This window comes from Haloarcula sp. 1CSR25-25 (assembly GCF_032027985.1).
Taxonomy (GTDB): Archaea; Halobacteriota; Halobacteria; order Halobacteriales; family Haloarculaceae; genus Haloarcula.
In genome coordinates, this window is the sequence record NZ_JAHYBW010000002.1 from 558360 (window position 1) to 612138 (window position 53779).

Genomic DNA, 53779 nt, shown 5'->3' on the forward strand with positions numbered 1-53779 from the left:
CAAGGGGTCGCTCGGCCTGCAGCCGTCGCGGTACAGCGAAATGCTCGACATGGTGGAATCGAGCAAACTCGACCCGACAGCACTGGTAGAGGACACTGTCGACATCCACCAGGTGCCCGACGAACTGGCCGCGATGAGCGACTACAACACGGTCGGTATCCCGGTCTGCAACGAGTTCAGCAACTGACGTCGCGACCTTCCTTTTGCATTCGAACCCTTCCCCCGCTCCCTTCCAGTTGTCGTGTCGACGCAAGTGCTGCTGCACGGCGTCGCGGCTGGGGGAGAACGACACGCTTTTTCGCGCCTCCCGCGCACACTCGGGTATGACCGAGAGAGGGCCACTGGCCGCCGTTTCGCCGCTCGACGGCCGATACGCCCGCTACACCGAACCGCTCGTCCCGTACGCCAGCGAGCGGGCGCTAATGTCCGCCCGCGTCGAAGTGGAAGTCGAGTACCTCATCGCCCTTGCCGACCTCGACGCCACGCCGCTGTCCATCGACGACGGGCAACGCGCCACGCTCCGGGCGCTGTACGAGGAGTTCGACGACGAGGACGCCACTGTCGTCAAACAGCTCGAAACCGAGGGCTACGGCGAGTACGCGGCGACCAATCACGACGTGAAGGCCATCGAGTACTTCATCCGGCTGGGCATGCCCGAGGATTTGGACGCCGCTCATTGGATTCACTTCGGGCTGACCAGCGAAGACGTGAACAACCTCGCCCAGCGGCTGCTCGTCAAGCCCGCCGCCCAGGAGGTGCTGGTGCCCGAACTCCGCGAGATTCGAGATACGCTCGTGGAGATGGCCCACACCTACGCAGACGTGCCGATGCTGGCCCGCACCCACGGCCAGCCGGCGACGCCGACGACGTTCGGCAAGGAGATGGCCGTCTACGCCTCCCGACTGGGCCAGGCAATCGGCCGCGTGGAGCGGGCCGCAGACGCCCTCTCCGGGAAACTGGCCGGCGCGTCGGGGACCTACGCGGCCCACGTCGCCGCCTACCCGGACGTCGACTGGCCGGCGTTCGCCGAGTCCTTCGTCGGCGACCTCGGACTGGACCAGGAACCGCTGACGACGCAGGTCAACCCGTGTGACGACCTCGCGGTCCTGTTCGACGCCTTGCGGGGCGCGAACAACGTCCTGCTGGACCTGGACCTGGACGTGTGGCTGTACGTCTCGGACCGCTACCTCGGGCAGGAGGCCGTCGAGGGCGAGACGGGGTCCTCGACGATGCCCCACAAGGTCAATCCCATCGACTTCGAGAACAGCGAGGGGAACCTCTCGAAGGCGAACTCCGACCTGGTCTTTCTCGGCGACTACGTCACGAACTCCCGGCTTCAACGGGACCTCTCGGACTCGACGGTCAAGCGCAACATCGGGGCCGCCTTCGCCCACTGCCTCATCGGCTACAGCAAGTGCCAGAACGGGCTGGCGAAGGTCGTCCCCAACGAGCAGGTGATGTACGACGACCTGACTGCCACGCCGGAGGTCATCGGCGAGGCCGTCCAGACCATCCTCCGCCGCGAGGGGTACGCAGACGCCTACGAGCAGGTGAAGAAGGCCACGCGGGGCCGCGAGGTCACCATCGAGGACTTCCACGCCATGTTCGCCGACCTCGACGTGAGCGACGAGGTGCGGGCCGAACTGGAAGCGCTGACCCCGACCGGGTACACGGGCATCGCGGAACAGCAGGCCGACGGTATTTGAGGGCGGTCCCCGTTTTGGAGCCGACACCTGTCCAGCCGCGGGCGAACGCAACTATCAGGGGCGTGGCCGCCGTCGTGGGCGGTAGATGGTCCTCGGCACTGACTCGCGGGTCCTGACGCTCGCGTTCGCCCGGATGGCGGACGCATTGGGCAACTCGTTTCTCATCATCGTGCTTCCCCTGTACATCGCCAGCGGCCAGGTGTCGCTTGCCGGTATCGTCGGCCAACAGGTGCTCGGGTTCACGCTCCAGACGGAGACGCTCATCGGGCTGGTGCTCTCCCTCTTTGGCCTGCTGAACAGTTTCGGCCAGCCGTTCACCGGGCGGCTCTCGGACCGGACCGGGCAGCGTCGGATATTCGTCCTCACCGGGCTGGTACTTTTCGCCATCGGGAGCGCGGCCTACCCGTTCCTCTCCTCGTACTGGACGGTCCTCGCCGCGCGTGCGTTTCAGGGACTCGGTGCGGCGTTCACGATTCCGGCGACGGTGGCGCTGGTAAACGACTACGCCGCGAGCGACGCCGAGCGCGGCGGGAACTTCGGCGTGTTCAACACCTTCCGGCTCATCGGCTTCGGCTTCGGGCCGATAATCGCCGGCGTCGTCATCACCGGCGGGCTCGCCGCCAACGACGTGGTGACCTACCGGTTCGCCGGCGCCGCGATATCCGGCTTCACTGCCGCCTTCGCCGTCGCCGTGCTGGGCGCCGTCGTGAGCTTCGTCCTCGTGTGGGCCCTGATTCGGGACCCACCGTTCGAGGCCGAGGCGGGCAAAGACCTCTCGATAGCGGTTCTGGACCGCGAGGGACGGGGGCTGGATTCGGTGTTCGTGCTCGGGGTCGGCACCTTCATGATGGCGACCACTATCGCGCTGTTTGCCACGCTCGAAGGCCCGATTCGAATGCGACTGAACGAGTCGACCCTGTTTTTCAGCGTCCAGTTCGCCGCTGTCGTCATTGCGAACGTGGCCTTCCAGGTGCCCATCGGGCGGGCGAGCGACCGCTTCGGCCGCCGACCGTTCATCGTCGCCGGGTTCGTCGTGCTCGCCCCGTCGGTGTTCGTCCAGGGACTCGTCACAGGCCCGTGGCTCATGCTGCTGGCCCGGTTCGTCCAGGGAATCGCCGTCGCACTCGTGTTCGCGCCGTCACTCGCGCTCGCGGGAGACCTCGCCGGCGCCCGCGGGTCGGGGACGACGCTGTCCGTTCTGACGATGGCGTTCGGACTCGGGGTCGCTGCCGGCCCGCTGGCGTCGGGACTGCTGTACAACCTCGGGTCGTTCAGCACGCCGTTCACTGCCGGCGCCGTACTCGCGGTCCTCGCGCTCGTTCTGACCTACACGCAGGTCGAGGAGACCCTAGAGCTCGGGCAGGAGCCGGACCAGCCGGTGCCACAGGACTGACCGGCGAGGGTCGGCTGCCGTCCGGCAGTGTTCACCTGATTTCGGCCACCAATCGGAACGGTTAGGATGCGCGATTCCATATTGTGAGATATGTTCACAGACCGCTCGGATGCGGCGCAACAGGTCGTGACCGCGCTGCGCCGGCGGGATGTTGTCGGCGATGTCGTCGTCGCGCTCGCACCGAGCGGAGTCCCGGTCGGCAAGGTGGTCGCCGACGCGACCGACCTTCAGCTGGATGTCGTTGTAATACAGCGTATACAGGCCCCGACCCATCCCGACCTGACTATCGGGGCCGTCGCGCCGGGCGGGTTCTCGTGGATAAACAGCCCGATGATGCGGTTCCTGGACGTGGACTGGGAGTACGTTCAGGAGGCCAAGACGCACGCGAGCGACGCCGTCGAGACCCGGGCGGTCGGCTACGGCGAGACGTGGGGGCCACTCGACGTCTCCGAGAAACGAGTGGTGCTGGTCGACGACGGGATTCCGACGGGCGCGGCGATGCGCGTCGCCACCCAGCGCCTGCGGAAAGCCGGCGCCGACGAGGTCGTCGCTGCCGCCCCCGTCGCGCCGCCGGACGTGCTCGACGAGGTGCAGCAGTGGGCCGACGACGTCGTTGTCCCGCTGAAACCGGCGGCGTTCCAGGCCACCGCCGACTACTACGAGGAGTTCGACTGCGTGACAGACGAAGACGCGACGACGGCGCTCTCTGACCTTGTCCAGCGACGGTCGGCGTAAGCCAGTCTGTCGGCGGGGCCGCCACTCAGACCAGTCGTTCGACCGTCTCCCGCACGGCTCGTGCAGCGGCCCGGACCTCCGAAAGCCGGACGTACTCGCGTTTCGAGTGCGCGACAGCACCCACCTCGTCGCTCAGGTCGCCGGGGCCAAACACCACGGTCGGCCCGTGTGCAGCGAAGTACGAGGCTTCCGTCGCGGCCCCGAACTGCCGAACCCCGCCGCCGCTGGCCTCCTGCAGCGTGCGGACCAGCTCCGCGTCGGTGTCGGTCGCGAACGCCTCGGGAAACGGCGTGTCCGGGCGGATGAGGTCCACGGTGAGGCCCATCGATTCCGGGAGCCACTGTTCGAGGTGGGCCTGCAGGTCGGCACAGAACGACTCGCTCGTCTCCGGTGGCACGCTGCGCCGGTCGAACGTGATGGTGCATTCGGCCGGGACCTGATTGGTCGCCTCGCCGCCCTCAACCATCGAGGGGGTGAGGATTGGATACCCCAGCGTCCCGTGTTCGTCGGGCCCTCTCTTGTCATCATACGACTCCATCGCCTGTAAGATAGGCGCGGCGGCCCGGATCGCGTTGTGGCCGCTGCCGGGATCGGCGGCGTGTGCGCTCTCGCCGTGGATGGTGACCGTACCCTCGAACTGGCCGCGGGCGGCCGTACAGACGTCGAGTCCCGTCGGCTCGCCGACGATGTAGCCGTCGGCGTCGATGGTGTCCGCGAGGTGTGCGCCGCCGGTCTGTGTCGTCTCCTCGTCGGTGGATATCGCCAGCGTGACGCGGCCGTCGTCGGGCGTCACGGTGAGGAACGCGTCCAGCAGGGCCGTGAGCGGTCCTTTCGCGTCACAGGCGCCGCGGCCACAGGCGATGTCGCCGTCCCCGTCGCCGCCAGTACCGTCGACAGTCTCGTCCGGTCCCGGCGGCTCCCGCCGCCGCTCGTAGGGCAGGTGTGGCGGCACGGTGTCGATGTGCGTGTTGAGCAGGACGTGGGTCCCGTCGTCGCCGCCACGGGACACGACCACGTTCCCGAGGTCGTCTATCTCGGGGTACTCGCCGGCGTCTTCCAGCGTGTCGACCAGCAACGAGCGCATCTCGCCGACGCGCTCGTGGGAGGGCGTCTCGACGGCCTGCCGGTGGAACGAGGGGATGTCGAACGTCATTACTGTTCCATGCGTGTCACGTCCGCAAGCGTCTCGCGTTCCCGCACGACCCGCGTTTCGCCGCCCTCGAAGGCAACTTCCGCCGGCCGTGGCTGTGAGTGGAACTGGTTCGCCAGCTCGTAGCCGTACGCGCCGGCGTTGCCGATGGCAAGCAGGTCGGTCCGCTCGGGTCGGGCGACGGGCCGGTCGGTGCAGAACACGTCGGCGCTCGTACAGCAGGGGCCGCCCACGGACACCGGTTCGGCCTCGCGGTCCGGCGCGGTGACGTTCCGGATCGGGTGGTAGGAGCCGAACATCGCCGGCCGGATGAGCGTCGCCAGCGAGGCGTCGACGCCGACGACGGTCGCTGCCGGCGTCTCCTTGACCGTGTTGACCTCGGTGAGGATGCACTCGGCGTCGGCGACGACGTAGCGACCGGGTTCGAGTTTGACCTGCGCGTCGAGGTCCCCGACGGCCTCGCGAACCTTCTCACCGACCACGTCCATGTCCAGGGGCTCGACGTCCTCGCGGTACGGAACCCCGAAGCCGCCGCCGAAGTCGACGAAATCCAGGGCCGCGCCGCCGCCGATGACCTCCCGGCCCATGTCGGCGACCTTCGCGATGGCACGGCAGTGGTCGTCCAGGTCGTCGTGGAGGACGCCGCTGCCGGCGTGGGCGTGCAGGCCGACGAGGTCGAAGCGCTCGCGGACGTCCGCTGCGACCGCGGGCACCTCGTCGTAGGGAATGCCGAACTTGGCGTCCTTTCCGGTCGCGACCTTCTCGTGGTGGCCCGTTCCGATGCCGGGGTTGATGCGGATGGCGACCCGGCCGTCGTAGCCGCGCTCCTCGAGGCGGTCGAAGGTGTCCCGCGCGCCCCCCGTAATCGTCAGCCCGGGATTCTCGGCGGCCAGTTCGACGGCACGGTCGAGGTCGTGGTCCGGCGGATTGACGGCCGTGTACTGGAGCGTGTTCGGGTCCGCGCCGGCGTCGATGGCCCGCTGGAGTTCCCCCCAGGCCGCACACTCGATGTCGGCTCCCGTCTCCAGCAGTTTCGAGAGGACGGCCCGCCCGGTGTGGGCCTTCGCGGCGTACATGACGTGGGCGTCGGGAAACGCCGCGGCGAACCGCTCGTAGTTCTCTGCGACGCGGTCGAGGTCGACGACGTACAGCGGTGTGCCGTGGTCGGCAGCCACCGCCTCCAGGCGCTCGTGGTCCCAGTCCGCGAGGCGGCGGACCGGCGGCGAGTCGTGACTCATTAGCGAAACCACAGCGGCGGCGGCTAACAAGGGTTCCGTTTCAGGCCACTCGGGGAGTCGCTACCCCTCCGTCGGGACCGTCTCCGCCGCGAGTCGCTCCCGGGACAGCGCGTATGTCCCACCCAGCAGCAGGCCGTACACCAGATGCGCGACGCCGACCGAGACGATAACGAGGAAGGTCCCGAGCATCCCCGGCAGCGGCACCAGCGGCTCCGGGAACGACTGGACGCCGAGGGCATTCATCGAAATCGGCAACAGGATGCCGGTCGATATCAGTCCGATAGCGGCCGCGTACACGACCCCCGCGGCCACACTCTCGGCCGCCGAGGTCGTCTGCTCCCGCAGAACCGGCCGGGAGACGATGACCGCGAACACCAACCCGGCGACGGCGCTGTTCACCAGGTGAACGACCCACCCGCCGACGACTGTAGGCCACCCGTACAGCGCTCCGATGAACGGCATGAGGTTCGCCCCCGCATGGAAGACGACCCCCATGCCGACACCGGCGACCAGCCCGCTCGCTGCCCCGGCGACCCATCTGAACCGCAGCAGGCTTGCGACGCGAGCGCTAGCGTGTTGCTGGCTCATACGAGGTAGTGTGTTCCATGGTACCAAATAACAGCCGATAGTGCAGCCCCGGTAATGTGGCCTTACAGGTCGGCCGGGGTCAGATACCCGTGAGAATCAGGTTTTGGATTTTCTCGCTTCGCGCCTGTCGCTGCTCGCGTGTCGAGGTTGCGACGTTCAGTTCGCCGCTCGCGGGTCACTTCCGTTCCCCGCTCGCGTGTCGAGGTTCTTCGCTTCGCTCAGAACTTCGCTGCTCGCGGCTTCGCCGCTCGCATTTCGAGGCGCGTAGCGCCTCGCTACTCCCGAAGCGCGTCTTCTCTCTCCGTCGCTTCCAGCGTCTCCTCCTCGACGTCAGTCGCCACGACGGCGGGCTTGTACGCCCCGCCGGGAATCAGGTCGTTCTCGCCGACCGAGGAATCGACGAACCGCTGGAACGCGCGCCGCTCCGGGGGCAGTTCGCCGTACAGCACCTCGTCCTCGACGAGGTCGTACACCGGAATCCGCGGCGTCAGGAGCGTGTTCTCGCCGACAATCGACCCCTCGCCGACGACGAAACCGCTGGTGACGCGACAGCCGGCCCCCAGCGACACCTCGTCCTCGACGATGACCGGCGCGTTCTCGACCGGTTCGAGAACGCCGCCGATGAGCGTGTTCGCGCCCAGCTTGACGTTCTCGCCGATCTGGGCACAGGAGCCGACGGTGTCACAGGAGTCGACGAGCGTCCCGTCGCCGACGTACGCTCCTATGTTGACGAACGAGGGCGACATCATGATGCAGTCCTCGCCGAGGTACGCGCCCCGGCGGATTGTCGTCCCGTCCGGCGTGTTACGGGTGCCCCGTTCGCCGAGGTCCGCGGTCTCCCGAAGCGGGAGCACGTCGTGGTAGTCGACGCCGCCGTACTCGCGGGCGACGGTCTCGCGCAGGCCGAAGTTCAGCAGAATACCCTGTTTGACCCAGGCGTTGGCCTCCCACTCGCCGCCGGACTTCTCCGCGGCGCGGACCTCGCCGGCCTCCAGCGCCGCGAGGAACTCCGCGAGTACGGCGAGGTGGTCGTCGGTCGCGTCAGTCGCTGATAGCCCGTCCTGTTTCCGTTGCCAGAGGTCGTCGATGTCGGCTTCGAGGCTCATACCACCCGGTTGCGACGCCGGGGGCTTACCTACCGGGGTTTCGACGCGGCTGTGCTACTGTGACTCATTCCGCTGGTCGCGTGCCGTTTTCAGTCCGCCCCGTGGCCGGGGATGTACCCGCAATCGTGGCACATGCTGATTCGCGGCGCCGTCGCTTCGAACTCGCCGGAACACCGCGGGCAATCGGTCGCTGGCAGTTGGATGCGCTGGTTCGTAGCCATACACGACGTTCGGCAATTCCGACGTATAAGGCTAACCGTAATATCGAGGGAGGTCTTCGAGTGTGTATTAACACATATTCATATTTCCCGAATAGCGGGTTTCGATACGCGCGGCTGCTTTCCGAGCCGTCTAAAACAGCAATCCATGGGCTGCGAGTGGGGCCGTCGAGAAATAGTCCCGCCGTCGCTGTGGCGCGCTCGCTCAGGCGTCCACGACTTCACTGAACTCGTACCACCCGGCGTCGCGACCGACGAGCCACGTCGCCGCGTCGAGTGCGCCGGCGGCGAACACGCCGCGGTCCTCGGCCCGATGGGAGAGCGAGAGTACTTCGTCGTTGCCGGCCAGCACGAGCTCGTGTTCGCCGCGGATGTCGCCGGCCCGACGGGCGAACACGCCTATCTCGTCGTCGTCGCGTGGGGCGTGTCCCTCACGGCCGTACACCGGTTCCACGTCGCGCTCCGCCTGAATGACCTCGAGGATGCTGTTAGCCGTCCCCGACGGGGCGTCGACCTTGCGGTTGTGGTGGGTCTCCATGAGTTCGAGGTCGTACTCGTCGAGCGTCCCGACCGCCTCACTGACGAGTCGCTGGAGGACCTGGATTCCCTGCGAGAAGTTGGTCGCCTTCAACAGCGGAATCGCCTCGCTTGCGTCTCGCAGGCTGGCCAGCCCGCCCTCGTCGAAGCCGGTGGTCCCGACGACCATCGGGACGCCCGCTTCGACACAGGCCTCGGCGACGGTCAGCGCACCTTCGGGGACGGCGAAATCGACCACAACGTCCACGTCGTACTCCCGGAGCGCCTCGGCTGCATCGGCCGGGTTGACGACCGGGACGCCGTCGACCGCGTCCGTCTCGCTGGTCGCGAAGCCGACCACGACCTCGCTGTCGGTGGCGGCCTCGATGACGGCCCCGCCCATCTGGCCGGTGACGCCGTTGACCGCCACCCGCGTCATCGCTCGGCCTCCGCGTACTCGTCTTCGAGGTCTTCGGTTTCGAGGGTCGCCAGCACGTCACGCAGGTGGTCGAGGTGTTCGTCCGAGAGGCGGGTCAGCGGCGAGCGGAGATACGCCGGGCTGTAGCCCCTGATCCGCATGGCCTCCTTGACGGGGATGGGGTTGGTCTCGACGAATATCGCGCGGAACAGCGGGCCGAGTTCGTGGTGGATCTGGCGAGCGCGCTCGAAGTCGTCGGCAAGGGCCGCCCCGACCATCGCGCAGGTGCGCTCCGGTTCGATGTTGGCCGAGACGGAGATACAGCCGGTCCCGCCGACCGACAGCATCGGCAACGTCATACCGTCGTCGCCGGACAGCACCGCGAAGTCCTCGTCTCTGGTGCGCTCGATGATCTCCGAAATCTGGTTCATGTCCCCGCTCGCGGCCTTGTAGGCCCGGATGTTCGGGTGTGCGGCGAGCTCGACCGCCGTGTCGGGCTCGATGTTTTGGCCCGTCCGCGAGGGGACGTTGTACACTATCTGTGGCAGGTCGACGGCATCGGCCAGCGTGGTGTAGTGGTCGATGAACCCCTGCTGTTCGGGCTTGTTGTAGTACGGCGAGATGAGCAGGAGGGCGTCGGCGCCGGCTTCGGCGGAGCGCCGGGACAACTCCAGCGCTTCCTTGGTGTTGTTCGACCCCGAGCCGGCGATGACCGGCACGTCGTCGACGGCGTCGATGACCGCCTCGACGACCTCGATGTGTTCGTCGTGAGAGAGCGTCGCCGACTCGCCGGTTGAGCCGACGGGGACGAGGCCGTCCACGCCGGCGGATTCGAGCCGCTGGGCGTCGTCTCTGAGCGTTTCGAAGTCGATACTGCCGTCCTGGTGGAACGGCGTGCACATCGCCGGGAACACGCCGTGGAAGTCGATAGCTGTCATTGCTGAGTGTGTGGTGTCGCTGTGGGTTAGGTTGTCCGGTCGGAGGCGGTGCGAGTGCCGGCCCGCTGGTGTCTGTCAGATGGTCCGACCCGAGACGGAGTCGCCACGTCCGCCACGAGCCACTAAAACGGCGGTTTGCGTTTCGCGCGGACGACGCACTCACCGGGGTGCCCTGAGGCGGTTCCGGACTGATGGCGTCGTCGCATGGTCGAGTAACCACGTGTGACCGACTTAGCTTTTGTGTTCTCGCTGTCGCCTTCGACACTGTGCCGGAACTCCCATCGAGGGCTGTGTGAAATACGCAGGAAGTAGATTGCCTGTCCTGACCAGTCCGCTCCAGGAACCTGTCACATCCGCCAGCAACTGGTTAGTTGCGGCGTAGTTATCGGCCTATTTCGCGACTGTATCCCGAAAGCATATTCCGGGCGATATCGAAGACCAGATATGACAGTTTCCCATCCGGGACAGCGCGTGGCCGTACTGGCCGACGCGCAAAACCTCTATCACACTGCCCGGAGTCTCTACTCGCGGAACATCGACTACGACGCACTCCTGCAAGAGGCCGTCGACGACCGCGAGCTGACCCGCGCTATCGCCTACGTCATCCGAGCGGATTCGCCCGAGGAGGAGACCTTCTTCGAAGCGCTGGTCGACATCGGCTTCGAGACGCGCATCAAGGATATCAAGACGTTCCAGGACGGGTCGAAGAAGGCCGACTGGGACGTCGGGATGAGCCTCGACGCCGTCTCGCTGGCGAATCACGTCGACACGGTGGTGCTCTGTACCGGCGACGGCGACTTCGCTCGCGTCTGTCGGTACCTCCGTCACGAGGGTTGTCGCGTCGAAGCGATGGGATTCGAGGAGTCGTCCTCCGAAGACCTCAAAGCAGCCGTCGACGGGTTCATCGATATGAGCGACGACTCCGACCGGTTCCTGCTATAGTTGCAAGTGTGCGGGCGGTCTCTGCCCCTGTGCCCACCCGCTGGTCTGACTGCCGTATCCGCTTGACTCCCGGATGTACATCTACGTGCGGTTCGGTTGTCCTCGGAAGAAGGGCCTTCAGAGCGGTTAGACCGGGCGACCGTCCTCTGACGTTCCGACGAGGAGGGAGCCAGCGGCCAGTCCCAGCGCAGCCAGCGCTCCAGCGGCGGCCGGGATACCGATGTCGATTGCCCCTGTACCAAGAATGAGCACGGTGCTGATTGCCAGCAGAACAGCGCCCAGAATCACTTTCCGCGTGTCCGTAGCCATATCATCTGTTACTTGGAAGTCATCCGGTATAAATTTCTCCAAAATCGCCGGCCGAAAGTATGGTACGAGGCACCAATGACCATATTTTCGGCTCTGTTGAAATCCACAGCGTTTGACAGATGTGGCGTGCTGAATATAGAGCATGGCTCTTGCACGACGGGGGCAATACCTTGACAACTGAAAATCCGCTTTCCTGGTGGGGTCCACAAAAAACTGTTACGCGGGCCGGTTCCTCGCGGTGACTCCCGTTTACTCAGGCCGCGGGGCCGTCCATCGCGCCGACCTGCTGAAGGATCCCGAGGGTGTCGGTCTCCACCCACCCCTCGACGATCCGTCCGTCCTCGACGCGGAAGATAGTGATTCCGGTGATCTCGACGTACTCGTCTGTGGCGGGGATGCCCATGAACTCGCCGTCGTGGGTGCCCGAGTAGGTGACCCGGGTGGCGACGAAGTCGTCCTCGCAGAGGCTGAACTCCTCTGTGGCCTCGAAGTCGGAGAAACCGGCGTACACCTGCTCCATCCACTCCTCCAGGGCGTTCGTTCCCTGCAGGTCGCCGCTCACGCCGCCGTACTGGGCGAAGTCCTCGGCGAGTATCTCGTCGACGACGTCGAAGTTACCCTCGCTGATTATCTCAGTGATGGCGCGGCTGACAAGTTGCTTGTTTTGCTCGACCTCTGTGGCTTGACTCATTTGCTGATCTCTCCATGCTCATAGAGGGCGCCCACCAATGTGAACTGGCAGCATTTTCACACCACGATAGTGTGACGAGCAACTGAGTGACTCACGACCATCCAGCCGGGACGTCGTGCTGCATACGCGCGATGTATCATTGCACGCTCGATGCGATATTCCTGGAATCTGTCAAAACCAGCGTGCGAGACATAGAGGATATTTCAGTCACCGGCAGATTCGCTGAGTTCGACTAGACGGGTCACGGTAACACTCTCCTCGCCAGGGGCGGTCGCCTGTTCAGTGTAATCTAGCGAGAAGACGTACTCACCTCGATCAAGTGTGCGAATCAGGGTCGTCTCGGTGACCCCTGTTCGGCTGTATTCTGCGACGAATTGGGCGTCGCGGGCACCGTCCTCATAGGCGTCGTACGCCTCCCGCTCGAACACGAGGCAGTCGACCGCCCTGTCGCCCTCGACGGTGACATCGTAATGAAGGACCTTGCCACTGGCCTGTGGCGAGTTCGTGAGCGCAATAGCCGAGAACTCACCGGGCTGGAGCGTCTGGGTTCCTTCCGCATGGAAGTCCTCGAACGCCCTGCGGGCATCGGTCGGATAGTCGTCCATGTGGTCGGGAACCCCGTCGCTGTCCGTGTCAGGTTCTGATGTCGGCGTTGCGGCGCGGCGAGAACTGAGACAGCCGCTTCCGAACCCTGCGAGAGTTGCTAGGACTGCCCGCCGAGGCAATTGCATATTCGGGCGAAGAAATCACTTCTAATAAGCCTTCTCGTTGATCGGATTCGGTGAGGACCTCCTCTTCAGTCGGGTGCTCGTTTGAGAGTCACCTCTTTTGTAGTAAGTGAAGCCTTTCACACTAATCGGCGGAGAGAGAATGCTGCATTTGCGCTGTGTATTCAGCACAACTGGTGAAACATAGCACCGATTGAGGGTTTCAACAGAGCCTATTTTTTCGGGAGATACTGTCTCCAGTCGGTAGAACGGTATCCTGGGTCCACCTGCATAACTGAAGCAGTACATACATCCCCTCGTAGTGCCCCCCATCAGGTGGGTCACACAGACGACGTGTTGTCGCGTGCCGAGCAATGTCGGTACACCCTCGCGGCTGCCCGTCACAGGACAGGCGCGAACCGGAGACCCACCGCAGTTCCAGGCATCGTGGTCGGAACTCTGACCGCGGATTGGATACAGAGGCACTCGCCCCGCCTACTCGGGCCGGGGCGACCGACGGAGCGGACCAGCGGCATTCCGGGTCCAGGCTCCGTCCCCATAGCGCCGGACCGTTGATTCGGGCCGGACTGGGGGGAGTGGCATTCGACATCGCCACACGTGTTCGGTCGACCGTGGTTCGGGCAGCCACGGTCGGGCACGCGTTTCATTTCTTCGAAGAGTGTTCTCGACACATCGAAGAGTGGTCCCGACAGCGAGACGGACAGACCGAAAGGCGGTTTATGACACGGCATCGAACACGGGCAATGAGTGACGACGAGCTCCGCGGACTCCGGCGTGCGGCCGACTACCAGTTCGGCGGTGGCGGCGGGACGGCGCTGTTCGCAGGCCCTGACGCTCTCGACGTAACACACACCAGTTCCGGCCGGCCGCGGCAGGTCCATACCACGGACGGCCGCGTCGCCACCTACGGCGACGACGGTCGCTTCCGACTGGGACTCGCTGGCGGGAGCCGACTCCTCGATGCCTTCGAAGCGCCGCGACACCGCGTCGTCGTCGGCGACGAGAGCGAGCCGTTCATCCGCGAGGGCCGCAACGCCTTCGCGAAGTTCGTCCAGTCGGCCGACCCGGCGCTTCGACCGGGCGACGAAGCCCTCGTCGTCCACGAGGACGGCTATCTGCTCGCCGTCGGCCGCGCGGAACTGCCCGGCAGCGGCATGGACGACTTCGAGACGGGGATGGCCGTGAAGGTCCGGCAGGGCGCTGAGGACTGAGAAAGCACTTGCCGCTCCCTTCGAGACGAGCGATATGCGCCGTCGAACGCTTCTCACCGCCCTCGCGCTCTCCCCGATTGCGGGCTGTGGCGCTCCCGGTAGTGACCCCTCGGTAGCGGACAAACCATCGACGCCCACCGCCACACCGTCACGAGGCGCGGCAACGCCGACGGTGACACCGCCGCCAGAGGACCCGATCCTGTTCGTCGTCCACAACAGCACGGACGACGAACTGACAGTCTCGCTCACCCTCACGGACGACGGAACGACGGTACTCGATAAGACGGTCCCACTGACGGCCGACGAAGCCGTGGAGTACGACCCTGGCCTTCACACACCCGGGCAGTACACGCTTACCGTCACCGTCGACGGCGGTCCAACGCGGACCCGCGACCTCGCTATCGAACGGTTCGACGTTCGGGCTGGGTCGAACCACTTTATCGAGATCTACACCGACGACATCCGGATATTCGCCGAGGAGTAGTCACAGCATCCACCCGGACTGCAACAGCCAGACCAACACTGTGACCGTCACTGCGCTGACGACGGTCGTCAGGAACACGGTCGCGCTGACGAGTTCGCCCGGCGAGCGCTCCCCGGTCCCGTGACTGAACGCGCCGACGAGGATGATCGTCGTCACGCCGGTCGGTGTCGCCAGCAGGAGCACGACGACCCGTGCGACCGTCTGGTTCTGGAACCCGACCGCGAGCACCGCCGCGAACGCGAGCACCGGGGCCAGGAGGAGTTTCATCGCGCTGGCGGTGCCGACCGACTCGAGACTGCTGTCCCCGTCGACGCTCGACAGCTGGATGCCGAGAATGAGCAACATCACCGGAATCGAGGCGTTCCCGAGCAGTTCCAGCGTCTGCATCAGCGTTGAATCCGCCGGCGGAACCGCGCCGAGCCAGCGGAGCGCGAGCGCGACGACGACGGCGTAGACGAGCGGGACGCCGAACACGCGGCGCATGTCCGCAAGCGGACTGCTAGCGTTTCCCCGGGCAGCGATGTAGATGCCGACGGTGTAGAGCAACACGCCCTGCAGTGCGGTGACGAGGACGGCCGTGCTCCGCCCCGTCGCACCGAAGGCGAAATCCGCCAGCGGAATGCCGTAGTTCCCGGTGTTGGGAAACACGGCGACGAGAACGAACGCGCCGAGCAGGGGTTCCGAGTGGCCGGTCAGCCGGCCGACGGCCTCCGCGACGGCGAGCATCGCCGCGGTGAACAGCAGGACGGCGAGAACGACGCTCAGAATCGTGTCGCCGGCCAGCGCCGACGTGGTCAGGCTGTGGACGACGAGCGCGGGCGCGAGGACGTACACCGTGATGGTGTTGAGCGCGTCGGGGTCGGTGCCTTTCATCCGACCGAGCGCGAAGCCGGCCGCCGCGACGACGACGACCGGGAGGATGGCCGTGGCGAAGATAGACAGCAGTGACACGGCGGGGATGGACGGGCGAGCCTTAGAATTGTTACGAAGGCGCTGGAGCGTGCCGGTTTGGATGGCTGAGAGGCCGAACGATGATTCGAGTCCGGGTCGCTACGCTTTTCTGCCCTGGCCCGCCAGTCACACGTATGTTTGGCGGAGGCGGCGGGATGAACCCGCGCAAGATGAAACAGATGATGGAACAGATGGGCATCGACATGGAGGACATCGATGCGCAGGAAGTGATTATCCGCACGCCCGAGGAGGAACTCGTATTCGACGACGCGGAGGTCCAGCTCATGGAAGCCCAGGGCCAGAAAACGTACCAGGTCGTCGGGGAACCAGAGAGCCGCGAACTCGGTTCCGGCGAGGGCTCAGCCGCGGCCGAGGAGGCTGACGACGCTGACGAGGGCGACAGCGACTCCGGCGTCGACGAGGACGACGTCGAACTCGTCGCCATGCGGGCCGGCGTCGACGAGGACACCGCGCGAGAGGCGCTGGAAGCCAACGACGGCGACCTCGCGGACGCGGTCGACGAACTGGAGTAGCGTGGCGTACCTCTTCGTCCACGAGGACCGCGAGTACCTGCTGGACCCCGGCGAGCGGTTCGAGTCCGACCTCGGCATTCTGGAGGTGCCCGAGGACGTGGCACCGGGTGACGTCGTCGAGACCCATCTGGGCACCGGCTTCACCGTCCGCCGGCTGCGTGGCCCGGACCTGTTCACCCACCTCGAACGCACCGGCGCGCCGATGATGCCCCGCGACGTGGGGCTGGTCGTCGGCAAGACCGGCGTGGCCGCCGCGGACCGCGTCCTCGATGCCGGCACCGGGACCGGCATCCTCAGCGCGTACATGGGCCGCATCGGCGCTGACGTGGTCACCTACGAGCAGGACCCCGAGTTCGCCGAGGTCGCGCGCCAGAACATGGCGATCGCCGGCGTCGCGGACACCGTCGAGGTCCGGACCGGCGACGTCACCGACGACCTCGACGACCTCTCGGGGTTTGACGTGTTGACGCTCGACACCGAGGACGCCCCTGCCGTGGTCGAGCGGACGCCCACGCTGCTTGACCGCGGCGGGTCCCTGGCGGTGTACTCCCCGTTCGTGGAGAACACGCGCGAGGTCGTGGCGACGGCCACCGAGGTCGGCCTCGACGGCATCGAGACGCTGGACACCATCCAGCGGGAGATGGACTTCGACGACCGCGGCTCCCGCCCCTCGACCGGCGGCGTCGGTCACACCGGCTACCTGACGTTCGCGCGGCGGCCCTGACTGCCGCGTCTGTCTGCCAGACCCCTATCGTTGGGGTCGGTTTTAAACATGTAGTAGCACGTACATGGTATCGTATGAGCGAATCAGAAACGCCGACGGAGACGACAACCTGGCCCGACCTCGCTATCGGGCTCTACGACCGCCTGACGGGGCGCAACGCCGAGATAACGTATGATTTTGACGACATGGAGGTCGACGTTCCGAGCAAGGCCGGCGAGGGCGCCGAACACGCACGCTGGCGCGTCGACGGCACGCTCACCATCACGACACGCGATAACGACTGACAGTGGTCACTACGGCGAAGGCGGTCGGTGATCTGTTCGACCTGATCGAGCGAAAGCCGGACCTCCTCGTCGACGCCGACCTGACCGTCGAGCGGGACGGGGTCGCCTTTACCGTCCGCGGGTACGACGACCTCGTCGCCGTCGACCTGCCGGCTTTCGGGGCGGCACTCGACCTCTGGCGTGACCGACCGGTGGGGGGAACGGACGCCGCCGCGGCACTGGCTGCCGCCGGACTGACGGCCGAAATCCGCGTCCGCGGAGCGCCCGTCGCCCGCCTCGGCGCGGACGCCGTTCCGAGTTCGCTCGCACAACGGCTCGGGTTCGGTCCGATAGAGCTGTTCCTCGAAGGCGCGTTGCTGGCGCTTACGCCACGGCGCGGATGAGGGCCAGCAGTTCGGACCGGTAGTCCGACGGCGTCCGCCGGAGCGGTTCGGGCGGGTTCTCGACATCCAGCAGCGTCGCCAGCGACCGGTCGGGATACGCCCCGGCGGCGATGCGGAAGCCGTCGCCGTGCCAGACGCCGACCCAGCCGGTGATCGACAGCGTCGCGCCGACAGCGAGGTCGAGTTCGGCGCTGTAGGTCCGGAGCCGGGCACGGTCGCCGCTGTCGACGCGGACCCGTTCGCTGCGTCCGCGCTCGATCGACTCGAACCCCCTGTCCCTCAGTTCATCGGCGAAGGCCGACTGGGCCTCCGAGCGGACCTTCGGGAGAATCATCGCCGGTCCGATACCCGGCGCAAGCGGCGGCGTAAACGACAGTGCGGTCGCGAAGAAGAACCGCCACTGGTGGTCGAGCCCGATTGCGTTCCGGACGGCCTCGCGCGTCTCTACAGCGTCGTACACCTTCGTTGCCCCCTCGACGCGGGCCGTCGGCAACTTGAAGACGGTCTCGACACTCTCGTCGACGAGCTCCCAGCCGCCGTCGCGTAACTGGCCGGTGGGGACGTCCGGGTACGCGGGGTCAGTGGGCACTGTCTGGCCTCAGTGGTCGTCCTCTCGCCACTTGTGTTCGCACTCGGTGCAGGTGAAAAAGCGCGTCTCCGACTCGTCGGCCGCGCGGATCTGCTTCATCTCGTAGAAGGCTCGCTCGTTGCCACACTCGGGACAGCGGGCACCCGTCGTCGGCCCCATGTCTTCGGCATCGACCTCGGAGGTGTCGACGACCTCCGACTCCTCCTGGCCCTGCGTGGTGACAGCCATCTCCTGTTCGGTCTCGGCGTTTCGAGTCTTCTCGTACCCGCAACTGCCACAGACCCAGCTCTCGTCGTCCGTTTTCATCATCGAACCGCATTCGTCGCAAAACTCCATTGTAGTACCACCGTTTGCCTGCCGACCGTGTTAAACGCCCGGTTTCGCCGGGACAGTTCTGATGGTCCCCGTCGCTGTGCAGCGCGGAACGAGCGGTAGAACAGGGTCCGGAGCGTCTCAGTCGTTGCGGACCCACGCCGAGCAGGCGTCCATATCGTCCATGACCTCGCCGTGGAACGAACAGTACGGCTCGATGTCGCCGTCCTGCATCACGTACTGGAAATGCCGGCAGTTCCCGCAGTAGGTGTCCGGTTCGCCCCGATGGACCGCCGTCTCGGTGATCGCGTCGTGTCCCGTCGTCGCCGTGCCGCCGTCGGTCGACGGCGACGCTTCCGGGCCGGCCTCAGCTATCCTCGGGTCGAGTGCGTTCTCCGAGGGACCGGTCCCGCCCGTCGCGTGCGACCCGGCGTTTCGCTGGCCGGTGTTCGCGCGAGTGCCCCCTCGACGGTCCGACCGTCGCTCCGTCGCCGTAGTGCCCTTCGACCGCCGCTGTGACTGGGCGCTGTCGGACTGTGTCTCAGCCGCCGGCTGCCGACTGCGGCCGTTGGCCGCGCGTGTCTCACCCGAGCCCTGTCCGGTCCCGCCGTCGCTGACAGCGCCCTCGCCGGCCGCACTCGCCCGGTTCGTCTGCGTCTCGACTGCGCCGTCCGGGTCCTGTCCGAAGAAACCGATGCCGCCCAGCCCCGGCAGCGTCCGGGCTTCCTCGACGAGGCGAATCGTCCCCTCCTCTGTAACCTCCATGCGTGCCGTCCCGCCGGGGTCGTTGCGCGTCTTGAACGTCGCGAGCGACGCGAACAGACACCAGAACGTCGTCACGATACCAGCGAAGTACACACAGCCGGTAAGCAGCGCCAGCAGCGGGTCGCTGCTGGTCCAGTTGTAGGGGTACAGCGACTGGAACAGCCCGACGCCGACCGCTGCGACGCCCGTGGCACCGATGGCAGTCAGCCGGATCCGACGGCTGGCCGGCAACACCGCGAACACGCCGAGGATGACTGCCGGTAGCCCGAGCCCGGCGATGATGCCTGCGATGCGTCTGGCCGCGTAGGCGTCCAGCCCGTATCTGCCGCCGACGCCGGTCGTCGCGAGGGCTATCGCCCCGACGAGTCCGGCAGTCCCTGCGAGAAACAGCGCTGTCCCGACGAGTTGCTGGCGACGCGACGCGACGCGCCCGACCTCCCCCTCGTACACGTCGGTGAGACTAGTCATGGGGTATACTACTGCTACATCGGATAAAACTACCCGTCAGACGCCCGCATGACGCGGGCACGCGCGTACGCCGGCAAAAGGACCGCGCGAGCCGTTCCGAAAGCACTAATCAGGCCGACGGGCACAGTTCGGGTATGAGCGACGACGAAAGCGAAGACGCGGAAGAGCCGGCTGTCGAACTCGGTGACGGACCCGACGTTGCCGGTGCGCCACTGGCCCGCGTCTCGGCGCGGCTCACGTGGGGCATCGAACACAGCACTATCGTCGCCCGTGAGGGGGACACGACAATCCGGACGCCGGACGGCCCCCAGAAACTCGCCACAGTCCTTGAGGACGTCGACGTGTCGTACTTCGCCGACCGCCAGGAGTTCGAGGGCGCGGTTCGGGACGCCATCGGGACCGGTCCCGTTCCGACCGAGTGATAACCGAGCCCGGTGTGCCAGCATGGCCCGGCTCGGTTGCAGCGGCTGTAAACTGTGTGAACACATATCGCACACCGCGTGCCAGACGCCGCGTCTGAACCGCAGGATTTGACACCGTCTGTTGTGGAGACAGAGTGTGTTCCGCAGCGGTGGGCTGTCCTGGAAAGAGCGAACCGCGTTCGCCCTCTGGGGACTCGGGGTCATCATCGTCCTCCGGGTTCTGTACGACGTATTCGGCGTAGAAGGTCGAGAGCTAGCTATCGCGGCCGCGGCCTTACTCGCTGGCTCGTTCTTCGGTGTGTTCGTGCCGGTCTGGCGGCGCTTCTCCGAGGAGTGACCACCGAGACGCCCGAGAACGGCGGTCCGGGTTTCCAGACGCAGCGCAGCACGCTATCGTAGCGCCGAGACGCGACTGACTGCCGGTCGCTACCGCATGTTCTCGAGCGCACACACCGTATCGGAGATGAGCCACTCCGTCTCGGAGTCGGCGTGTTCGATACTGAGCGCGTGGAAGGTCTCTCGGCCGTCGTCGACCGTTATCTCGAACGCTCGGCTACGAAGCGACTCGGGATGTGGACGGGGTGGGGACACACATTGCCCTCGTAGAGTGGGACCGATAAACGAGTCGATTCGCCGCGACAGGCCCGTTACCTACCGATTGACCGCCGTCCGGCGATTGGCTACGAGTCGGCTGACTCACTCGCTTCGGCTCTGCCGCGGCGCTTCCCATACAGGTACGCGGCCACGACCAGTGCGAGTGGAACGACGAGGAACAGCCCCATCATGATGAGGACGATGAGCAGTTCGATGCCTCCGGGCATGCCGGGGAACAGAAGGAGGGCCATACGCCGTGTACTCCCTCCTGTCGCAAAAACCCAACTATCAGCGGGTCGATAGTATCGGGTCGCGACGGGGCCGAGCAGTGACCGCTGACAGCCCTGCGTTCCTATCCACTTCGTGGACACCTCGCGCTTTCGCGTGGGGAGGATGTCACACGTGTGGCTTCGGCAGCAGGTCTTCGAACGCCTGGGCGTCGAGCCACTCACAGAGCCTGACGAGCTGTTCGGTCGCGGCGTCGAACATCTCCGCGCCCTTCTCGGCCGTCGCGTCGGTCTGGTCGCCCAGGACGCCGTTGTCGGTGTTGTCGGCGGCGTCGTAGAAGGTCCGCGAGCCGTACTTCTCCGTCTCTGCCGCCTCGACGCTCGCGATTCCGCCGTCGCGCGCGTCTTCGAGCCGGTCGTCGTGAACCAGTTCGGCGCGCAGGTGTTGAATCATGGCCGTCTCCTTCGGGCCGCCGTGGGGGCCGTTCTGCTCGAACAGGTCGTCCACGAGGTCCGGGATGCTCTCGTTCCACATCCACTCGATGGCGTACAGCACTTCGTCGTCCCGGAGTCGCCGGCCGACCTCCCGGAGGTGCTCGACGTTCCCGCCGTGGGCGTTCACGTAGATGACCCGGTCGATGCCGTGGTACGCCAGGTTCCGGGTGAACGACTCGACGTAGTCTCGAAACGCCGGCGCGTCGACCCACATCGTGCCGTGGAACTGCCTGTGATGGGGGCTCACGCCGACGTTGATTGTCGGCGTACAGAGGAAGCCGGTTCGGTCAGCGGCCGCCCGCGCGAACGCTTCTCCGATGAGGTGGTCCGTCCCCTCCGGGAGGTGCGGTCCGTGCTGTTCGGTCGACCCGAGCGGGACGAGCGCCAGCGACTCAGTCTCGAAATACTCGCTGAGGTCCGGCCAGGTCTCGTCGGCGAGATACATATCACGTGGTGGTGACGGGCGCGTCTTCAATCTGTGCCTCGCCCCAGCCCTTACAGAGGCGGGGACTCAGTCGAACAGCTCGTAGATACGGGCCTCGTACGGCGCGAGCGTCACCGTCTTCGGGCTCGTGTCGTCGCGGCCGTAATTGCTCTCAAGCAGCGTGGCATCGGCGTACTCCACCGGGAGCTCGACGGTCTCGGTCACGTCGTCGAAGTGCAGGACGACGAGGACCCGCTCGGTCCCCGAGTCCGTCGACTGCGACCGCGTGAAGGCGAAGACGGTCTCGTGGTCGGGGAGCAGGTCGGTGTAGTCCCCGTACACCAAGACATCGCGGTCGGAGCGCAACTGGATGAGCCGCCGGTAGTAGCTGTAGACGGACCCCTCGTCTATCCGCTGGTTGGCGGCGTTGACCGCTGTGTAGTTCGGATTGACCTTTATCCAGGGGTCGCCGTCGGTGAAGCCGGCGTTTTCCGAGTCGTCCCACTGCATCGGCGTTCGGGCGTTGTCGCGGGTTCGGTAGCCGACGACGTCGTTCACGTCCTCGTAGCCCTCGACGCCGTCACGGTCGAGGAGTTCCTGTGCGTGGTTGATGGCGTCGACGTCGCGGAGGTCGCCCATCGCGTCCCAGTCGGCGTTTGTCATCCCGAGTTCCTGGCCCTGGTAGATGTAGGGCGTGCCACGGAGCGTGAGGATGAACGTCCCGAGCAGCTTCCCGGATTCCCGGCGGTAGTTCTCGGGGTCGCCGTAGCGGGAGACGCTCCGTGGCTGGTCGTGGTTCTCCCAGTACAGGGCGTTCCAGCCGTCCGCCGCCAGCCCGTCCTGCCAGCGGTCGACGATGGTTTTCAGCTCCGGCAGGCTCCAGTCGCCGACCGACCACCGCTCGCCGTCGTCGTAGTCGAGCTTCGTGTGCTGGAAGTGAAACGCCATGTCAAGCGGGCCGTCAGCGCCGGCGTACTCCCGGGCCGACTCGACGGTGAGCTGTGGCATCTCGCCCACGGTCATCACGTCGTAGTTCGACAGCACCTCGTCGTCTAGCGCCGTCAGATACGACGACAGCTCCGGCCCGTCGATGAAGTGCTCGGACCCGACCCACTCGCTGTCCGGGTCGCCGTCGGGCAGTCCCTCGACCTTCGACAGGAGATTGATGACGTCCATCCGGAAGCCGTCGATGCCCCTCTCCAGCCACCACTCGATGGTGTCGAAGACGTCCTGCCGAACGGCGTCGTTGCGCCAGTTCAGGTCCGGCTGGGAGTCGTCGTACAGGTGCAGGTAGTACTCGCCCCGCTCCTCGTCGTACTCCCAGGCGGAGCCACCGAAAAACGACTCCCAGTTGTTCGGTGGCACGGGGTCGCCATCTCCGTCGGTGCCGCCCTCGCGCCAGATGTAGTAGTCCTCGTACTCCGGGTCGCGCTGTCGGGACCGCTGGAACCACTCGTGTCGGTCCGACGTGTGATTGACGACGAGGTCCATCACGAGCCGCATGTCCCGGTCGTGGACCGCCTCGAGCAGCGCTTCCCAGTCGGCCATGGTCCCGAACTCGTCGTAGATGGCCCGGTAATCGCTGATGTCGTAGCCGTTGTCCTTCTGCGGGGAGTCGTACACTGGGTTGAGCCAGATGACATCGACCCCGAGGTCGGCGACGTAGTCCAGGCGCTCGATGACGCCCCGCAGGTCGCCGACACCGTCACCGTCGCTGTCACTGAAACTCCGGGGATATATCTGATAGACGACTGCTTCCTTCCACCACGCGCGGTCCAGTTCGCCGTCGGATAGCATCTGAGCGGAGATCATTGTACTTATGAGAGTTCGTAGAGGCGCGCTTCGTACGGCCGCAGGTCCAGGTCGGTGACGTCGTGGCTGCCGGCTTCGGTCGCCGCGTCCAGTTCGTTCCCGAACAGCAGTGTCGCCTCGGCCTCGACCGGTACCGAGACGCGCGTGGCCGTCGGCGAGACGTTCAACACGACGAGCACGTCGTCGACGTCGACCGCCGGGTCGTCGAGCGTCCGCCGGTAGGCGTACACCGTCTCGTGGTCGGGCAACAGCAGTTCGTACTCGCCGTAGACGAGCACGTCCAGTTCGCTCCGCAGGTCGATGAGGTCGCGGTAGTACGACAGGATTCCGTCCTCGGCCGCTTCGGCCGCGGCGACGTTTACGTCCTCGTAGTTCGGATTGACCTTTATCCAGGGGTCGCCGTCGGTGAAGCCGGCGTTTTCCGAGTCGTCCCACTGCATCGGCGTCCGGGCGTTGTCCCGCGAGCGGAACTCGACGACGTCGCGGGCCTCGGCGTAGTCCTCGATGTCGCCCGACTCCAGGGCGAGTCTGACGCGGTTCGACGCGTCCGCGTCGCGAAGCTCCTCGATGGACTCCCACGGGCAGTTCGTCATCCCGATCTCGTCGCCCTGGAACAGGAACGGGGTTCCCTGGTGTGTGAGCAGGAACGTCGCCAGCAGGGTCGCCGACTCCTCGCGGTACTCTCCGTCGTCGCCGAAGCGGGAGACGATGCGGGGCTGGTCGTGGTTGCCCAGGTAGACGGTGTTCCAGCCGTCGAGGTCGGTCTGCCACTCCGCCATCACCGACTTCAGGTCGGGCAGCGACCAGTCCTCGATGGCCCACCACCCCTCCTGGTCGTCGAGGTGCATGTGTTCGAAGTGAAACACCATGTCGAGCGGCCCGTCGGCGCTGACGTAGTCGCCGGCGGTGTCGACGTCGATGTCGACGCACTCGCCGACCGTCATCGAGTCGTACTCGTCGAACGTCTCGGCGGCCATCTCTTCGAGGAACTCCTGTGTCCGCGGGCCGTTAGCGAAGTGCTCGATGCCGACCCATCCCTCGTCCGGGTCGCCGTCGGGCAGTCCCTCCGGCTTGGAGATCAGGTTGATGACGTCCATCCGGAAACCGTCGATGCCCTTCGCCAGCCACCAGTCGATCATCTCGTAGATGTCCGAGCGGACGTCGGGGTTCTCCCAGTTCAGGTCCGGCTGGCGCTCGTGAAACAGATGGAGGTACTGCGCCCCGACCCGTTCGTCGTAGGTCCAGGCCGACCCGCCGAAGCCGGTGGTCCAGTTGTTCGGGGGGACGGGTTCGCCGTCCTCGTCGGTGTCGCCGTCGCGCCAGATGTAGTAGTCGCGGTAGCCCTCGTCGTCTCGGCGCGAGCGCTCGAACCACTCGTGGTCGTCGGAGGTGTGGTTGACCACCAGGTCCATGACGAGTTTCATGTCCCGGGCGTGTATCTCCTCCAGCAGTTCCTCCCAGTCCTCGAGGGTCCCGTACGCCTCGTGGATGGCGCGGTAGTCGCTGATGTCGTAGCCGTTGTCGACCTGTGGTGACTGGTACACGGGGTTGAGCCAGATGACGTCCACGCCGAGGTCCGCCACGTAGTCCAGTCGCTCGATGATGCCCTGCAAGTCGCCGACGCCGTCGCCGTCACTGTCGTTGAAGCTCTGTGGATAAATCTGGTAGACGACCGCTTCCTTCCACCAGGCGCGCTCTGCGGTCATACACAGGGGTAGCCTGAGCCGTTCCTTAAACCCACGGATTCATACAACACCTGTTGTAAATTCTCTTCGCGAACCGGGCGGAGAGGGTCCGCCGCTACAGGTCAAGCACCGTGTGTCGCGGGAGTTCGAGGTCGTAGCCGACAGCCGAGACCGTCTCGGTCGGCCAGTCACCGGTCCCAGACAGCAACTCGACGTCGTCGGATGAGACGAGATACGTGTCCTCGCTCTTCGCACCGGCGATAGTCGGGTTCCAGGCGTATCCCTGTGGCAACGCGACCTCGGCCCCGTGTCCGGGCGTGGCGATCCACTCGCGGCCGGCAAAGCCCGCAGCGCCGCCCTGGTGGTGATTGCGCCACTCGCCTTCCCAGCCGACCTCGGTGTAGGCGTCTTGGATGGCCTCGAACACGTCGCCCGCTGTGCCGCCATCTCGCCCGGCCGCCTGTGTCGCGGCCAGCGCCGTGGTCTCGACTCGGGTGGCCTTGCGGGTTCGCTCCGCGAGCCACTCCGGCGGGTCGAACGCGACAGCGCGGGTGGCGCTGACGTGCAGGCCGTTCCGCTGGGCGGTCACCGACACGAGCGCGTAGTCGCCCAGTTCCGTGTCGGTCGAGGTGTAGTGCCGGTATGACTGGGCCCGCGCGGCGCTGCCGACGAGCACGACGGGCGTAGCGATGTCCCGGCCCTCGAGTTCCTGCCGGAGTCCCGCGGTCACGTCGAGTTCGGTGTGGGAGGGCTCGGCTTTCCGCGCGACGGTTTCGACTGCCGCCGCGGTGTCCCGCCCGAGTTCGCGGTACTGCTCGACCTGCGCCTCTGTCAGTGGCTGTCGGAGCCCTGTGACGTCGACCGACTCGAAGCCGGGGACGTCGAAATCCGCCGCCGCCGGGGTCGGGCTCGTCTCCGCGACGGCGTCGGCCAGCGAGTCCGCGTGCCAGTCGAAGGTCTCCACGTCGACACCCCTGTCGAGTTCCTCGTCGCGGAGCCGCGGCGCCTCGATGTTGTCGGTGACGACCCGTATCTCGTCGCCGTCGTAGCCCGCGGCGGCGACGCCGATGTCGCCCTCCCGGTCGACGACGTTGTCGCCGCCCCCGGTGAGCCACGCGAAGGAGTTGGGTCGGGCGAACCACACGGCTTCCAGCCCCGCTGTCCGGAGATACTGGTCCAGGCGGTCTGTGAGTGTCATATCCCGACATGAGCCGCACTCGTAGTAAAATCCAAGGAGAGCGCCCGGCAACAGGACTGCCACGACAGCCCGCCGGAAAGCGGCATCGCCGACGCGCGCCGCTCGCTGGTGTCGTGTCCCGCTATGGCTCCGCCGCGATACCGCTGTCGGGGTCCCGGGACCCGAGCAGCGAGTATATGACCGCCTGGAAGGCCTCGCTGTCGACGGACTCCACGACGTGCGTGTTCGGGTCCCCGTCGGTCACGCCGTTGACGTCGACGCTGGTGTACCCGCGGGTGAGTCCCTCGCGGTCGTCGACCGCGACGTGATACGTCGCCACCTCCTCGCGGAGTTCCGGATACGCCAGCAACGCGGCGGTGACGCTGTCCGGGAGTGCCGTCCATCCGGGGTCGTCGGGGCCATCGCTGTTGAACGCCCGGGCCTTCGCTGTCACCGACTCGAAGAACGACGCCAGTTCGGTGTCGAACGCCGATATCGCATCGAACTCGGATGGACCGACCACCGCGTCCCGGAGACACAGGCCCCAGTCGACGAGCGTCACCTCGAAGGCGTCGAAGACGCGACTGGCGGCGTCGGGGTCGACCCACAGATTGAACTCCGCGGCCGGGGTGACGTTCCCCTCACAGTTGACGTTCCCGCCCATCACCCACACCTCGTCGACGAGGTCCGGTAGGTCGGGCTCGCGGGCGTAGGCCAGCGCCAGATTCGTCAGCGGCCCGATACAGAGCAGCGTGATTTCGCCCGGGGCCGCCCGACACCGGTCGACGATTTCCTCGGGGGCGAAGCCGGCCGCCGACGCGACGTCGGTGTCGGGGAACAGGTCCCCGCCGAGGCCGCCCTCGCCGTGGATGTACGTCGCGTGCTCGAACTCCTTGACCAGTGGCTGTCTCGCCCCTTCGTAGACGGGCACGTCGAGGGAACCGGCGAGACCCAGCGTGTATTTCGCGTTCTCGACCTCTCTGTCGAAGGGCACGTTGCCGGCCACGACCGTGACCGCCTCGACGGTCACCCGGTCGCTGAGACAGGAAAGCAGCATCGCCTGCGTGTCGTCGCCGGCGGTGTCCGTGTCGATGATGACGCGTCGCATACCTCCCCATCGCAGGGGGCATACAAATCATGACAGGCTACACCACGACGCAACCGCTACCCGTTCTACCCAACACACAGAATGGGTTCCAGAGTGGCTACTCTGTGGATTCCGCCGCCTCTTCCACGTCGGGACCGTCCCCGGAACCGGTGCTGTCAGTCGCCGTCTCGTCCCCGTCTCCGTCGTCGGCTGCCACATTGTCCGCGGTGGCCGGTTCGTCGTCGGCTGTTCCATCGGTCGCCGACCCACGTTCGTCAGAATCGCTCTGTTCGGTCGCTGGCTCCGTAGTGTCAGTGTCAGCTCCGAGCGATTCGGCCATCTCCGCCATCGCCGCAGCGGACTCGTCCGGGCGGTCAAGCACCGCCTCGGTGTGCATCCGCATCTCCTCGCTGGTCCGAATCGTCCCGTCGACCGTCGCGTTCTCGTGGAGTTCGACGGTCGTCCCCGAGATGTCGCCCCAGATCTTCGCCCCCGGGCCGACGCGGACGGTGCCGCTGCGAGTCGTTACGTCCCCTTTTATTTCCGTGCCCCGGCCGACCACGATATCGTCTTTCGCCCGCAGACTCCCGAAGACGACCGTGTCACGGCCGACTTCGAGGGACTTCGCGCGGATGTTGCCGTGGAGCCGGCAGTCGTCGCCGACCGTCGCCGGCGTCGAGACGCGCCAGGCGTCGTCCGAGACGCTCGCACCGCGTGGAATGAGCACTGGATCGTGTTCGTCGGCACCGTCATCGAGCATCTCCTCGATGACCTCCTCGGCCGCGTCTTCCTCGCCGATGCGGAGGAGTTGCGAGAGGTACACAAAGAGGAAGACGATGGTCGGCATCGGATTGCGGATGACGATCCAGCCGTTCGCCTCGAACCCGTTCTCGATGTCCACGTCGTCGCCGATGTCCAGGTCGCCCGCGACCCGGAGTTCGCCGCCGATATGGACCCGCTCGCCGATGTAGGCGTCCTCGCCGACGAGCACGTTGTCCGCGACGTCACACCACATGTCCAGCCGACAGTCACCTTCGGCTTCGATGTGGCCGCCAAAACGGACCCGCTCGTCGGCGATGACCGTCCGCCCGCGCACGCCGAACTCCACGGTCGACTGGCCGCCGACGATGACATCTCCGTCGGTCACCAGGTCGTGTTCCTCGACGGTGGTCCCGTCGGGAATGTCGAGTTCGGACAGCGGGTCGGAACCGAGAGGCACAGTTCTCATAGCGGTTTGGTTCATATTAAACCCTCATGACGTGCATGACGGGCGTCTGACGCTGGTCGGACGGGGGCGGCACGACCCCAGGCTTCCTGTGCGGTGGCGGTGCAGCCAGAGCGGGCCACAGCGCGCCTCGAGGACACAGTGCGGGCCACACCTTCCGACGGCAGCGAGAACGTGACAGCTGAACGGCCATAACGAACTAGTTCACTGATACAGTGGCTCCGGTATGTCACTCGAACGCCGCCACCTCTCGCTTGCACTCGTGGTGCTACTGACTGCCTCCGCTGGCTGCACCGGCCTGCTCGGCTCCGAGGCGGGATCGGGCGGCTCAGACACAGCAGTAACAACGACACCGGCTGATGCAAACGGCCCCGCACCCGGCACGTCCGGGTTCGACGCGGCGGCCACCGAACGCGGACACTTCGAGACGCTGTCTAACTCGTCGTTTACGACCGCACTGTCGTTCCAGCTCTCGACGGTCCGCGACGGCGAGAACCGGTCGGTGTTCATCAACCGGACCGTCGCGGTCGACCGCGAGAACGACCGGTCGCTGGCGACGGGCGAACTGGTCCAGGCCAGCGGTGACGCGCTGGTGACGACGACCTACACCGCCGACGGGACTACCGCCGAGCGTCGGGTCCTCACCCGCGGTGGGGAAACGATGTCGGACTACCGCTCTGCCACGCCGCCGTACGACGGGCAGGTCCAGCCGGTCAACGAGAGCAGCGTCATCGACCGCTCGCTGCTCCAGTCGCTGGGGGCGGACATCAACTGGACCTACGCCGGTACCGAGACGGTCGACGGTGACAGCGTCTCGCGGTTCGAAGCGACCGGGAGCGACGTCACCGGCTTCGCGGCCGACGACGCCGTCTCGACGAACGTCTCGGCCGACGGGACGACGGACGCTGCCAGTGCGACCGTCCTCGTCGACGAGGACGGCGTCGTCCGGTCGTTCCAGTACCGCGTGACGACCGAACGGGACGGGCGACCGGTGACGGTGACGCTGTCGGTCTCTGTCTCGAAGGTCGACGACACCACCGTCGCGGAGCCGGACTGGCTCTCGGACGCGTAGGCCCGACAACGACGCGGAGAACTACGGCGACTGCCCGGCGCTGAACTGCCTGGCGACCCAGCCTGAACTGTCGAAGGACTCGACGCTGTCCGTGAGACGTGCAAGCCGGTCACTGGCTTCTTTCGGGTCGAGCTCTAGCGCCGCCTCTATGGCGTCCGCAATCGCGGCGATATCGTGTGGGTTGACGGTCAGTGCGCCGTCGAGGTGCGTCGCTGCGCCGGCCAGTTCGCTCAACACGAGCGCGCCGTCGCCGTCGATGCAAGCTACCGGGTACTCGTGGGCGACGAGGTTCATGCCGTCGCGGTGTGGCGTCACCACCGCGACCTCGGCGGCCCGGTACAGTCCGGCGAGCGTCTCGTTGTCGAGGGTAGCCTCTGTGTAGACGATGGGCTGCCAGTCGTCGGTCCCGAAGCGGTCGTTGACCCGCTCGACGGCATCGAGGACGTCCGCCCGGTACCGGCGATAGGCGGCGATCCCCTCCCGGGTTCGGCTCGCCTTCTGGACGTACGTGAACGCTCCGCGGAGGTCCGGCCGCCGGTCCCAGAGGTGTGCCAGCGCCTCGATGCGCTCCGGGATGCCCTTCGAGTAGTCGAGCCGTTCGACGCCGAGCGCGATGGGAATCGACGTGTCCGAGCGGCTGCCGCCCAGCACGGTATCCCGGATGCTGGCAACGCCAGCGTCCCGCGCTCGGTCCCGAACCCCCTCGACGTCGATACCAAGCGGGTTCGCGACGGCGCGTGTCCTGTCACCGCCGCGAGCGACCGTCCCGCTGTCCGTGTCGACAGTCGCCGCGGGGAACGCGCTGTCGACGCAGTGGAGGAACTGCTCGGCGTACGCCGCCGTGTGAAAGCCGATGACGTCACACGCCAGCATCCCATCGAGGAGCGCGTCGCTGTGGGGACAGTGCCCGAACACCGACGGCGCGGGCCAGGGGATGTGCCAGAACTGCAACAGCGTCGCATCCGGCCGTCGGTCCCGGAGCAGTCTGGGCGCGAGCGCCAGGTGGTAGTCCTGGAACCAGACCGGCTGCCCCGCGTCGGCGACCGCATCGACGGCCTCGGCGAACTGCTCGTTGACGGCGCGGTACTGGTCCCAGTAGGCGGGTTCGGCCCATATCCGGCCCGTGTCCTCGTGGCAGAGCGGCCAGAGCACCTGGTTGGCGTAGCCGTAGTAGTAGCCCTCTACCGCCGCTTCGGAGAGGGGAACGCGTTTCAGGTCGTACGCCGGGTCAGAGGGTGGGACCTCGACGACGCCGTCCGTTGCCACGGCCATGTCGGCATCGCCGCTGCCCCAGGCGACCCAGGTGCCGCCCCGTGACTGCATCACCGGGTCGAGTGCGCTCGTCAGCCCACCCGCCGCGGACTGGACCCGTATCTCGCCGTCGTCGCCCCGCTCGTGGCTGTACGGCTCACGGTTCGAGACGACCACCAGCGAGTCCGGAACTGCACCGTCCTGCGCGTTTACTGACAGTTCCGGCACCATTTGGCCCCAATAGGTGCTGGCCGGCCTTGAGACTGTCGTGGACTGGTGACTCGCAGGTCCAGGGTACAGGCCCTCTCGGCCTGTGAGACTGTCATCTATGTCTGACGGTAAGAGAAAACTTATACCGGAGGCCTCGAAAGAAATGGGTGAAAGCCGAAAGGGCACCCGGGTAGGGGTACACGGACGTGCCATTTCGGCTCAACTCGGTTTATCTGGACACGAATCCGACAGCGACAGCTACGTTGCGGGGTTTGAGCGTATTGGAACCGCTGACCGGTGTGGGTGAACAAGACAGAAGCACCTCCGCCGCGTGGTGTCTGACGACAGATGGAGTTTCACACCTGGGAGCCGGTGTACGAGGATATTCTCGGCGACTTCGGCTATCCCCGTGACGGCGACGAGCACGCCTGCGACCGGTTCGTCGAACTGCTCGGCGACGACGGGACGTACGACCCGACCCGGCTCGGACTCGAGGGCGCAACGGTGGCCGTCGCCGGGGCCGGCCCGTCGCTCGAAGCCGAGGCCGACCGAGCGGCCGACGCCGACGTGGTCCTCGCGGCGTCGACGGCTGCCGACCGCCTGCAGACCGAAGGCGTCGCCGTCGACTGCATGGTCACGGACCTGGACAAGAACGCCGACACCGGGCGGGAACTGACTGCGGACGGGACGCCGGTCGTCGTCCACGCCCACGGCGACAACGTCCCGGCACTGGAGACCCACGTTCCGGCCTACGACACCGAGTTCGTCGTGCCGACGACGCAGGCGACGCCCGCCCCGCCGGTCCGCAACTACGGCGGCTTCACCGACGGCGACCGCGCCGCGTTCCTCGCGGACCACTTCGGCGCTGCAACGCTCGTGTTCCCCGGCTGGGACTTCGAGGACCCGTCCGTGACTGCGGAAAAGCGACAGAAGCTCGGCTGGGCCGAACGCCTCCTGCACTGGCTGGAACAGCGCCGCGGCGAGCGCTTCGACGTGCTCGACGGTCGACGCGACGATATCACGCCGGTGGACGGCGACTGACGACGCGGCCCCGATTCAGGGCGCCAGTACGTCGATAGTCGCGTCTATCGTGTCCCGGTCAGCGGCGCGGGGGAACGAGACGTTGATGGCGTCTACCCCATCGATGGCCTCGAACTCTGCCAGGCGCTCGCCACACTCGTCGGGCGTGCCGGCAACAGCAATGCTGTCCAGTAGCTCGTCCCCGATGGCGTCGACGGCAGCCGCTTTGTCGCCCGACGCCCACTGCTCCGCGATTTCGTAGGCGGTGTCCTCGTACCCCTGTCGGGCCAGCGCGTCGCGGTAGAACGTCCCCATGCCGCCGATGTAGAACGCCACGTGCTGGCGGGCCAGTTCGCGGGCCCGGTCCCGGTCGTCCATCGCACAGCACGTCAGCGACAGCGTCACCCGCTGGTCCGCGCGGTCGCGGTCGCCGAGGGCCGCCCCGTGCTCGAAGTCCTCCAGCCGGTCCCGCAGGCCGTCGGCGGTCAGCATCAGCGCGTGCCAGCCGTCGGCGAAGCGGCCGGCGAGTTCGACCGATTTCGGACCGAGGCCGCCGGCGTCCACGGGCGGCGCGGGTTCGGGCGGCTCACAGCGCAGTCGAAAGCCCGACAGCGAGAAGACGTCGCCGTCGTACTCGACGCGCTCCCCCGAGAGGACCAGTTTCATGACCTCGACGGCCTCCCGGGTGTACTTCAGCGGACGCTCGAACTCACGGCCGTGCCAGCCCTCGATGACGATGGGTCCGGACGGGCCGACGCCGGCGCGGAAGCGGCCGTCCGAGACCTCCTGCAGCGTCGCCGCGGTCTGGCCGAGCAGCGCCGGCGACCGTGAGTACACGTTCAGAATCGAGGAGCCCAGCCCGACCGTCGACGTGCGCTCGGCGATGCTCGTCAGCGTCGTCACCGCGTCCCGCCCCCACGTCTCCGGGAGCCAGACCCGGTCGTAGCCGTGGGCTTCGGCCTGCTGGCTCATCTCGACCAGGGTGTCGACCGACGGCTGTGCCGCGACCGGGAGATACACGTCCCGCACCGTCATCTGCTGACTCCCGTCCGTCGAGCAGCGACCGTCAGAGACTGGAACGTATGTGCCTTCGACATGGCTCGCAGTGGGGCCGCACGGGAGATAAAGCCACGTGCGAGGGGTAGCGTCGCCCGTTGTCTGCGGTTTATAGGCTGAGCAGGCGCAATACCACGGCCTTCAGGCCGTGGATACGCGCCGTCAACTTGGGAGAGAATCCACGTTCGACGCCCCTCTTGGGTTTCAGAATACCGGCGTTTAAGTGACAGGCAACCCTGTTAACAGGTAGGAATCGGTCGGAACGGAGCGGATTCCGAACCGTCCTTCGGAGGCGGCCTGTCCGCCCACGTAACGAGGTAGTATCCGAAAGGACAGTCGGTGAACGACACATCCTCGAAGGGTGTGCCAACGTGCCGAGTGCTCAAAGCACGCGATACGATACCCCCGAGTCTGCTGACGCCTGCTGGCGTCCCCGTGGCCAAAACAACACTTGGACGCCAAAACACGGTTGAGGATAGGGGTAACGGCGGTTTGGCACCGCCAGCAGTCCACCAGTCCGATGTTGTGGGACTACCCGCGCCCGAAAGGTCTGGTAGTCCGCTACTTGGACTGCGAACCTGAAACTCCCACCGCTCGGGATTCCTCCGCGTTCACGCGGAGGAGGATGTCAATCGCCGTTCGTACCTGTCGGTCCTGCCGCCTGAATGCCCGACCCGGCGACTGGCTATATGAGGGCGCCGGTTCTACGGGTGCCTATGCCGTTCGACCCGGACCGCGTGACGACGATTACGTTCGACTCGTACAGCACCATCGTCGACGTCGAAGCGGCCCAGAAAGCACTCGCCGACCGGGTGGACGACCCCCGGCCGGTGTCCCGGCTCTGGCGCTCCCGCTCGCTGGCGTACACCTTCCTCGCCAACCAGATCGACGCCTACAAACCGTTCTACGAGATGAACCGCGACGCGCTCCAGTACGCGCTGGACGCCCACGGCGTCGACATCTCCACGGAGGAACGAGACGAGATCCTCGCGGTTTATCACGAACTCGACGTGTTCGACGACGTTCGCGACGGGATGAACAGGCTCTACGACGCCGGCTACGACCTCTATGTCGTCTCGAACGGCAACCCCGAGATGCTCGACTCCATGGTCGAGTTCGCCGGCATCGGCGGCCTGCTCGAAGACACGGTCAGTGCCGACGAGATAGAGACGTTCAAGCCGGCGGCCGAACTGTACCGCCACGCCGCGGCGCGAACGGGGACCGAGATCGAGGCAATCGCCCACGTCACGGCCGGGTACTTCGACGTGTACGGCGCGATGCACGCCGGGATGCAGGGCGTGTGGGTCAACCGCGACGACGGCCCGTGGGACGCCTTCGCCGGTCAGCCGGACCTCACTATCGGGTCGTTCCACGACCTCCACGACGAGTTAGTATAAGCGGGGCGTCCGATTCGGACGGACTACACGCGACGGGACAGCGACGCTCGCAGTTCGCCAGCGAGCTCCCGGTGGCCGTCCTCGGCGAGGCTGTCCGTGACGACCTTCACCGCGGCCGCGGCGCCGCCGACGTAGAGCCCCCCGCCGTCTTTCTCGACGACCACCACGTCGGTCACCTCGGCGACGGCCCGGAGGCTCGCGCGGGCGTCGTCGGTCAGGTCGCCCAGCAGGAACGTGAGTGTCGCGCCGTCGTCGGTGCCGCCGGCGACCGTCTCGCCCAGGGACTGATGCCGGGCCACCTCCCGCAGCGTCACGTCGGTCAGTTCCGCCACGGTGGGGCCGGGTTCGGTCTCCGCCCGCGTCGTCCGCTCGTCGCCGAGCGCGTCGGCCACCTTGACCACGTCGTGGGTCTCGCGGGTGTCGTGTGTGCGGATGATGTGGGCCCCGCGTTCGACTTCCATCGTCGCCGCGGCCAGTGACACGGCGAGCTGGTTCTCCGTCTCGGGCTGGTCGGCCAGGTCACCGAGGAAGTCCTCGCGGTTGGTCGCGGTGAGCATCGGCCGGTCGAAGGCGCGGAACTCCCGGAGGCGGCGGAACATCTCCCAGTTGTCCTCGAACTCCTTGCCGTCGTACCAGCCGCCGAAGGCCGGGTCGATGATTGTCCTGTCGGTGAACCCGTCGCGCTGGAGCGCCTCGAAGATGTCGTCGATGGTTTTCAGCGCGCCGGGCCTGGCCAGGTCCGGCGGGCTGGCCATCTTGACGACCGGCATGTCGTGGTCCTCGACGACGCCTTTCATGTCCGGGTCGGCGAAGCCACACACGTCGTTGATGAGGTCGAAGCCGTAACCGATGGCCTCCTCGGCGACCTCGGCGTAGCGCGTTTCGAGCGACAGCGGCACGTCGGCGTCGAGTTCGTCGACGAGCGGCGCGACCTCTTCGAGGCGGTCTTTCTCCATCTCGACCGGCTTGGACTCGTACTTGGGGTTTGCCGACTGGAGGCCGACGTCGATGATATCCGCGCCGGCGGGGACGAGGGTCTCCTCGATGGCGTCGGCGGCCGCCTCGGGGTCCAGATACACGCTCGGCTTGTACCCGGAGTTCGAACTCATGTTCAGCACGCTCATGACGCGAGTCGGGTGGCCATCGCCCACCGAGAGATCGTCGATTTCGACCGTGCGCATACCGCTCTCTGAGGACTGTGGCTACAAAGACCCCGCGACATTGGCGGGTAACGACACGACCCTCTCGGTCGGTGACGTGATTGACGGACTGCACTGCTGGCCGGCTATACAGTGTGTCAGTGCAGACTCCGGCACAGGACATCGAAACCGTGCTGGTGGAGTCGGGCCCGGACTACGAGGGGTTCCGGGTCGAAACGCCGGGCGGGGGCACCCAGAGCGATGTCCCCGTGGTGCCGCTACGCCACAGCGGCAAGGCGTAACGAGGTGGTTGTGAAGTTCAAGCCGCCGGGCGACGTCCCCTTCGCCGACGAGCCCGGCCTCGCGGTCCCCCGCGGGGAAGCCCAGTATCGCCAGCAGTTCGAGCGACTCGTCGTGGAGATACGGGCGGATTAGACCGTCTCGGGCGATTGTCCGCTGTCGACCAGGTCCCACACCGACTCCCAGTCCAGCGCCGTCTGTGCGCCGGTCGACTGCGCTGCGAGCGCGCCACAGGCGTTTGCGACTGCGAGTGCCCCCTCCGGATCGGTCCCGCGTGCGTCGGCGAGGAGATACCCGGCGGCGAACGCGTCGCCTGCGCCCGCGGTGTCGACCGGCTCTATGGGATACCCGGCGTTCGTGACCGTCCGGTCGTCCATATGGGCCGTCGCGCCGCAGTCCCCGTGTTTGACCACGACCGTCGACACTGTTTCGAAGAGCCCGCGGTCCCTGGCGTGGTCGGCCTCCCGGTCGTTACAGAACAGGATATCCGCGTGTGAGAGCACCGCCGAGTAATCCCGGAACGGGAGCCGGCGACCGGGGTCGAAGCTCACCGGGACGTCCGCACTTGCAGCGTCGCGTGCGAGCGTCGCGGCCGTCCCGGGGTCCTGACCGGTCAGGTGGAGATGGTCAGCCTCGGCCAGGGTCTCGGCCGGGAGGTCCGACGCGCAGAAGGCCTCGTTGGCCCCGTCGTTTCCGAGCACCGCGACGTCGCCGTTCCCGTCTACGATGAGGTACTTCACCGCCGTCGGCTGGTCCGATTCGACCAGCAGCGTCTCGACGCCGGTGGCCGTCAGTTCGCGCCGGGCCATGGTTCCGTGGTCGTCCCGCCCGACGCTACCGAGGACTACCGGGTCCGCCTCAAGTCCGGCGAGCGCGACGGCCACGTTCGACGCGCTCCCCCCGCTGGACTGTGACTGGTCGGTGATACGCCCCTCGCCGTCGGGCTTCGGGAAGTGGTCGACCCGGAGCGTCACGTCCCAGTTGACGTGGCCGGCACAGATGACGCGCATGTCCACCGCTGGGAGGGGCGCTGTGATAGCAGTTTCCCACCGAGATAATATGCAGCATATTTAACATCGACCGGAACTGACCGGCCCACATGATAGTGGTCCCCGATAGCTTCCTCCTCCTGAGCGGTCGGACCGGCACACAGCTACTGCGGACAGAGGTGACCGCGTAATGCGCCAGGGCGTTGCTGTGCTCGCCTGTCTGGTCGTAATCGGCTCGCTTCCGCCCGCTGTCGCCGGCGCGAGCGTCAACGCGTCCATCTCGAACGTCGAGGTGTCGCCCTCGACACCGGCACCGGGCGAAACCGTCACGTTCGAGACGACTGTCCGGAACCTCCAGAGCAGCGACGCGCCGCTCGAAATCAACGACATCGCAATCCGGAAGTCGGGCGGGAGAGGTGTCACAGAGTACGAACGCGTCTCGAACCTGGGTTCGATTTCGCCGGGCAGCACGCTGGAAGTACCGCTGACCGCCTCCTTTGATTCGTCCGGGAGCAAGGACCTCCGCGTCATCGTGTACGGCCGCGACCGCGGGACTGGGGAGAACGTCGAGCTCAAATATCCGGTCCAACTGAGCGTCCAGGACCGTCACCCGCAGGTGGATATCACGGCCAACGACTCCGTGGCCGGCGTCGAATCGGCCGGTCAGGTCACCGTCGCAAACGGACTCGACTCCCAGATAACGAACGTCGAAGTCGTCGTCGAGGGCGACGGCGTCGAGATGACGGAGAGCCGCACAGTCCGGTCAAGCGTCGCACAGAACGGGTCGATGACTGCCCCGTTTCGGTTCCGACCGGAATCCGCCGGCGAACACCCGCTGACCGCGACGGTTAGCTACACAGTCGACGGAGAGACCATCCGCGAGACGACCCGGACGACAGTCGTCGAGTCGGACCCGCTCCGGAACAGCGTGGAACTCGACACGACTGCGGTCGGCAGCGGTACCGACCGCGCACTGCGAGTCGCCGTCTCTAACGGGGCCAACGCTCCGCTATCGGATGTCATCGTGAGCGCGTCCTCCGAGAACGCGTCGTTCCAGCGCGTGCTGCTGGAAAACGTCTCGGCCAGCACGACCCGCCAGGTGCGACTGAACGCCACGATGGACGAGCCGCGTGCGGATGTCACCGTCACCGCCGACTACGAACTCGGGACCGACACGGAGCAGACGACCGCCGAGACGACGCTCCGGTCCGTCCCGGGAACGATAGACCTCACCGGTCTGGACGTGCTCCGGCAGGGGGGACGCCTCCAGATATCCGGGAGTGCAAGCAACGTCGGGTCGACAGGCGCGGACAGCGTCCTCGTCAGTGTCGTCGATACCGAGACGGTCACTCCGGCGACGCCGAACCGCGACTACTTCGTCGGCACGGTCCCGGCCAGTGACTTCGTCTCCTTCGACGTGTACGCCCGCACGGAGGGGAACGTCACGTCGGTGCCACTGGAAGTGACCTACCTCGTCGACGACACGCGGAAGCGACAGACGTTCGACGTAGCCATCGACCGGACGGGCGGCGTGGCACAGCAGCAGGGCGAGGACGGCGACAGCGGCGGCGGGAACCAGAACAGCATGTTGCCGGTGTTCATCGCCGGCGGGCTGGCCCTGCTGGTCGTCGTCGGTGTCCTCGTGCGCCGCTACCGCCGCGGTGACGACGATATCGAGGTATGACAGTCATCGACGCAGAGGGGCTGGTCAAGCGCTACCGCACCGGGGGCCAGACCCTGTACGCACTGGCGGGCATCGACTTCGCGCTCGAATCCGGCGAGTTCGTCTCGATCATGGGCCCCAGCGGCAGTGGCAAGACGACCCTGCTGAACATCCTCGGGCTGCTTGACACGCCGACAGAAGGGACTGTCCTGCTGGAGGGCCAGGACGTGACCGGCCTCGGCGACCGCAAGCGGACGTCGCTCCGCAAGCGGACCATCGGCTTCGTGTTCCAGCACTTCTATCTCCTGCCGACGCTGACTGCCGTCGAGAACGTCGAGGTCCCCCTGCTGTTGGACCGCGACCCGGAGGTCACGAACCGGGCCAGGTCGCTCCTAGAGCGGCTCGGGCTCGGCGACCGACTGGACCACAAGCCCGACGAACTCTCCGGCGGCCAGAAGCAACGCGTCGCCATCGCGCGCTCGCTCATCAACAGCCCGAAGGTCGTCCTCGCCGACGAGCCGACGGGCAACCTCGACAGCGGGACCGGGCGACAGATACTCGACGAGTTCCGCCGCATCGCCGACGAGGACGACGTGGCTATCGTCGCGGTCACCCACGACGACCTGGTCAACGAATACGTCGACCGGACCGTCCATCTGGTCGACGGCACCATCGGGAGGGAACGCAAGAATGGCGGGTAGGTTCTTCCCGGCCGCGCTGATGGCGCGACGCAACCTCACGCGGACGAAGATGCGGTCGCTGCTGGCGTCGCTTGGCATCGTCATCGGCGTCGTTGCCATCGCCTCCCTCGGGATGTTCGGCGTCGCGCTCCAGTACTCGTTCACTCAGAACCTCGGCGACGTCGGGAACCAGCTCACGGTGTACCCGAACTCCGGCGAGAACATCACTGAACTCACCGAACGGGATATCCGAGCCATCCGCAGAGAGGCAAGCCCGACAGCGACCGTCTCACCGGTAAAGACCCGCGTAGAGCCGGTGTCGTACAACCGGGAGGAGGCGGTCCGGGAAACGATATACGGCGTGGAGAACCCGGCGGAGTTGTACGAGGCCGAGGAGGGGCGGGTCTCGCCGTTCCGGACCGGCGCGCTCGTCGGGTCGAACGTCGCCGAGGAACACGACCTGCACCCGGGGGCGCAGATCACTATCAACGGGACCAACGTCCGTATCCGGGCCGTACTCGCGGAAGGCGACCCGTTCTCCTCGACGAACCCCGACAACCGGGTCATAGTGCCAGCGACCTCGTTCAGCCAGCGCGGCTACTCGGAGGTGTACATCACCGAGTCCACTGGGACGCGGGCCAACGAGACCGCCATGGGGATACGCGACTCGCTCAACGACCGCGAGCAGCGGGTCTTCGTCCAGGAACTGGGCACTCTCGTCGACACCATCGAACAGCAGTTCCAGATCATCAACACCGTCCTCGCCGGCATCGCATCGATATCGCTGCTGGTGGCCGGCATCTCGATTCTCAACGTCATGCTGATGTCCACCGTCGAACGCCGTGAGGAGATCGGCGTCCTCAGAGCGGTCGGCTACCAGAAGCGGGACGTCCTCAAAGTGATGTTGATGGAGGCGACGCTGCTCGGCTTCCTCGGTGGCATCGCCGGCGTCATCTTGAGCGTCGGCGCCGGGCTGGCGATAAACCACTACGCTGTCGGTGACGCGATGGCCGTCTTCAGGCTGCCAAACGCCTGGTACGTCGGCGCGGCGTTCTCCTTTGGAGTGCTGACGAGCATCGTCAGCGGCCTGTATCCGGCCTGGAAAGCGGCGAGCGAGGAACCGGTCGACGCGCTGCGCGGTTAGACCGTCGTGTTAACGCCCGGTTCCAGCAGCGGGTCGGTCCGGTCGACCGACAGCGAGTCGAACTGTGCGAGCCAGCCCTCGTCGCCGCGCTCGAAGGCCTCCAGCGCGTCACCGACGGTGTAGGTCCGTTCCTCGTCCGAGCACGGGAACACGCCCTCCAGGTCGTCGCCATCGTAGATAGCCAGCGAGACGACCGGGAACACGACAACGTCGTCGACGCGGTCCATCCCGACGTAGGTCCGGTTCCGCCGCTCGAAGGCCGGTTCGAGCGAGTGGCCGTTCCGGCCCGCCCAGTTCATGAACTCCTCGTAGGTCTGGATGGCCTCGGACCGCTTGTCCTCCGCCATCGTCCGGATTCGCTGCCACTCTCCGGCGACCATCGACTCGCTGAACACGCCGTTGGCCTCCAGTCGTTTGACCCGATTGAGCACCTGTTGCTGTGCGTCGAACGTTCCGTAGGTATCTCCTCGAAGATACAGTTCCGCCCGAAGGTGTGTGTCCCCTGTCATAGCTTTCTCATCGCTAGCTTCTCCAGATACCCTCAAAACTCTTTCCCAGTAACACGTGCTACCATACAGCATAGAAGCCGTTGTAGGAATTGCAGTTCTGAGCGCCTCTGTAACCATAATATGAGGTATTATGCTGAATAGTGTAACCCCTTATATTGTTGGTGTATCTACAGTAATTTTCCCCCTCGGTCGATGCCTAATTCGATAGCTGTCGAATAAATCTGGACTGTGTTCTATCCGGTTTAAACAACCAGTTCGAAAAACCATAAGAAAGAGTATACTTGTCTGGCCGGTGCTTTGGTGCTCAGGCAGTCCTGTGAGGAACTGTTCACGATTGCACTGGCCTGCCTACCGCCGGCAGTGTTTGGTGCAGGTCCCGATGTGGGCACTACGTGTGTCTGCGATTTTTGCCGGTTCACGAACCGCCGCGCCCGAGAATATTCGATAGCTGCCGAAATCACAGCCCTCATGCGTCGAAAACACGGTGAGTTGCGCCACCGCTTCGCTCGGGCGGTTTGGGTCTTAGTTCGTTCCGCTCGCCGCTCACGTTTCGCGGTTCCCACCCACGCTGGTCGCTCACACCGTTTGCAGTTTCACTGCTCGCTACTTCGAGAGCCGCTCACCGATTCGCCTGTCTCGCAGCCGAGACCGCTCACCGATTCGCCTGTCTCGCAGCCGAGACCGCTCACCGGTTCAATCGTCTCGCGGGTCGCTCCGCTCCCCGCTCGACTGTTCGAGGTCGCTGCGCGACCTCGCTAGTCATCCGCGCTCGCTTCCGCACCACTCGAAACGACGTCGATTTCACCGGCGTCCAGTTCCGCTTCGATTTCCCGGGCCGCCTGCACCATGTTCTCCATCTTGCCGTAGGCGACCTCGCGGGGCAGGAGCTTCACGCCACAGTCCGGGGAGACGGTGAGACGCTCGGGCGGGACGACTTCAAGGCCCTTCTTGATGTTGTCCTTGATCTCCTCGACGGACTCGACTTCGGCCGTGTGAGCGTCCAGCACGCCCATGGCGAAGTCCTTCGTGAACTCGTGGTCCTTGAACACGTCGAGCTGGTCGTAGTCGCCGTTGGCCAGTTCCAGGTCGTACTCGTGGACCGGGTAATCGAGGATTTCGGGATAGATACGCGAGTAATCGCCGTAACAGACGTGCAGGCCGAGGCGCACGTCGTCGGGAATCTCGTCGACGATGCGCTCCAGACACTCGCCGACGATGGCGTGGTCGTCCGGCGTCGTGGCCAGCGCGGGCTCGTCGATCTGGATGTAGCGGGCGCCGGCCTCGACGAGCGCCTCTATCTCCTCGTTGACGAGGTCCGCAAGCTCGTAGGCCAGTTGCTCCTCGCTGTCGTACACCTCGTTGAACGACCAGTTCGCCAGCGTGTACGGGCCCGTGATGGGGACTTTGACCGGGCGCTCGGCGACCTCGTCGGTGAACTCGAACTCCTCGACGAGCCACTGCTCGTCGTACTCGACCTCGTCGGCGACGCTCGGCTTGTCGAAGTAGTTGTGGCCCCACACCTTCACGCGGCCGTTGAACTCGTAGCCGTCGATGCGGTGGGCGAAGTACTCCACCATCTCGTTGCGGCGCATCTCGCCGTCGCAGATGACGTCCAGCCCCGCGCGCTCGTGCTCGTGGGTGATGAGCCGCGAGGCGTCGTCTTTCGATTCTTCCCACTCGTCTTCGCCGAAGTCGGCGTCCTCGTCCTCGAACAGCTCGCGGGCACGGTCGTGCCACTTGGGCTTGGGGTAGGAGCCGACGACGGTCGTCAGCAGGAAGTGGTCGTTCGGGTGATCCGCCGGCTTGAACTGGTCTCGTGGTCCTGTCATTGGTTATGCCTCCGCCGCCTCCAGGTCCGCGGCGTTTGCGAGGGCTTCGAGCTTGTCTTCGAACTTGTTCACCGGGAGGTAGAACGTCTCCGTGTTCGCCGTCGCGTAGACGGTGTCGTAGGCGGTGTTGGTCTGCTGTTCGAACCAGTCGATGCGGTCCCGGATCGTCTCGGGGGACTCGACGAGCGTGTTCTGGCCGTCGACGACGCCCAGCGCAACGTCGTCCTTGGTGCCGTACTCCTGAACGTTGTAGACGGTCTGGTCGTGGCTCGAAACGAGGTCGAAGCCGATGGCGTCCACGGCGGCGTCCATCAGGTGCGCGTAGGCCTTCTCCTCGATTGCACCCCAGTAGGTGTGGGCGACGACCTCGGCGTCGGCGGCCGAGGCGACGGCGTCGATTGCCTCGGCGGCGCGTTCGTCCTCGCCGTCGGCGGGGGCGTTCTCGACCAGCGACGGTTCGAGCAGGAACAGCGTCTCGACCTCGGGGAAGGCGTTCACTTCTTCGACGAGGAAGTCGGCGATAGCGTCGAGGAACTCGGCGTCGTCGCCGTAGTGCTCGTCGGTCGCGAGGTCCGCGAGCGAGTAGGGGCCAGGAAGGACGGCCTGCAGCCCCGAGTCGACGAGGTCGGCCGCGGCACCGAGGTCTGCGGCGACGTCGCCGCCGTCAGCACTGAGGTCACCTTGCACGACCGGCTCTCGGTAGAAGTTGTTGTTGTCGTAGTAGCGAACGATGCCTTTCGTCTCCACGCTGTCGTGGACCGCGAGCGGGTGCGCGAGCATGTCGTCCCAGCGGAGTTGGCCCTCGACTACGCGGTCGAGTCCGGCGTCCTGCTGGATGGAGATGACTTCCGCGCGTGCCTCGTCGTAGGCCGCGACGACCTCGCCGGACTCGTCGCCCGAGATGAGGTCGGTCTTCTGATGGCCTTTCAGATCTGCCAGTTCGTCCTTGGCCCAGTCCGGGAGCGGAAAGAGCCCAGGGGTCGTGGCGATTACCTGTGTCATTGCCGTGAGGTAGGAAATGATGGGCTTTAATATTTCCTATTCGATTAAATGCTCAGCAGTAATTAATCACGATAGAACCGCAGGACGACGAGCGCTTCGTATGGGTGTTTCTCACTGGCAAGCTGTTCGCTCGCCAGGCCGTGTTCGGCCGCGTACGCTCGCACTGCCTTCGGGTCAGTGAGACTGCTGACGAGGACGAGCGCCTCGCCGCTCGGGGCCAGCACGCGCTCGACGGTTTCGAGGAACGGGTCGACGAGCCGGCGGCCGTCGTCGCCCCCCGACAGCGCGTGTTCCATCCAGTCGTCCCACTCCTGCTCGGGCGGCGTCGGCAAATACGGCGGGTTGAAGGCCACGAGGTCGAAGGCGTCCGTCCGGAACGGGTCGACGAGGTTCCCGCGGACGACCGGGACACCGTTGTCGGCCGCCTCTCGACACGCCAGCGGACTCACGTCGACCCCGACCGCTTGAGCGCCTGCCTCGGCGAGCGTCGCGGCGACGTAGCCGGAGCCAGTTCCCACGTCGAGGATTGTGTCGCCCGCTTGGACTCGCTTCCGGGCCGTCCGTGCCAGCAGGTCCGAGTCCTCCGCCGGCTGGTACACCGACGCCACGTCCCGCTGGTCGGCCAGCGACGGGCGGTCGCCGGAGTCGCCGTCGCCGTCTGCGTCGCGGTCGCTCGTCTCCTCGCCCATCTCAGGCCTCCGGCTGGCCGGCCTCGGCGGCGAGCGTCGCCAGCGTGGCGAAATCGGCCGGCGTGAGCTTCCCGGCACGGGCGCTCATGAGGTCCTCGTCGGCGGCCTCGACTACCGCGTCGGGGTCGCCCAGCCCGGAGATGTGGGCCGTGTTGCGGACGGCGTTGCGCATCGTCTTCCGGCGCTGGGTGAACACCGCCTTCAGGAACTCCATGAAGAAGTCGTCACTGGGGACGGTGTAGTCGGGCTGTCGCGGCGTCGTCCGGACGAGCGCGCTCGTGACGCGGGGTTGCGGGTCGAACGCTTCCGGCGGGACCGTCTCGACGACCTCCACGTCGGCGTAGTGGCCCGCCGTGACCGAGAGCCGCCCGTAGTCGTCCGTCGCCGGGTCGGCGGCCATCCGTTCGGCGAACTCCCGCTGGAACATCAACAGGAGCGGGCGCTGCTCCGGCAGCAACCGAAAGGCGATCTCCGACGACGCGCCGTACGGGAGATTCGAGATGCTGGCGGTGAACTCCGGCAGGTCGACCTCGAGGGCGTCGCCCTCGACGACGGTGAGACGGTCAGCCGCGATTTCCTCGGCGAACTCCTCGCGGAGGTGGGCCGCGAACTCCGGGTCGCGTTCGATTGCGGTCACGCGCTCAGCCGCCGCGAGCAAGCGGTCCGTCAGCGCGCCGGGGCCCGCGCCGATCTCCAGCACGTGCGAGAGGTCGACGTCGGCGTCGGTCGCGTACTCCGGAATCCGGTCTAGCACCCGGTCGTCGACGAGGAAGTGCTGGTCCTGCCGGGTGTCGGCCCGTTTGCCGGCCCGCCGGACGAGTGCGTCGGGGTCCCGAGTCCCTGTCTCTGTCGTAGTCATTAGTGAGCCGTAGCGGGTCGCGGTAGAAAAGGGTCGCCTTATATCGTTGCCTGTAACTCGGTGCCGATATTCGCCGCCCCGAGGGGGCAATGTTTCTCACGTGACCGACAGGATTACGAGGACTGTTCCTCGCGGCGGACGAACAGCCGGTACTTCAGGTCGTCGTCCTGTAGCTCTTCGAGTATCCGCTCGACCAGCGTCTCCTTGGGGCTGTGGAGGCCGCTGACCCGCTCTTCGAGGTCCTCGAAGCTCTCGAAGGGCTTTCGCTTTCGCTCGTCGAGAATCGTGTTCCGGAGCTTCTTCCCGATGCCCGGCAGGAGGTTCAGCTGGTGGAGCCGCAGCGTGATGGGCTGGGCGTCGTTGTAGAAGTCGACGAAGCGCTGTTCGTTCGCTTCGACGATCTCCTCGACGGCGTAGTCGAGTTCGGACCGGGCACCGCTCGGGATGTCCTCGAACTCGACTTCCGTCACGCGGCCGAACTCCGTCAGATCGACGCGGTCGCCGAACGCGATGTCGACGTCCTTGTCTTCGAGCTGGAGTTCGTAGATATAGAACTCCGCGAGGTCCAGCGCGTACGCGAGCGGCTCCTTCTGGTGCTGTGGCCGGTCGTCTCCGGGCCGCCCGTGTGGGAGGACATCGAGGACAGCCGCCATCATAGTGTCACCGCCGCTCTCCGATTCAGTCATGTCACGCAGTACGAGCAGAGCACACTTAATGCCGGTGGATGCCCGGAACCGCTTCACGGAGCGCCGTCTCCTCTCGGTCCCCGACATCGGAAAGCGAAGCCCACGGCACAGCGGTCGCCGCGGGGCAGAGAGAAAGAGCGGCGAACGGCCGAACTGACGCCGTCGTTACGCGTACTGCTTGACGATGTTGAGAATCTCGTCGAGTTCGTCGCCGTCGAGCGTGTACCGCTCCTGTGCGAACACGGCCCGGAGCTCGTCTCGGTCCAGCGGCCGCAGGTTCGCGATCTTGTAGGCCGTCGGCGTGTCGACCTTCTCGAGCTGTTCGAGGTCCTCGACCAGTTGCAGCGACTCCTCGGGGTCGAGGACGGCAAAGCGGTTGACGTGCTCGATGGCCCGCTTGAGCTCGTAGCGCATCTCGCGGTCCTCCTCCGCGGCCCGCTCCATTTCGAGGTCTTCGAGTATCTCCTTGGTCTCCGCGACGGTGAGATACTCCTCGCTGACCTTCTCTTTGAAGATCGTCATTCTTGCCGGCGCAGGTGCGCAGCAGTGACGATGATGGTCTTTGCTTTGCCACCATCGACGATGTCGACCTTGTAGGCGTCACCCTGCTTCCCCTCGACGGTTCCGGTCTGGCCGTCGAACCGCGGGTGGAAGCGCCCGTTGGGAACGGACGGGTCGATCTTGAGGTGGACTTTCTCGCCGGCGTCGAACTCTTCGACGGCGCGCTGGGGCGGCGAGGTGCCGCGGTCGCGAGGCTTGTTCTTGAGCTTGTCTCGTGTTCCTTCGAGGGGTCCGTTTGAACTAGGCATTCTTGGTCCTCGCTAATCCGGTCGCCCTAATAAAACGTGCGTTCCGCGGCCGCCGCTGGTCGCGCTCTTGCAGTCGCTACGGACTCGAGTGGAAAACTGCGGCGGCGAGTCGATTACAGGCGGCCGGTGCTCTCGACGGAGACCGACTCGACGTCGTCGACGTTCGCAAATGCCTCTTCGACGGCTTCCGTTCCACCGGTGTCGTCGGGGACGATGACAGTCGGCGTCAGCGCGACGAGGCCAAAGGCGACGTCCTCGCGCTCGAACCCGTTGATCTTCGTTCCTTCCGGAAGCACGCCCTCGAGACGCTCCTGCAGGTCGTCGAGGTCGACTTCGGGGCTCTCCGGCATGACCTTGATCTTGGCTGCTACCTTCCCCATCGTTATGGTCCCATGAAGCCGCAGTCGGGGCACTTGTAGAGGTTGCTCTGCTTCCGGCAGGTGGCACAGCGGTAGATCTGCTGGCCACAGTCCGGGCACTTGAAGCGGGCAGCGTTCGTGCCGGCGATGTTGATGCCACACGAGACGCACTTGCGCGCCTGTTTCTGTTGGCTCTCGCTCATACCACTCCGTATCCGACCGCGGCTTTTAACGATTGCCAAACGCGACTGCCACCGCGAGGGACTGCCACGACCCTAGTTCCCGGGCAGGATGTCCCCGAGCGCAGCGCCGATGGCCATCGGGACGAACGCCACCGCACAGATGCAGGCCGACTCGTAGACGACCGCGGGGTCGGTCGACCACTCGACCAACCCCCAGCCGGTAAGGAGCGCGACGGAGACGACGAGTGCCGTCCCGGTGACGCCGACGAGCCGCCGCGGCACGATTCCCAGTATCCGATTTGCGACCCGTACGTCCTGAAAGTCGGCGACGTACAGGATCGAGATGACCAGCGCGACGGCGATAACCAGCGTCGCGACGAGATACAGCGGGTGCTGGGCGATGTGCAGTCCGGCATCGACCGTCCCGCCTTCGACGGCCATCGGAATCCCGAAAAGCAGCGAGCCGAGCAGCGCCTCCGCGAGGTCGGACCGATTGAAGCCCCAGACGACACGGCCGAAGGTCGCGGGTTCGTGGTCCTGTGAGTCCGCGGCCGCGCGCATCGCGTCCCGGACCTGCCGTCGCTCGTCCTCGGAGTCGACGAGCTTTTCTAGCTCCTGGAGCTCGTCGAACAGCGTCGCGAACTCGTTGTCCGCCGTGTCTAGTTCGGCCGGTGGGTCCCGCTGTTCGCTCATCTGAACTCGGACTCGCTCCCTCGCGTTGGCACGTCGGGGTCCGGGTCGGCGCCGGCAATCGGGGTGCCGTCCTCCCAGACGTAGAACCCCTCGCCGGTGACGACGCCCAGCTGTCCGTCCTCGACCTTCCGTCGGAGCAACGGCGGCGGCTCGAACCGCTCGTCGAGCCGCTCGGCGAGGTCCTCGAGCGCCGTTATCACCGTTTCAAGCCCGTGCCTGTCGGCGCGGACGAGCGGGCCGTCGCGGTCCGACTGCCCGCGTTCGAACGTCCGGTCGATATCGCGAACGCCGGCGACGCGGTCCTCGACCATCCGAACGGCCTCGGCGATGGTGGCGAGTTCGAGGCGCAGCGCGGCGAACCCCGGCGTGTCGCGGACGACGACCGGCGACGCGTCCAGTCCTGCGACGAAGTCGGTGGCTCGGTCCCGGGTCGCCGCCGTCGTCTGCTCGGCGATGACCACCTCGACGATAGCGCCGTCCGGCGGGTCGACGAGGTTGAGACCGACTGCCCGGTCCGGGCTCCGCAGGCCGGTCGCGACTGCGGTCACCGACAGCGACGTGTCACTGACGGCGATGAGCGTCTCCGCCTCGACCATGGTCTCCGTTTCGGCGACCACTTCCCTGTGGCTGTCCGTCCCTCCATCGGTTGCGTCGATGACGATATCGCTGCCGCTGACAGCGCTTTCCAGTCCAGTGGTTCCGTCGATGCCAGCCGAGACATCCCCGTTGAGTGCGTGTCGTATTTCGTCGACCCGGTCCATCACGTCCGACGCATCCGTCCCCCGGAGACGCACCTCGTGGCCCGCACGGACACATCGCTGTGCGATATCCCGCCCCCGCTGTCCGGTTCCGAGTACCGCCACAATCATGACTGAATCACTGTACGCTCCGGGTTAAGCCTTTACGCCACGGGCTGTCACGGTCCCGTCTCCGGTCCGTGTTGCGTGCTGGGCAGACGGGCCGTGGCGACGGCAGTACGTTTTTTTCGACACCGGGTGTATCGCCGGCCATGGACATCGGTGTACTGACGGTTCCCCTGGGCGGGCAGTCGCTCGACGAGGCACTGGCGTATCTCGACGACCTGGGCGTCGATGCGGTCGAACTGGGGTGTGGCGGCTTCCCCGGCGACGACCACCTCGACCGGCAGGCGTATCTCGACGACGAGGCGAAGCAGGCCGAGCTCGAGGCGCTCCTGGACGAGCACGACCTCCGGGTGAGCGCGCTGGCGACACACAACAACCCACTCCATCCCGACGACGAGCGGGCCGCGGAGGCGGACACGGAACTCCGGGAAGCGATCCGGCTGGCCGATCAGCTCGACGTGAACACCGTCACGGGCTTTTCGGGACTGCCGGCCGGCGGGCCCGACGACGAGGTCCCGAACTGGATCACCGCACCGTGGCCGACCGAACACGCCGACGCCCACGAGTACCAGTGGCGCGTCGCCGACGAGTACTGGTCGGACCTCGCGGCCCACGCGGGCGCACACGACGTAGACGTCGCCATCGAGATGCATCCCAACATGCTGGTGTACGAGCCACGTGGCCTGCTTGAACTCCGCCGGCGGACGAACGACCGCATCGGCGCGAACTTCGACCCGTCGCACCTGTACTGGCAGGGCATCGACGTGACCGACGCCATCCGCCTGCTCGGCGAACACGACGCCATCCATCACTTCCACGCCAAGGACACGAAGGTGTACGAAGCAAACGCCCGGGAGAAGGGCGTGCTCGACACCGCGCCGTACACGGACGAGCCGAACCGGTCGTGGCTGTTCCGCTCCATCGGCTACGGCCACGGCGAGTCCCACTGGAAGGACGTCGTGTCGACGCTGCGGATGGTCGGCTACGACGGCGCGCTCTCCATCGAACACGAGGACTCGCTCACGAGCGCACGCGAAGGGCTGGAGAAGGCCGTCGACGTGCTCGACCGCGCCGTCTTCGAGACCCAGCCCGGCGACCCCTACTGGGCTGAGTAACCGGTACGGCCGACAGCGTGGCTTTTCCGGGCACTTACGCTTATATGGCGTCTGTGAGATACTACGACCGGATTACGGTATCCAGTGACACCACATGGACATCGAACTCACACACAAGCCCTCGTACACGCACGTCCGCGCTGCCCTCGACAGCGGCGAATCGATACTCGCGGAACCCGGCGCGATGGTCAGCCACTCGCCGACCATCCAGATCGAGACGACGACCAGCCGGGACGGCCTCCTCAGCTCCGCGAAGTCGATGCTGGGCGGCGAGTCGCTGCTCGCAAACGAGTTCACCGCAGAGGGCGGCCCCGGAACCGTCACCCTCGCGCCGCCGACGCCGGGCGACGTCCACCACCACGAACTCACGGGCGAGACGCTGTACGCCGTCGACGGGGCGTTTCTCGCGGCCGACCCCGACATCGACATCGACTCCGAGTTCGGCGGTATCAAGTCGCTGCTGGCCGGCGCGAGCATCACGCCGCTGGCGCTGAAAGGGACCGGAAACGTCCTCATCGAGGCCTTCGGCGGCCTGGAGACCGTCGAACTCGACACCGGCGAGTCCTACACCATCGACAACGACCACGTCGTCGCCTGGGAGGAATCGGTCCAGTTCGATGCCCACCGCGTCGGCGGGCTGAAGTCGACGCTACTCAGCGGCGAGGGCCTGGTGATGGACTTTACCGGTCCCGGGACGGTCTGGTACCAGACGCGCGGCCTCGACTCGTTCACCTCGGCTATCGCTGACGCGCTGCCAGGCACGGGTGACAACGACAACGATGCGTCCGGTCTGGACGACTTCATCTAAAAATCCGGGGAGCATCCGCCGGTGAAAAGCCCCTTTCAGGAGAGCGCCTGCGTGATATCCGTCGATGACACCATGCCGACGTAGTCCTGGTGTTCGTCGATGACCGGGAGGTGCTTGATGTCGTAGGTCGTCATCATCGCGGCGGCCTCGCCCAGTTCGAGCGAGGTCGTCACCCGTTCGACCGGCGTGGTCATCACGTCACCCACAGTCGCCGACGAGAGGTCCTTCCCGGCCGCGACGGCGTCGACGATGTCGGTGGTCGTGATGATGCCCGCCTGCGCCCCCGGGACGAAGATGCCGTTGATGTTCTGCTCTCGCATCTGCGTCGCGGCCGCCTTGACGGTCTCGTCGGCGGAAATCGTCTCCAGCGGCGTCGACATGATGTCCTCGATACGGACGGTCGTTTCAGTGGCCATGCGCTGTCAACGCACGCATCCGGTTTTGTCTTTTCGCTCGGAGCGGCCCGCTGCCCTGCCGTCACCATGAGCGTTATTTCGGCGCCGGATGAACAGGCGCACATGACCCTCGACATCGGCATGCTCGGCTATCGGTTCATGGGCAAGGCCCACGCGAACGCGCTGGACCGCCTACCCATGTTCTTTCCCGAGGCACCGGCCGTCAACAAGGACGTGCTCGTCGGCCGCGACGAGGACGCGCTGGCCGATGCGGCCGACCAGTTCGGCTTCGACCGGACCGCGACGGACTGGCAGGCCGTCGTCGACGAGGTGGACGTGTTCTATAACCTCGGCCCGAACCACGTCCACGCCGAGCCGTCCATCGCGGCGCTTGAGGCCGGCACGCCGACGTTCTGTGAGAAACCGCTCGCGCCCACGCTCGAGACAGCCGAGGCGATGGCCCAGGCGGCCGCCGACGCCGGCGTCCCCGCAGGCGCGGCGTTCAACTATCGCTTCGTCCCGGCCATCCAGTACGCGAAGGGGCTCATCGACGACGGCGAACTCGGCGAGATTCACCACTTCCGCGGGCAGTACCTCCAGGACTGGCTCGTCGACCCCGACGCGCCGTGGTCCTGGCGCAACGACGAGGAGATGGCCGGCAGCGGGGCGCTCGGGGACCTCGGCTCGCACACGGTCGATTTGGCCCGGTTCCTGCTGGGCGAGGCCGCCGGCGAGATAACAGACGTGAGCGGCCATCTCCGGACGTTCACCGAGGAACGCCCCGTGGAGGGAAGCGACGAGACGCGCCCGGTGACCGTCGACGACGCCTATAGCGCCCAGGTCGAGTTCGAAACCGGTGCGATGGGGACGCTGGAGGCCTCCCGCGTCGCCAACGGGCACAAGAACGCCCACACCATCGAAATCGAGGGGTCGAAGGGCGCGATCAAGTTCGACCTCGAACGCCTGAACGAACTGGAGGTCCTCACCGAGGGCGACCGGGGCTTCCAGCAGGTGCTCGTCACGGACGCCGACGACCCGTACGTCGACCACTGGTGGCCCCCCGGCCACGTCATCGGCTGGGAGCACACGTTCGTCCACGAGAACTACGAGTTCCTCACTGCCGTCGCCGAGGGTGGCGACCAGGAGCCGTCCTTCGCCGACGGACTCGCCGCACAGCGTGTCCTCCACGCTATCGAGCAAAGCGACGAGCGCGGCGAGCGGGTCAGCCTGTAGGGCCGCGAACCGAAACCCCCTTTCCGCGGCCACTGGTAGCTGGTCGCATGCTCTCTATCGCGCTGGCCGGCAAACCGAACGCCGGCAAGTCTACTTTCTACAAGGCGGCGACGATGGCCGACGTCGACGTCGGCAACTACCCGTTTACGACCATCGACGCCAACCGCGGAGTCAGCCACGTCCGAACGGAGTGCCCCTGTCTCGACCGGGCAGAGCGCTGTGGCGACGACAACTGCCGGGACGGCAAGCGCTACGTCCCGGTGGAGCTCATCGACGTGGCCGGTCTCGTTCCCGGCGCACACGAGGGCCGGGGCCTCGGGAACCAGTTCCTCGACGAGCTGTCGACCGCCGACGTGATTCTCAACGTCGTGGACGCCTCCGGCGGGACCGACGCCGAGGGCGAACCCGTCGAGGTCGGCGAGCACGACCCCGTCGAGGACGTCCACTTTATCGAGGAGGAGATGGACCTGTGGCTCGCCAGCATCGTCGAGCGCAACTGGGAGTCCATCGAACGGCAGTCCCGCTCGCCTGATTTCAAGCTCGACGAGTCGCTGGTGGACATGCTGGCCGGCGTCGGGGCCTCCGAACTCGACGTGGCGCGGACGCTGCGGGACCTTGAGTACCCCGAGGACCCAATCGCCTGGACCGACGAGCACCGCGAGGCGCTGGCGACGGAGGTCCGTCAGCGGACGAAACCGCTCGTCGTCGTCGCGAACAAAGCAGACATAGCGCCGAAAGAGAACATCGAGGCCCTGCAGGCGGTCGCCGACGTGGTCGTGCCCGCGACGGCCGACGGCGAGCTCGCGCTGCGCAACGCCGCGAAAGCTGGCGTCGTCGACTACGACCCCGGCGACCCGGACTTCGACATCGTCGGGGACGTGAGCGACCAGCAGCGCGAGGGGCTGAACCGCATCCGCGGCGTGATGGAGGAGTGGGGCGGCACCGGCGTCCAGGGCGCGCTCGACACCGCCGTCTACGACCTGCTGGACCACCTGACGGCCTACCCCGTCCAGAACGAGACGCACTGGACCGACGGCCAGGGGAACGTCCTCCCCGACGCGTTCCTGCTGCGCCGCGGTGCGACGCCCAAAGACCTCGCCTACGCCGTCCACTCCGACATCGGCGACGGCTACATCCACGCCGTCGACGCCCGCGAGAACCGGCGTATCAGCGACGAGACGGAACTGGAGGAGGGAGCGGTCGTCAAAATCGTCTCGTCAGCGTCTTAGCGAAGGCTTCCGGTCCGTGTCGGGACCGTTTTAGTTGCAAGTCCAAGGAAAACGCCCAGACATTAGCGAG

General features: G+C 66.2%; 64 protein-coding genes (1 of these 64 running past the window's edge). 25 read left to right on the forward strand and 39 right to left on the reverse strand.

Annotated features, from left to right (window positions below; all coding sequences use genetic code 11):
• The 4 genes from KZ498_RS07930 to KZ498_RS07945 all read left to right on the forward strand — a co-directional run.
• On the forward strand, positions 1–187 hold the 3' portion of the coding sequence (locus KZ498_RS07930) for a zinc-dependent alcohol dehydrogenase family protein (RefSeq protein ID WP_312618147.1). Its footprint begins 881 nt before the window's first position; the window shows 187 of its 1068 coding nt (coding positions 882–1068); its start codon lies beyond the left edge, outside the window; it ends in the stop codon at positions 185–187.
• 136 nt (positions 188–323) lie between these two features.
• Complete coding sequence (gene purB, locus KZ498_RS07935) at positions 324–1706, forward strand: adenylosuccinate lyase (RefSeq protein WP_312618148.1); 1383 nt, start codon at positions 324–326, stop codon at positions 1704–1706.
• 85 nt (positions 1707–1791) lie between these two features.
• Positions 1792–3099, forward strand: a complete 1308-nt coding sequence (locus KZ498_RS07940; protein WP_312618149.1) for an MFS transporter — start codon at positions 1792–1794, stop codon at positions 3097–3099.
• A gap of 90 nt (positions 3100–3189) precedes the next feature.
• Entirely contained in the window at positions 3190–3834 is a 645-nt protein-coding gene (locus KZ498_RS07945) for a phosphoribosyltransferase family protein (protein WP_312618150.1), read from the forward strand.
• A gap of 25 nt (positions 3835–3859) precedes the next feature.
• Here the strand turns inward: KZ498_RS07945 and KZ498_RS07950 are convergent, their stop codons facing one another.
• The 7 genes from KZ498_RS07950 to dapA form a co-directional block, all read right to left on the reverse strand.
• Positions 3860–4987, reverse strand: coding sequence for a M20 family metallopeptidase (locus tag KZ498_RS07950; protein ID WP_312618151.1), 1128 nt, complete (start codon positions 4985–4987; stop codon positions 3860–3862).
• Positions 4987–6222, reverse strand: a complete 1236-nt coding sequence (gene lysA, locus KZ498_RS07955) for a diaminopimelate decarboxylase (RefSeq protein ID WP_312618152.1) — start codon at positions 6220–6222, stop codon at positions 4987–4989. The genes KZ498_RS07950 and lysA overlap by 1 nt, the downstream gene beginning before the upstream one ends.
• A 60-nt stretch (positions 6223–6282) precedes the next feature.
• Positions 6283–6810, reverse strand: coding sequence for a hypothetical protein (locus KZ498_RS07960; protein ID WP_312618153.1), 528 nt, complete (start codon positions 6808–6810; stop codon positions 6283–6285).
• 275 nt (positions 6811–7085) lie between these two features.
• A complete protein-coding gene (locus KZ498_RS07965; protein WP_312618154.1) occupies positions 7086–7916 on the reverse strand; it encodes a 2,3,4,5-tetrahydropyridine-2,6-dicarboxylate N-succinyltransferase in 831 nt (276 codons plus the stop codon).
• An 89-nt stretch (positions 7917–8005) separates the two neighbouring features.
• Positions 8006–8137, reverse strand: coding sequence for a hypothetical protein (locus KZ498_RS07970; RefSeq protein WP_312618155.1), 132 nt, complete (start codon positions 8135–8137; stop codon positions 8006–8008).
• Between the two features lie 202 nt (positions 8138–8339).
• The gene (gene dapB, locus KZ498_RS07975; protein WP_312618156.1) at positions 8340–9089 is read right to left on the reverse strand and encodes a 4-hydroxy-tetrahydrodipicolinate reductase; all 750 of its coding nucleotides are present in this window, start codon (positions 9087–9089) and stop codon (positions 8340–8342) included.
• The gene (gene dapA, locus KZ498_RS07980; RefSeq protein ID WP_312618157.1) at positions 9086–10006 is read right to left on the reverse strand and encodes a 4-hydroxy-tetrahydrodipicolinate synthase; all 921 of its coding nucleotides are present in this window, start codon (positions 10004–10006) and stop codon (positions 9086–9088) included. The genes dapB and dapA overlap by 4 nt, the downstream gene beginning before the upstream one ends.
• Positions 10007–10450: 444 nt before the next feature.
• On the opposite strand from dapA, the gene KZ498_RS07985 reads away from it, so the two are divergent.
• Positions 10451–10948 (forward strand): NYN domain-containing protein, encoded by a 498-nt coding sequence (locus tag KZ498_RS07985; protein WP_312618158.1) that lies wholly within the window; start codon positions 10451–10453, stop codon positions 10946–10948.
• Between the two features lie 126 nt (positions 10949–11074).
• Here KZ498_RS07985 and KZ498_RS07990 read toward each other — a convergent pair whose 3' ends face one another.
• The 3 genes from KZ498_RS07990 to KZ498_RS08000 all read right to left on the reverse strand — a co-directional run bounded on the left by KZ498_RS07990 (position 11075) and on the right by KZ498_RS08000 (position 12679).
• A complete protein-coding gene (locus KZ498_RS07990) occupies positions 11075–11257 on the reverse strand; it encodes a hypothetical protein (protein WP_312618159.1) in 183 nt (60 codons plus the stop codon).
• Positions 11258–11510: 253 nt separating this feature from the next.
• On the reverse strand, positions 11511–11948 hold the full coding sequence (locus KZ498_RS07995) for an ester cyclase (protein ID WP_312618160.1): 438 nt from the start codon (positions 11946–11948) through the stop codon (positions 11511–11513).
• A gap of 203 nt (positions 11949–12151) precedes the next feature.
• Positions 12152–12679, reverse strand: coding sequence for a hypothetical protein (locus KZ498_RS08000; RefSeq protein ID WP_312618161.1), 528 nt, complete (start codon positions 12677–12679; stop codon positions 12152–12154).
• Positions 12680–13419: 740 nt separating this feature from the next.
• On the opposite strand from KZ498_RS08000, the gene KZ498_RS08005 reads away from it, so the two are divergent.
• A complete protein-coding gene (locus KZ498_RS08005) occupies positions 13420–13887 on the forward strand; it encodes a PUA domain-containing protein (protein WP_312618162.1) in 468 nt (155 codons plus the stop codon).
• Positions 13888–13921: 34 nt separating this feature from the next.
• Complete coding sequence (locus KZ498_RS08010) at positions 13922–14371, forward strand: hypothetical protein (RefSeq protein WP_312618163.1); 450 nt, start codon at positions 13922–13924, stop codon at positions 14369–14371.
• Here KZ498_RS08010 and KZ498_RS08015 read toward each other — a convergent pair whose 3' ends face one another.
• Positions 14372–15322 (reverse strand): AEC family transporter, encoded by a 951-nt coding sequence (locus KZ498_RS08015; protein WP_312618164.1) that lies wholly within the window; start codon positions 15320–15322, stop codon positions 14372–14374.
• 134 nt (positions 15323–15456) lie between these two features.
• Between KZ498_RS08015 and KZ498_RS08020 the strand changes: the two genes are divergently transcribed.
• From KZ498_RS08020 to KZ498_RS08035, 4 genes are all read left to right on the forward strand, one after another.
• Positions 15457–15855: a nascent polypeptide-associated complex protein gene (locus tag KZ498_RS08020; RefSeq protein ID WP_312618165.1), complete on the forward strand. Its 399-nt coding sequence runs from the start codon at positions 15457–15459 to the stop codon at positions 15853–15855.
• 1 nt (position 15856) lies between these two features.
• Entirely contained in the window at positions 15857–16579 is a 723-nt protein-coding gene (locus KZ498_RS08025) for a methyltransferase domain-containing protein (RefSeq protein WP_312618166.1), read from the forward strand.
• Positions 16580–16653: 74 nt separating this feature from the next.
• The gene (locus KZ498_RS08030; protein WP_312618167.1) at positions 16654–16863 is read left to right on the forward strand and encodes a hypothetical protein; all 210 of its coding nucleotides are present in this window, start codon (positions 16654–16656) and stop codon (positions 16861–16863) included.
• A gap of 2 nt (positions 16864–16865) precedes the next feature.
• Positions 16866–17246, forward strand: a complete 381-nt coding sequence (locus tag KZ498_RS08035; RefSeq protein WP_312618168.1) for a hypothetical protein — start codon at positions 16866–16868, stop codon at positions 17244–17246.
• On the opposite strand, the gene KZ498_RS08040 is transcribed toward KZ498_RS08035, so the two are convergent.
• From KZ498_RS08040 to KZ498_RS08050, 3 genes are all read right to left on the reverse strand, one after another.
• Positions 17227–17835: a hypothetical protein gene (locus KZ498_RS08040; protein WP_312618169.1), complete on the reverse strand. Its 609-nt coding sequence runs from the start codon at positions 17833–17835 to the stop codon at positions 17227–17229. The two genes, KZ498_RS08035 and KZ498_RS08040, sit on opposite strands and share 20 nt — an antisense overlap.
• A gap of 9 nt (positions 17836–17844) precedes the next feature.
• Positions 17845–18171, reverse strand: coding sequence for a transcription factor S (locus KZ498_RS08045; RefSeq protein WP_312618170.1), 327 nt, complete (start codon positions 18169–18171; stop codon positions 17845–17847).
• A gap of 117 nt (positions 18172–18288) precedes the next feature.
• Positions 18289–19380: a hypothetical protein gene (locus KZ498_RS08050; RefSeq protein WP_312618171.1), complete on the reverse strand. Its 1092-nt coding sequence runs from the start codon at positions 19378–19380 to the stop codon at positions 18289–18291.
• 134 nt (positions 19381–19514) lie between these two features.
• Between KZ498_RS08050 and KZ498_RS08055 the strand changes: the two genes are divergently transcribed.
• Both KZ498_RS08055 and KZ498_RS08060 read left to right on the forward strand, forming a co-directional pair.
• Positions 19515–19802 (forward strand): DUF5789 family protein, encoded by a 288-nt coding sequence (locus KZ498_RS08055; RefSeq protein WP_312618172.1) that lies wholly within the window; start codon positions 19515–19517, stop codon positions 19800–19802.
• A gap of 136 nt (positions 19803–19938) precedes the next feature.
• Positions 19939–20139, forward strand: a complete 201-nt coding sequence (locus tag KZ498_RS08060) for a hypothetical protein (protein ID WP_312618173.1) — start codon at positions 19939–19941, stop codon at positions 20137–20139.
• 89 nt (positions 20140–20228) lie between these two features.
• Here the strand turns inward: KZ498_RS08060 and KZ498_RS08065 are convergent, their stop codons facing one another.
• From KZ498_RS08065 to KZ498_RS08100, 8 genes are all read right to left on the reverse strand, one after another.
• Positions 20229–20393, reverse strand: coding sequence for a hypothetical protein (locus KZ498_RS08065; protein WP_312618174.1), 165 nt, complete (start codon positions 20391–20393; stop codon positions 20229–20231).
• Positions 20394–20482: 89 nt separating this feature from the next.
• On the reverse strand, positions 20483–20647 hold the full coding sequence (locus tag KZ498_RS08070; protein WP_312618175.1) for a hypothetical protein: 165 nt from the start codon (positions 20645–20647) through the stop codon (positions 20483–20485).
• A gap of 145 nt (positions 20648–20792) precedes the next feature.
• Complete coding sequence (locus KZ498_RS08075; RefSeq protein ID WP_312618176.1) at positions 20793–21563, reverse strand: creatininase family protein; 771 nt, start codon at positions 21561–21563, stop codon at positions 20793–20795.
• Positions 21564–21629: 66 nt separating this feature from the next.
• A complete protein-coding gene (locus KZ498_RS08080) occupies positions 21630–23339 on the reverse strand; it encodes an alpha-glucosidase (protein ID WP_312618177.1) in 1710 nt (569 codons plus the stop codon).
• Positions 23340–23359: 20 nt separating this feature from the next.
• Positions 23360–25060, reverse strand: a complete 1701-nt coding sequence (locus KZ498_RS08085) for an alpha-glucosidase (RefSeq protein WP_312618178.1) — start codon at positions 25058–25060, stop codon at positions 23360–23362.
• A 94-nt stretch (positions 25061–25154) separates the two neighbouring features.
• Positions 25155–26237 (reverse strand): M24 family metallopeptidase, encoded by a 1083-nt coding sequence (locus KZ498_RS08090; RefSeq protein WP_312618179.1) that lies wholly within the window; start codon positions 26235–26237, stop codon positions 25155–25157.
• Between the two features lie 121 nt (positions 26238–26358).
• Positions 26359–27324: a nucleoside hydrolase gene (locus tag KZ498_RS08095; protein WP_312618180.1), complete on the reverse strand. Its 966-nt coding sequence runs from the start codon at positions 27322–27324 to the stop codon at positions 26359–26361.
• Between the two features lie 97 nt (positions 27325–27421).
• Complete coding sequence (locus KZ498_RS08100; protein WP_312618181.1) at positions 27422–28546, reverse strand: polymer-forming cytoskeletal protein; 1125 nt, start codon at positions 28544–28546, stop codon at positions 27422–27424.
• Between the two features lie 208 nt (positions 28547–28754).
• Here KZ498_RS08100 and KZ498_RS08105 point away from each other — a divergent pair, with 208 nt between their 5' ends.
• Complete coding sequence (locus KZ498_RS08105; RefSeq protein ID WP_312618182.1) at positions 28755–29600, forward strand: hypothetical protein; 846 nt, start codon at positions 28755–28757, stop codon at positions 29598–29600.
• A 21-nt stretch (positions 29601–29621) separates the two neighbouring features.
• On the opposite strand, the gene KZ498_RS08110 is transcribed toward KZ498_RS08105, so the two are convergent.
• Positions 29622–31082, reverse strand: a complete 1461-nt coding sequence (locus tag KZ498_RS08110) for a trehalose-6-phosphate synthase (protein WP_312618183.1) — start codon at positions 31080–31082, stop codon at positions 29622–29624.
• Between the two features lie 327 nt (positions 31083–31409).
• Between KZ498_RS08110 and KZ498_RS08115 the strand changes: the two genes are divergently transcribed.
• Entirely contained in the window at positions 31410–32102 is a 693-nt protein-coding gene (locus KZ498_RS08115; protein ID WP_312618184.1) for a 6-hydroxymethylpterin diphosphokinase MptE-like protein, read from the forward strand.
• Between the two features lie 15 nt (positions 32103–32117).
• Here KZ498_RS08115 and KZ498_RS08120 read toward each other — a convergent pair whose 3' ends face one another.
• On the reverse strand, positions 32118–33116 hold the full coding sequence (locus tag KZ498_RS08120; protein WP_312618185.1) for a TIGR04024 family LLM class F420-dependent oxidoreductase: 999 nt from the start codon (positions 33114–33116) through the stop codon (positions 32118–32120).
• A 737-nt stretch (positions 33117–33853) separates the two neighbouring features.
• On the opposite strand from KZ498_RS08120, the gene KZ498_RS08125 reads away from it, so the two are divergent.
• Positions 33854–34534: a haloacid dehalogenase type II gene (locus tag KZ498_RS08125; RefSeq protein ID WP_312618186.1), complete on the forward strand. Its 681-nt coding sequence runs from the start codon at positions 33854–33856 to the stop codon at positions 34532–34534.
• Between the two features lie 23 nt (positions 34535–34557).
• Here the strand turns inward: KZ498_RS08125 and KZ498_RS08130 are convergent, their stop codons facing one another.
• Positions 34558–35715, reverse strand: a complete 1158-nt coding sequence (locus KZ498_RS08130) for a dihydropteroate synthase (protein WP_312618187.1) — start codon at positions 35713–35715, stop codon at positions 34558–34560.
• 113 nt (positions 35716–35828) lie between these two features.
• Between KZ498_RS08130 and KZ498_RS08135 the strand changes: the two genes are divergently transcribed.
• Positions 35829–35975, forward strand: coding sequence for a hypothetical protein (locus tag KZ498_RS08135; RefSeq protein ID WP_312618188.1), 147 nt, complete (start codon positions 35829–35831; stop codon positions 35973–35975).
• A gap of 10 nt (positions 35976–35985) precedes the next feature.
• A complete protein-coding gene (locus KZ498_RS08140) occupies positions 35986–36108 on the forward strand; it encodes a hypothetical protein (protein WP_312618189.1) in 123 nt (40 codons plus the stop codon).
• Here the strand turns inward: KZ498_RS08140 and KZ498_RS08145 are convergent.
• Positions 36105–36983, reverse strand: coding sequence for a PfkB family carbohydrate kinase (locus tag KZ498_RS08145; RefSeq protein WP_312618190.1), 879 nt, complete (start codon positions 36981–36983; stop codon positions 36105–36107). The two genes, KZ498_RS08140 and KZ498_RS08145, sit on opposite strands and share 4 nt — an antisense overlap.
• A 169-nt stretch (positions 36984–37152) precedes the next feature.
• Here KZ498_RS08145 and KZ498_RS08150 point away from each other — a divergent pair, with 169 nt between their 5' ends.
• Genes KZ498_RS08150 through KZ498_RS08160 form a run of 3 tightly spaced genes read left to right on the forward strand, consistent with a single transcriptional unit; the run spans position 37153 to position 40449 of the window.
• A complete protein-coding gene (locus KZ498_RS08150; protein ID WP_312618191.1) occupies positions 37153–38646 on the forward strand; it encodes a hypothetical protein in 1494 nt (497 codons plus the stop codon).
• Positions 38643–39326 carry an ABC transporter ATP-binding protein gene (locus tag KZ498_RS08155; protein ID WP_312618192.1) on the forward strand — a complete coding sequence of 228 codons (684 nt, stop codon included), beginning with the start codon at positions 38643–38645 and terminating at the stop codon, positions 39324–39326. The genes KZ498_RS08150 and KZ498_RS08155 overlap by 4 nt, the downstream gene beginning before the upstream one ends.
• On the forward strand, positions 39316–40449 hold the full coding sequence (locus KZ498_RS08160; RefSeq protein WP_312618193.1) for an ABC transporter permease: 1134 nt from the start codon (positions 39316–39318) through the stop codon (positions 40447–40449). Before KZ498_RS08155 ends, KZ498_RS08160 begins: the two co-directional genes overlap by 11 nt.
• Here KZ498_RS08160 and KZ498_RS08165 read toward each other — a convergent pair.
• From KZ498_RS08165 to KZ498_RS08220, 12 genes are all read right to left on the reverse strand, one after another.
• The gene (locus KZ498_RS08165) at positions 40446–40958 is read right to left on the reverse strand and encodes an HTH domain-containing protein (protein ID WP_312618194.1); all 513 of its coding nucleotides are present in this window, start codon (positions 40956–40958) and stop codon (positions 40446–40448) included. The two genes, KZ498_RS08160 and KZ498_RS08165, sit on opposite strands and share 4 nt — an antisense overlap.
• A gap of 755 nt (positions 40959–41713) precedes the next feature.
• Positions 41714–42787, reverse strand: coding sequence for a methionine synthase (locus tag KZ498_RS08170; RefSeq protein ID WP_312618195.1), 1074 nt, complete (start codon positions 42785–42787; stop codon positions 41714–41716).
• Between the two features lie 3 nt (positions 42788–42790).
• Complete coding sequence (locus KZ498_RS08175; RefSeq protein ID WP_312618196.1) at positions 42791–43789, reverse strand: 5-methyltetrahydropteroyltriglutamate--homocysteine methyltransferase; 999 nt, start codon at positions 43787–43789, stop codon at positions 42791–42793.
• Between the two features lie 62 nt (positions 43790–43851).
• Positions 43852–44478, reverse strand: coding sequence for a HemK2/MTQ2 family protein methyltransferase (locus KZ498_RS08180; RefSeq protein ID WP_312618197.1), 627 nt, complete (start codon positions 44476–44478; stop codon positions 43852–43854).
• Position 44479: 1 nt separating this feature from the next.
• Entirely contained in the window at positions 44480–45337 is an 858-nt protein-coding gene (locus KZ498_RS08185) for a 16S ribosomal RNA methyltransferase A (RefSeq protein WP_312618198.1), read from the reverse strand.
• Positions 45338–45450: 113 nt separating this feature from the next.
• Entirely contained in the window at positions 45451–46023 is a 573-nt protein-coding gene (locus KZ498_RS08190) for a DUF655 domain-containing protein (RefSeq protein WP_312618199.1), read from the reverse strand.
• A gap of 165 nt (positions 46024–46188) precedes the next feature.
• Positions 46189–46545: an RNA polymerase Rpb4 family protein gene (locus KZ498_RS08195; protein WP_312618200.1), complete on the reverse strand. Its 357-nt coding sequence runs from the start codon at positions 46543–46545 to the stop codon at positions 46189–46191.
• The gene (locus KZ498_RS08200) at positions 46542–46832 is read right to left on the reverse strand and encodes a 50S ribosomal protein L21e (protein WP_312618201.1); all 291 of its coding nucleotides are present in this window, start codon (positions 46830–46832) and stop codon (positions 46542–46544) included. The genes KZ498_RS08195 and KZ498_RS08200 overlap by 4 nt, the downstream gene beginning before the upstream one ends.
• Before the next feature lie 113 nt (positions 46833–46945).
• Entirely contained in the window at positions 46946–47212 is a 267-nt protein-coding gene (locus tag KZ498_RS08205) for an elongation factor 1-beta (RefSeq protein ID WP_004593354.1), read from the reverse strand.
• 2 nt (positions 47213–47214) lie between these two features.
• Positions 47215–47394, reverse strand: coding sequence for an HVO_2753 family zinc finger protein (locus KZ498_RS08210; protein WP_312618202.1), 180 nt, complete (start codon positions 47392–47394; stop codon positions 47215–47217).
• A gap of 72 nt (positions 47395–47466) precedes the next feature.
• Entirely contained in the window at positions 47467–48066 is a 600-nt protein-coding gene (locus KZ498_RS08215; RefSeq protein ID WP_312618203.1) for a DUF2391 family protein, read from the reverse strand.
• Positions 48063–48935, reverse strand: coding sequence for a 3-hydroxyacyl-CoA dehydrogenase family protein (locus KZ498_RS08220; protein ID WP_312618204.1), 873 nt, complete (start codon positions 48933–48935; stop codon positions 48063–48065). Before KZ498_RS08220 ends, KZ498_RS08215 begins: the two co-directional genes overlap by 4 nt.
• Before the next feature lie 140 nt (positions 48936–49075).
• Between KZ498_RS08220 and KZ498_RS08225 the strand changes: the two genes are divergently transcribed.
• Both KZ498_RS08225 and KZ498_RS08230 read left to right on the forward strand, forming a co-directional pair.
• On the forward strand, positions 49076–50044 hold the full coding sequence (locus KZ498_RS08225; RefSeq protein ID WP_312618205.1) for a sugar phosphate isomerase/epimerase: 969 nt from the start codon (positions 49076–49078) through the stop codon (positions 50042–50044).
• A 94-nt stretch (positions 50045–50138) separates the two neighbouring features.
• Positions 50139–50852, forward strand: a complete 714-nt coding sequence (locus KZ498_RS08230) for a TIGR00266 family protein (protein ID WP_312618206.1) — start codon at positions 50139–50141, stop codon at positions 50850–50852.
• Between the two features lie 35 nt (positions 50853–50887).
• On the opposite strand, the gene KZ498_RS08235 is transcribed toward KZ498_RS08230, so the two are convergent.
• A complete protein-coding gene (locus tag KZ498_RS08235) occupies positions 50888–51268 on the reverse strand; it encodes a CBS domain-containing protein (RefSeq protein WP_312618207.1) in 381 nt (126 codons plus the stop codon).
• Positions 51269–51370: 102 nt separating this feature from the next.
• Here KZ498_RS08235 and KZ498_RS08240 point away from each other — a divergent pair, with 102 nt between their 5' ends.
• Complete coding sequence (locus KZ498_RS08240; protein WP_312618208.1) at positions 51371–52480, forward strand: Gfo/Idh/MocA family oxidoreductase; 1110 nt, start codon at positions 51371–51373, stop codon at positions 52478–52480.
• A gap of 47 nt (positions 52481–52527) precedes the next feature.
• Positions 52528–53709: a redox-regulated ATPase YchF gene (locus tag KZ498_RS08245; RefSeq protein WP_312618209.1), complete on the forward strand. Its 1182-nt coding sequence runs from the start codon at positions 52528–52530 to the stop codon at positions 53707–53709.
• Positions 53710–53779 lie beyond the last annotated feature (70 nt).

Bases quoted from the DNA above. Each gene is read 5' to 3' on its own strand.
- KZ498_RS07970 (WP_312618155.1), bottom strand. From the start codon at position 8,137: ATGGCTACGAACCAGCGCATCCAACTGCCAGCGACCGATTGCCCGCGG.
- KZ498_RS08075 (WP_312618176.1), bottom strand. From the start codon at position 21,563: ATGTATCTCGCCGACGAGACCTGGCCGGACCTCAGCGAGTATTTCGAG.
- KZ498_RS08210 (WP_312618202.1), bottom strand. From the start codon at position 47,394: ATGAGCGAGAGCCAACAGAAACAGGCGCGCAAGTGCGTCTCGTGTGGC.
- KZ498_RS07995 (WP_312618160.1), bottom strand. From the start codon at position 11,948: ATGAGTCAAGCCACAGAGGTCGAGCAAAACAAGCAACTTGTCAGCCGC.
- KZ498_RS08235 (WP_312618207.1), bottom strand. From the start codon at position 51,268: ATGGCCACTGAAACGACCGTCCGTATCGAGGACATCATGTCGACGCCG.
- KZ498_RS07950 (WP_312618151.1), bottom strand. From the start codon at position 4,987: ATGACGTTCGACATCCCCTCGTTCCACCGGCAGGCCGTCGAGACGCCC.
- KZ498_RS08230 (WP_312618206.1), top strand. From the start codon at position 50,139: ATGGACATCGAACTCACACACAAGCCCTCGTACACGCACGTCCGCGCT.
- KZ498_RS08080 (WP_312618177.1), bottom strand. From the start codon at position 23,339: ATGCTATCCGACGGCGAACTGGACCGCGCGTGGTGGAAGGAAGCAGTC.
- KZ498_RS08240 (WP_312618208.1), top strand. From the start codon at position 51,371: ATGACCCTCGACATCGGCATGCTCGGCTATCGGTTCATGGGCAAGGCC.
- KZ498_RS07960 (WP_312618153.1), bottom strand. From the start codon at position 6,810: ATGAGCCAGCAACACGCTAGCGCTCGCGTCGCAAGCCTGCTGCGGTTC.
- KZ498_RS07965 (WP_312618154.1), bottom strand. From the start codon at position 7,916: ATGAGCCTCGAAGCCGACATCGACGACCTCTGGCAACGGAAACAGGAC.
- KZ498_RS08120 (WP_312618185.1), bottom strand. From the start codon at position 33,116: ATGACGGTGCGGGACGTGTATCTCCCGGTCGCGGCACAGCCGTCGGTC.
- KZ498_RS07990 (WP_312618159.1), bottom strand. From the start codon at position 11,257: ATGGCTACGGACACGCGGAAAGTGATTCTGGGCGCTGTTCTGCTGGCA.
- KZ498_RS07985 (WP_312618158.1), top strand. From the start codon at position 10,451: ATGACAGTTTCCCATCCGGGACAGCGCGTGGCCGTACTGGCCGACGCG.
- KZ498_RS08180 (WP_312618197.1), bottom strand. From the start codon at position 44,478: ATGGGCGAGGAGACGAGCGACCGCGACGCAGACGGCGACGGCGACTCC.
- KZ498_RS08205 (WP_004593354.1), bottom strand. From the start codon at position 47,212: ATGGGGAAGGTAGCAGCCAAGATCAAGGTCATGCCGGAGAGCCCCGAA.
- KZ498_RS08020 (WP_312618165.1), top strand. From the start codon at position 15,457: ATGTTTGGCGGAGGCGGCGGGATGAACCCGCGCAAGATGAAACAGATG.
- KZ498_RS08050 (WP_312618171.1), bottom strand. From the start codon at position 19,380: ATGACTAGTCTCACCGACGTGTACGAGGGGGAGGTCGGGCGCGTCGCG.
- KZ498_RS08115 (WP_312618184.1), top strand. From the start codon at position 31,410: ATGGAGTTTCACACCTGGGAGCCGGTGTACGAGGATATTCTCGGCGAC.
- KZ498_RS08105 (WP_312618182.1), top strand. From the start codon at position 28,755: ATGTCACTCGAACGCCGCCACCTCTCGCTTGCACTCGTGGTGCTACTG.
- KZ498_RS07940 (WP_312618149.1), top strand. From the start codon at position 1,792: ATGGTCCTCGGCACTGACTCGCGGGTCCTGACGCTCGCGTTCGCCCGG.
- KZ498_RS08195 (WP_312618200.1), bottom strand. From the start codon at position 46,545: ATGACGATCTTCAAAGAGAAGGTCAGCGAGGAGTATCTCACCGTCGCG.
- KZ498_RS08090 (WP_312618179.1), bottom strand. From the start codon at position 26,237: ATGACACTCACAGACCGCCTGGACCAGTATCTCCGGACAGCGGGGCTG.
- KZ498_RS08100 (WP_312618181.1), bottom strand. From the start codon at position 28,546: ATGAACCAAACCGCTATGAGAACTGTGCCTCTCGGTTCCGACCCGCTG.
- lysA (WP_312618152.1), bottom strand. From the start codon at position 6,222: ATGAGTCACGACTCGCCGCCGGTCCGCCGCCTCGCGGACTGGGACCAC.
- KZ498_RS08130 (WP_312618187.1), bottom strand. From the start codon at position 35,715: ATGCGCACGGTCGAAATCGACGATCTCTCGGTGGGCGATGGCCACCCG.
- KZ498_RS08095 (WP_312618180.1), bottom strand. From the start codon at position 27,324: ATGCGACGCGTCATCATCGACACGGACACCGCCGGCGACGACACGCAG.
- KZ498_RS08125 (WP_312618186.1), top strand. From the start codon at position 33,854: ATGCCGTTCGACCCGGACCGCGTGACGACGATTACGTTCGACTCGTAC.
- KZ498_RS08150 (WP_312618191.1), top strand. From the start codon at position 37,153: ATGCGCCAGGGCGTTGCTGTGCTCGCCTGTCTGGTCGTAATCGGCTCG.
- KZ498_RS08175 (WP_312618196.1), bottom strand. From the start codon at position 43,789: ATGACACAGGTAATCGCCACGACCCCTGGGCTCTTTCCGCTCCCGGAC.
- KZ498_RS08005 (WP_312618162.1), top strand. From the start codon at position 13,420: ATGAGTGACGACGAGCTCCGCGGACTCCGGCGTGCGGCCGACTACCAG.
- KZ498_RS08215 (WP_312618203.1), bottom strand. From the start codon at position 48,066: ATGAGCGAACAGCGGGACCCACCGGCCGAACTAGACACGGCGGACAAC.
- purB (WP_312618148.1), top strand. From the start codon at position 324: ATGACCGAGAGAGGGCCACTGGCCGCCGTTTCGCCGCTCGACGGCCGA.
- KZ498_RS08220 (WP_312618204.1), bottom strand. From the start codon at position 48,935: ATGATTGTGGCGGTACTCGGAACCGGACAGCGGGGGCGGGATATCGCA.
- KZ498_RS08070 (WP_312618175.1), bottom strand. From the start codon at position 20,647: ATGGCCCTCCTTCTGTTCCCCGGCATGCCCGGAGGCATCGAACTGCTC.
- KZ498_RS08110 (WP_312618183.1), bottom strand. From the start codon at position 31,082: ATGGTGCCGGAACTGTCAGTAAACGCGCAGGACGGTGCAGTTCCGGAC.
- KZ498_RS08010 (WP_312618163.1), top strand. From the start codon at position 13,922: ATGCGCCGTCGAACGCTTCTCACCGCCCTCGCGCTCTCCCCGATTGCG.
- KZ498_RS08055 (WP_312618172.1), top strand. From the start codon at position 19,515: ATGAGCGACGACGAAAGCGAAGACGCGGAAGAGCCGGCTGTCGAACTC.
- KZ498_RS08225 (WP_312618205.1), top strand. From the start codon at position 49,076: ATGGACATCGGTGTACTGACGGTTCCCCTGGGCGGGCAGTCGCTCGAC.
- KZ498_RS08165 (WP_312618194.1), bottom strand. From the start codon at position 40,958: ATGACAGGGGACACACACCTTCGGGCGGAACTGTATCTTCGAGGAGAT.
- KZ498_RS08000 (WP_312618161.1), bottom strand. From the start codon at position 12,679: ATGCAATTGCCTCGGCGGGCAGTCCTAGCAACTCTCGCAGGGTTCGGA.
- KZ498_RS08030 (WP_312618167.1), top strand. From the start codon at position 16,654: ATGAGCGAATCAGAAACGCCGACGGAGACGACAACCTGGCCCGACCTC.
- KZ498_RS08085 (WP_312618178.1), bottom strand. From the start codon at position 25,060: ATGACCGCAGAGCGCGCCTGGTGGAAGGAAGCGGTCGTCTACCAGATT.
- KZ498_RS08200 (WP_312618201.1), bottom strand. From the start codon at position 46,832: ATGCCTAGTTCAAACGGACCCCTCGAAGGAACACGAGACAAGCTCAAG.
- KZ498_RS08160 (WP_312618193.1), top strand. From the start codon at position 39,316: ATGGCGGGTAGGTTCTTCCCGGCCGCGCTGATGGCGCGACGCAACCTC.
- KZ498_RS07945 (WP_312618150.1), top strand. From the start codon at position 3,190: ATGTTCACAGACCGCTCGGATGCGGCGCAACAGGTCGTGACCGCGCTG.
- KZ498_RS08155 (WP_312618192.1), top strand. From the start codon at position 38,643: ATGACAGTCATCGACGCAGAGGGGCTGGTCAAGCGCTACCGCACCGGG.
- KZ498_RS08190 (WP_312618199.1), bottom strand. From the start codon at position 46,023: ATGACTGAATCGGAGAGCGGCGGTGACACTATGATGGCGGCTGTCCTC.
- KZ498_RS08145 (WP_312618190.1), bottom strand. From the start codon at position 36,983: ATGCGCGTCATCTGTGCCGGCCACGTCAACTGGGACGTGACGCTCCGG.
- KZ498_RS08245 (WP_312618209.1), top strand. From the start codon at position 52,528: ATGCTCTCTATCGCGCTGGCCGGCAAACCGAACGCCGGCAAGTCTACT.
- dapA (WP_312618157.1), bottom strand. From the start codon at position 10,006: ATGACAGCTATCGACTTCCACGGCGTGTTCCCGGCGATGTGCACGCCG.
- KZ498_RS08185 (WP_312618198.1), bottom strand. From the start codon at position 45,337: ATGACTACGACAGAGACAGGGACTCGGGACCCCGACGCACTCGTCCGG.
- KZ498_RS08045 (WP_312618170.1), bottom strand. From the start codon at position 18,171: ATGGAGTTTTGCGACGAATGCGGTTCGATGATGAAAACGGACGACGAG.
- dapB (WP_312618156.1), bottom strand. From the start codon at position 9,089: ATGACGCGGGTGGCGGTCAACGGCGTCACCGGCCAGATGGGCGGGGCC.
- KZ498_RS08170 (WP_312618195.1), bottom strand. From the start codon at position 42,787: ATGACAGGACCACGAGACCAGTTCAAGCCGGCGGATCACCCGAACGAC.